This window comes from Mesorhizobium sp. M1E.F.Ca.ET.045.02.1.1, from assembly GCF_003952485.1.
Taxonomy (GTDB): domain Bacteria; phylum Pseudomonadota; class Alphaproteobacteria; order Rhizobiales; family Rhizobiaceae; genus Mesorhizobium.
This window is the reverse complement of record NZ_CP034447.1, coordinates 917,467-975,137: the sequence shown is the minus strand read 5'-3', so window position 1 is coordinate 975,137 and position 57,671 is coordinate 917,467. Positions and strand designations below refer to the sequence as shown.

The window sequence follows — 57,671 nt, the reverse complement described above, 5'->3', positions numbered from 1 at the left end:
AGGCAAGCGGTGCCAAGGGCGGCATCCTCGCCAAGGGTGATTTCGAGCAATATGCGGTGCGCGAGCTGAAGCCCGTGACCTGCTCCTATCGCGGCTACGAGATCATCTCCTCGCCGCCGCCGAGCTCGGGCGGCGTCATCATCTGCGAAATCCTCAATGTGCTCGAAGGTTATCCGCTGTCCTATCTCGGCGCCGGATCGGCCGAGACGGTCCATGTCATGGTCGAGGCCATGCGCCGCGCCTATGTCGACCGCAATTCCGCGCTGGGCGATCCGGATTTCGTCGACAATCCGGTCTCGAAGCTGCTCGACAAGGGCTACGCCAAGGACATCCGCGACAAGATCGATCCGTTCCGCGCCGGCGTCTCGAAGGACCTGATGCCCAAAGGGTTCGGCGAGTCGAAGGAGACCACCCACTACTCGATCATCGACAAGGACGGCAATGCGGTGGCGGTAACCTATACGCTGAACGGCTCCTTCGGTGCCGGCGTGGTCGCCGACGGCACCGGCATCCTGCTCAACAACGAGATGGACGATTTCACCCAGAAGCCCGGCGTGCCCAACCTCTACGGGCTCGTCCAGGGCGAAGCCAACGCCATCCAGCCGAAAAAGACGCCGCTGTCCTCGATGAGCCCGACCGTGGTCACCAAGGACGGCAAGCCGTTCATGGTCATCGGCAGCCCCGGCGGCTCGCGCATCATCACCATCACGCTGGAAGCGATCGTCAACGTCATCGATCACGGCATGAACATCCAGGAGGCGATCGACGCGCCGCGCATCCACCATCAATGGCTGCCCGACGCCGTCTATGTCGAGCCGTTTGGGCTCTCGCCCGATACCGAAAGGATGCTTGCCGGCATGGGCTACCATCTCGATCTTGCCGACCAGACCTGGGGCCAGGCGGCCGGCATCCTGGTCGGCGGCAAGAGCCTGGCCGAGATCGAGAAGGGCGGCGGCGCGCGCTACAACGGCGCCATCGACAGCCGCGCCGCTGCCGGCGAGGCGTTGGGTTATTGATTGATCAGGCGACCAACGTGATGGTCGAGGCGATCAGCAGCACGGCGGCGATGCCGACGAACAGCGCATAGATGCGCGGCCGGTCGAGCAGCAGCGCATTGCCCGAAATCCAGGCGGAGGTGGCGCCACCGAGCGCGAACAGGAAGCCGTTGCGGTGGCCGAAAGCCATCGACGCGGCCATCAGGCCGCCGATGATCAGCGCGCCGAATACGATGATGACGGCAACCGCGTATTTCTCGAAATCATTGCCCGCGCCCATCGCCGGCCCCATCGCATTGAGATTGGGCAGGTCATCGGGATCGTAGGGGTTGGCCGAGCCGTATTCGTCTTGACCGAGGGATTCGCGCATCATTCGTTCTCCGCTGGGCGGCAACAAACCATCAACGCTTGCCGAGCGCAACCGACAACGCCGTCGCGGCGATGCGTTCACTGCCCGGCTGGTGCCGACGTGCCACGGTTTCCCGGCCAGCCTCAACGGACGAGGGTGCGCGGCGGTTCCACGCGCTTGATCTATCTGGAGAAATCGCTGCGCACGATGCCGTGCCGCTGCAGCTTGTCGTAGAAGGTCTTGCGCGGGATGCCGAGCGCCTCGATCGTGCGCCGGACGTCGCCGTCGTTGCGACCAAGTGTCTCGCGGATGATCTCGGCCTCATAGCGCTCCAGCCGCTCCGGCAACGGCATGGAGGCATCCGAATCGGTCGGCCGAGGGGGCGGGCTCCCATCGACCTCTTCCAGTCCCAGCACGAAGCGCTCGGCAAAATGTGCGAGCTCGCGCACATTGCCCGGCCAGTCGTGTTCCCTCAGATGGCGTTGGACGGCGGCCGGCGCCGCGGGCACGGGGCGGTGGAAGCGCGCCGCCGCGCGCTCGGCAAAATAGCCGAACAACAATGGCACGTCGTCCCGGCGCTCGCGCAGCGGCGGGATCGAGAGCGTCACCACATTGAGCCGGTAGTAAAGGTCCTCGCGGAAGGTGCCGCGCTGGCCTGGATCGCCGAGATCGACCTTGGCGGCGGCAACGACGCGAAGGTCGACCGGCCGGACCTCGTTGGTGCCGAGCGGCGTCACTTCGCGCATTTCGAGCACGCGCAGCATCTGCACCTGCGTCGAGGGCGGCATGCTTTCGATTTCGTCGAGGAACAAAGTGCCGCCGCTGGAATGCTCGATGCGCCCGACGCGCTTCTTCTGCGCACCGGTGAAGGCGCCGGCTTCATGGCCGAACAATTCGCTTTCGATCACGGTCTCCGGCAGCGTGCCGCAATTGAGCGCGACGAAATTGCCCTTGGCGCGGCGGCTCCAGCGGTGCAGCAGGTTCGCCACCACCTCCTTGCCCGAGCCGGTCTCGCCGGTTACCAGCACATCGACATCGGTGTCGGCGATTTGTCTGAGCGTCCGGCGCAGCCGCTCCATCGCCGGTGTCTGGCCGATCAGCGGCAGGCCTTCCTGCGCCTGCTCGGCCGCCTCGCGCAAGGCGCGGTTCTCCATCACAAGGCGGCGTTTTTCCGCCGCGCGCCACACGCTTTGCGCCAGCCGGTCGGCTGCGAAGGGCTTGGTGATGAAATCATAGGCGCCGTCCTTGATCGCCTTGACCGCCATCGCGATGTCGCCATGCCCGGTGACCAGGATGACGGGGATATCCGGGTCGAGGTCGACCACGCGGTCGAAAAGCTGCAGGCCATCCATTTCGGGCATGCGGATGTCCGATACCACTACCCCGGCAAAGCTCGCGTCGAGGTCGGCGAGTGCTTCTGTTGCCGAGGCAAAGGCTGAGACAGCAAAGCCGGCGAGCTCCAGCGTCTGCTTTGTCGCCTTGAGCAGGTCGCTGTCGTCATCGATCAGGATGACCGGATTGCCGCTCGTCATGTCGGGCCAGCTTTCGAGAGATGGATGGTGAAGCGGGTGCCCTGATCGCTGCTCGCCACCTCGATGCGCCCGCCATAGTCGGCGACGATGTCCTTAGAGATGACGAGGCCGAGCCCGAGCCCCCTTTCCTTCGACGTGTTGAACGGCGTGAACAGCGATTTCAGGATGGCGGGCGGGATGCCCGGCCCGTTGTCGGACACGATCAGCGCAACGTCGTCGGACGTTTCTGAGGCGGACACTTCGACCCGTGCGTCGCTGCGACCCTCCAGTGCTTCCAGCGCGTTCTGGAACAGGTTGATCAGCACCTGCTCGAGCCGCAGCCGGTTGCCCAGCACCTTGAGCGTTGGCGGCGGCAGCGCGATCGCCAGCGCCTCCAGCCGGCCGGCAAAGCGGCTCCTGAGCAGCACGACCGCACCCTCGATGACGCTGCGCAACTCGACCGGCTCCGCCGCCGTGCGGCCCTTGCGGGCGAAGGCCTTCAGCTCGTCGGTGATCGAACCGATCCGCTCCGTCAGCGCGGCAATGGCGCCGAGGTTCTCCTCGGCGGACGCGGTCTGCTTGCGATCGAGGAAGACGCGCGCATTGTCGGCATAGGCGCGGATTGTGGCGACCGGCTGGTTGATCTCATGCGCGACGCCGGCGGCAACCTGGCCGAGGGTCGCGAGACGGTTGGCCTGTACCAGATCCTGCTGCATGACCTGGAGTCTCGCTTCGGTGCTGCGGTGATCGGCGATTTCGGCCTGCAGCCGGTCGCGCGCCAGGCTGAGGTCCTGGGTGCGCTCGACGACGCGGCGTTCGAGCTCCGCTCGCGCCGCCTGCTCGGCGGCAATCCGCATCTGGGCGGACTGGCGGCGCCACAACAAATAGGCGGCTAAAGCGAGGAGCGGAACGAGGACGCCGAGCGCCAACAGCCGCATTTCGCGCTGCGCCGAGGCAATCGGCGCCTCCGCCGGAACCAGATAGTCGAGCCGCCAGGGTGTCGAAGGCACAGCCGTGGACAGCCGCAGATATTCCGCGTCGCTGCCGCCAGGGGTGATTGCATGGACCAGCGCGACATCGCCGCTGAGCGCCTGTGGCTTCGTGATCGGCAAGGGCACCAGCGGCGCGTCGCCGAACTGCTGGCTGGCGCGGATGTCAGCCATCGCCGCGGCGGCCAGCGGCGCCGTCGTCATGAAACGCCAGGAAGGTACGCTGGTGATCAGCACCACGCCATGCTCGTCGCTGACATAGGCCGGACGGCTCGCCTCGTGCCAGTCGGCCTCGAGCTGGTCGAACTCCATCTTGACCACGACGACGCCGAGCGCAGCGGAAGCGCCGTCGACACGGCGCGAAATGTAGAGGCCGGGACGCTTGCTGGTATTGCCGAGCGCGAAATACTCGGCGGTGCCGGACTGCATGGCGCCGGAGAAATAGGCGCGAAAACCATAGTCGTTGCCGACGAAGCTGACCGGCTCGCGCCAGTTGCTGGAAGCGATCGCCAGCCCGTCCGTGCCGGTGACATAGAGGACGGAGGCCTTGGTGCCGGAGACCAGCCCTTCCAGCTTTCGGTTGAGCACTTCGATCGAAGCGGGGCTGCGCTCGGTGAGCGCGTCATGCACCTGCTGGTCCTTGGACAAAAGCAGCGGCAGCGCGCGCGGATTCTCCAGCACCGCGCGCAGCAGCGCGACCTTGAGGTTGGCGTCGGTGCGGCCTTGCGCCGCCAGCGCCTCGATCTCGGTCGAACGGCCATAAAGGCCGGCGCCGTAGAGCGCCGCAAATACGATCAGAAGCGCGATCGCCGTGAACAGCAGCCAGGCGCGCCGCGCCCGCCCGGCGAGCAGTTCGGGCGTCAAGGAGAGGGCAGCGGCGGGGCGTTGCAGCATGCCGCATTTGTGCATGATTTCGCACAAAGCACAATTCGATCTATGCGGATCGCCGCACGGTATTCTTAGGAGTCGAGGATCGCCGGTTCGAAAAAACCAACAGAATCAATGAGAGACGCTTCGAGGCGGAAACTGGCACGCCCATTGCAAATGCATCCACAGCAGCCGCGAGGCTGTGGAGGTCAACTGCCCCAGGGAGGTCGAGCTTTCTCGATCGGGGCTGAACGGAGGATACGATGCAGACCGCAGTCGCTGCCGCGGAACCGCGCGGCAAGGTTCCCTTTTACCGGCATCTCTATGTGCAGGTTCTGGTGGCGATCGCCGCCGGCATCCTGCTCGGCCATTTCTATCCCGATTTCGGCGCTTCGCTGAAACCGCTTGGCGATGCCTTCATCAAGCTGGTCAAGATGGTCATCGCGCCGGTGATCTTCCTCACCGTCGCGACCGGCATCGCCGGTGTCTCCGACCTGCACAAGGTCGGCCGCGTCGCCGGCAAGGCCATGGCCTATTTCCTCGTCTTCTCGACGCTGGCGCTCGTCGTCGGCCTCGTCGTCTCGAACGTCATCCAGCCCGGCGCCGGCATGCACATCAATCCGGCGACGCTTGATGCCTCGAAGGTCTCGACCTTCACCGAAAAGGCGCATGACACGACCATCGTCGGCTTCCTGATGAACATCATCCCCGACACCATCACCGGCGCCTTCGCGCAGGGTGATATCCTGCAGGTGTTGTTCTTCTCGGTGCTGTTCGGCGTGGCGCTGGCGCTCGTCGGCGAGCGCGGCCGTCCGGTCGTCGATTTCCTGCAGGCGCTGACCGCACCGATCTTCCGCCTCGTCGCCATTCTGATGAAGGCAGCCCCCATCGGCGCTTTCGGCGCCATGGCCTTCACCGTCGGCAAATACGGCATCGGCACCATCGCCAACCTGGCCTTCCTGATCGGCACCTTCTACCTGACGTCGCTGCTTTTCGTGCTGGTCGTGCTGGGCGCGGTCGCATGGTACAACGGCTTCTCCATCCTGGCGCTGATCCGCTATATCAAGGAAGAGCTGCTGCTGGTCCTCGGCACCTCGTCGTCGGAGGCCGCACTTCCCGGCCTGATGGCCAAGATGGAACGCGCCGGCTGCAAGCGCTCGGTGGTCGGCCTGGTCATCCCGACCGGCTATTCCTTCAACCTCGACGGCACCAACATCTACATGACGCTTGCAGCGCTTTTCATCGCCCAGGCGACCGACACGCCGCTCACTCTCAGCGACCAGATCCTCTTGTTGCTCGTCGCCATGCTGAGCTCGAAGGGCGCCGCCGGCATCACCGGTGCCGGCTTCATCACGCTAGCCGCCACGCTCTCGGTCGTGCCTTCGGTACCGGTCGCCGGCATGGCGCTGATCCTCGGCGTCGACCGCTTCATGTCGGAATGCCGCGCGCTCACCAACTTCGTCGGCAATGCGGTTGCGACCATCGTCGTGGCGCGCTGGGAAGGCGAACTCGACCAGAAGCAGTTCGCCGCCGCCATGGCCGGCCAGTTGCCGGAAGAGGCCGACCTGGCGCTGTCGGGCGGCCTGCAGCCGGCCTGACATTCAACCTCGATGCTCATTCAGGCCCGGACCGGATTGCCGCCGGACCGGGCCTGAACAGCCATGGTGTGGCGATGGCGAACGGCACGCTCGCCACGACAATGGCCAAGAGGCCTGAAAGTCATCCGGCCACCACGACCAACGGCGGCAATGAGATCAGCTCCTCCCTGTACCGTGATGTGCTGAGGTCGATTTCCGCTGCCAAAGTGTCCGCTCTGTTGATGTCGTCTACCGACCAACCAAAAAAGAGCAGATTTGTCAGTTCACGTGCAAACGCGCTGTGGTCTTGGGTTACTGTGCGCATCAGAGCCGAAACGGCCGTTCTTGCAAGCGCGATTTCTGCAGCCGTCGGCCCTTGCGTTACAAAGGAGTCGATTGAGGAGCGGATCGTGGATAGTGTGCCATTCAGATCCTCCTTGGCGATGGCTCCGAATAGCACGAAGAAGCTTGCGCCCAGGAAGAAGTCGAAGTGGTACTGCAGCCCGTATGTCTTTCCCGTGCCATTGCGTACCTCGCGAAACAATCTGGCGTTTTCATCGCCCGCAAGGATGTGGGCCAACATCCTTGCCGCCAGCCAACTCTCTGGCTGTGACACTGAAACGCTGGCGCTTCCAATGCCGATGACCGCCTGATCAGGCGTGTCGGTCGAGACTGTGATTGGGGTTGGGGCGATCGGCTTGAACTCGACGCCTTCAATCTTCCGGGACGGGTATCCTTTCGGCAATCGACCGAAGAGCGCGTCCACAAGTGAACCGGCTTCAACTTCGCTGATGTGCCCCACCACGCTGACGATCAGCCGGGACTTTACCAGTCGTTCACTGTGCCAGGTCACCACGTCTGCGGCTGTGATGTTCTTCACCATTTCAGGGTCAGGAATGACCGATCTCACATAAGGGTGAGGCAGGCATAAACCGTCAAGAAAGGCCTGCTGGGCCTTTGTGTATGGCTCGGCTGCGTGCTCAGTTAGCTGGTCGAACACCAACTTCTTGATGTCGTCGAGCATCCTTTCTGAGATTTGAGGCATAGCGAGAAATTCTCGCGAGTGGTGAATGATTTCGAGAATGCTTTTCTTCGGTCCCACCACTAGCCCGAAAATCGCCTCAGGTTCGGCGTTAAGGACAAAAGTACCCTCCAGGTCAGTCAGCGTTTCGGAGATTTGGCCCCCGGTTCGGTTGAGGGCGCTTTCGAGCAGCATCCGCGGCGCCACGAGCGAGGTGTGGGGTCCATCCTCCGGATCGTGCGCGATGCCGCCCCGGAACGCAAATCCGATAGCCGCCGACTGCTGCGTCGAGCTTGGCTGGAAGAGAAATTGGATGCCGGTCGGGCTGTTTGAGAGAGCAGCTTTTAGCCTTGTTTCAGTTGATGCCCTTGCTTTGAAAAGGTTGCGCCGCAATCCACCGATCAATGTTCGGAAGTGCTTCGTCATGTTGCCGCCTCCGGCTTAAGGATCAACGCTCCGGCGCGCAGCGGCTTGCCGATGGTGGCAAGCCAGGCATTTATCCCATCGGACGTCAAACGCCTCAATGTGTCCCTTCGGTCCACTGCGATGTCATACCCGCAGAGAAGGATCTCTTCACCAAGCGCAACGGCAAAGTCTCGGGAGCTTTCAGCGCGGTTGTCCAAGAGCTTGATTTCACGGTCCCGCAGCCGCCCGAAGGTCGCAGGATCGAGCCCGGTTCGTAGAAAACCATCAAAGTATTGTTGCAGACCCCGTGAGAGTTCCTCTCCAGAAACTTCTCCTGCGGCCAGCGCATCCGTGGTCATGCGCAACAAATTGTTCGGGAACGGTTCCAGCCATATCTCAAGCTTGGCAGCCAAGCGCGATTTGTCGACCAGTTCGTGATGAGGACTTCCCGGCAACCTGCTCGCAAGAAAGCCTGCAAGGATGGATCGCATGGCGGGCTGCGCGGCTTCTTCCGCTGAGGGTTGTGCCAGCATTTTGTGAAGGACGCGCTCCCGTTGAAGAGAAGGTACCGGTGCAGTCATCTCCAGGAAACCGGTCGTTGCCGGAGGCTCCCCCTCAAGCGCCAGCCACGAAGCAGAGCCTCGCAGCCCTCTCTTCTGCCGTTCAGGTTCGGCATGGAGGCTGAGGGAGCCAATTCGGGCCGACCGATACTGGGAACGCAACTGCCGCTCCACTATTGGGCCAGCATGGTTGCCGAGGATAACTGTCAAAGTGCGCGCGGCAGAATACTGCTGCCGGTGGAATTCGTTCAGTCCCCTCCCAGTAAGGGCCTCTATGCCCTCGATCGTGCCCATAGGCCATCGCTCGAGGAAGGAGTTCGAAAACAACTGCGCGTCGAACGCGCGATGCTGTTCCAGTTCCGCAAAGGCAGAGCGGTACTGATAGATCTCCTGTCTTGTAATGGATTTCTCGGTTTCGATAAGCTTGGGGGAGAGGTTCCGTAGCTCTCGCAACAATCGGAGTTGGTCGATCGCTTCAATGAGGCGGCCCTGAGCGACCTTCGCGTCAAACCGAGTCCAGAAAAATGATGTAAACGCATTTGCGGAATAAAGTGCCGTGGGAGCCGTTCCGTAGGATTTTCCGGCTGCCGACAGAAGATGCTCAAGAAGATGTGCCGCCCCAGGGATAGGGTCGGCCGCGCTTCCGACAGGGACCCAATGATGGACTATGTATCCGTCGACGGCAGCAGTCTCAATGTACAGTACCGCGCTGCTGCGGGCGTCATGTACATCAGGTGCTATCCATCTTCTAATCGAGCTCAGCATGGCTTCTCACAGTCCTCATTTCGGCGGCCGGGGGAGAGGTCCATGTATCGGATACGCTGCAAGTCCTTGCTCCCGGCGCCCAGGCTCCGGCGGATCACCGCTCGGCAAAGCCTGTCGCCTCGTTTTGGTCTTCAGGATCAGAGAATAATCAGAGGTTTCCAGCACCTTGCGCATAATTTTAGGAAAACTGTGACTTCGACCTGAGCTCTTGCATCCGGCCAATATTACCGTCGCGCTCGGTGTCCGTGTGCATGACCATCAGTTCTGCAAGCCCTCCGCTACTCATATTGAATACACGATCAGCGATTCTGAGCGTGTCGGGGCGATGAGCGATGACAACACGCGTAATATTAAGTTGCGTTAGGTTGTCATTGATAGCGCGTTCAACCTGGAGATCGAGGTGCGACGTTCCCTCGTCGATAAACAGAATCTTTGGCTGCCTGTACAGGGCACGAGCGATCATCAGACGCTGTTTTTGACCACCTGAAAGCGCGCTTCCCATATCGCCGATCAAGCTGGCGTAGCGCATGGGCATGCTGTCTATCTCGTCATGGATGCAAGCAAGGCGAGCGCAGGCTTCGATGCGTTCGAAATCAAGTTCGGTATCAAAGAAGGCGACGTTCTCAGCGATCGTTCCCGACAACAGCGTGTCATCTTGCATGACAGTGGCGATGTTGGAAATGAAATGGTTTCGAGCGATCCGGTTCAGGCCGATACCGTCATACGAGACTTCTCCAGACAGAGGGCGCTCCAACCCGAGCATCAGCTTGAGAAGTGTCGTCTTGCCTTCGCCTGACCGACCGGTGATCGCGACCATTTCGCCAGCGCTGATCGAGAGGGATAGATCGGAGACAATTGGCGGTTCATCTGGATGGTACCGAAACGAGACTGTGTTCACATTTATGGAGCCAGAAATTGAAGGTCGCAGGCCGCTTTCCCCATCCTCCGGCGAAGCAAGGGCCAAGTCGGCTATACGGTCCAGATGGACGGAAAGGGTGCGCCACACTACCAAGGCATCAACCGCGTTTTTTGCGGTTCTGCCGAAATAGACCTGGTAAGCGATGAAGGACATCATCATACCGATGGTGAACGAGCCTCCCATGGCGGCGCGGGCTGTGACAAAAACGATGAAGGCTGCCCCGACAGAATCGATCAGGTCGGCTACGGATCGAATGGCCGCATCGGCGGCGCTGTGGCGAAAGTTGGCATCCGTCATATCCGTCAGACGAGTTTGCCAGCGCTCAAAGCGTTCATCCTCGCGTCCAAACAGCTTGATACTGCGGATCGCCCGTATCGTTTCCAGAAAGAGGGTTTCTTCTCGCGCCTCGGTTGCCAGCTTGTCTTCCGTCAGCAGTCGCCTAATGCGGATGGTTCCGAAATGGAGAATGCCCTCGAGGCTGACGATACCCACGACGATCAGAGCAAAATTGCTGCCGTAGAGAAAAAGGACCGCAAGGGCGATTGTGGCTGCAACGGTGTCGACAAGTGCGTCCAGGGCTGGGCCCGTAAGAAATGCCTGGACCGTATTCGTGGAGTTGAATCGGGAGGTTACATCGCCCAAGTGCCGTTGTTCGAAAAAGGCCGAGGGAAGTTTCAGCATATGCCGAAACAAGTTGCTCATCAATCCAAGGGACAGAGACTGACCAATCTGTAGAGTTATGATCCGACGCTGAAAGAACGCCGCACAGTTGATGATTGCTAAACAGGTGAACCCCGCAAACAGGACGTTCATGAGGTCAGTATCAAGCCTGGTTACGGCTTCATCGACCGCAAGTTGAAGATATAGCGGTGCGACGACGGCGGCCACCTGCAGCAATATCGATAGCAAAATAATCTGCGTAACTGTAGGAGTCACACCATAGAGGTGTGACCAAATGGATGAAAGCGAGAGCTTTCTTCGTTGGTCCCGCGCCACGAAGGTGCCGCTCGGCCTGAATTCGGCAGCGATCCCTCTTGAGCGCTTGGATAGCTCCTCCCACCCAATGACCGTGCGTCCAATTGCTGGGTCGTGAACCACAGCTCCTTTTCTTTGGACTTTGACCAGCACCACAAAGTGGTCGTCGTCAATATGGAGCATGGCGGGCAGCTGGAGCTTCCTGAGATCAGAGAGCCGGGGGACCCTGACCGCACGTCCCTCCAAACCGTACTGGCTCGCAAGCTTGAGGACGGTCTTGAGCCGTGCGCCTTTCATTGACGGCGGTGCGAGTGAGCGCAGAGAGCCAAGATCGATCCTCCAGCCCCAATAGTTCGCAATCATCGCGATGCAGGCTAGCCCGCACTCGGCCAAGGTCGCCTGCCGAATGACCGGTGTTCTGTACTTTGCGAATCCGCGCCACCGCGGGCGAAAGGTGTCCGTCATACCCGAGCCCACAGCTCCCTGACCGAACGCAAGATCCACTGCGCGAGCGTCTGGCGATCCAGGATTATATCGGCACTGAGTGTGAGACCGGGTCGAAGGGGGATTTCTCGGTCACCTGACCTCATGGTCTGGTTTTCGATGGAAACGGTAACGCGATAGCTCGGCTCAGCCAATGAGATTGTCTTTCGAAGCTCGTCCGGCCTTAAGATTGTCTCCGAAACCGAAGCAACCTTGCCCGCGGCAAAGCCGTACCGAACATAGGGGAAAGCGTCGTAGGCGATCCGCACCGGCTGGTGTGGCTCAACGAAGGCGATCACCTTGCTCGGGACGTACATCTCGGCAACGAGGACAGACGTCTCTGGCAGAAGCGAGATCATGGTCAAACTCGGATCCACCGTCTGCCCGGGGGCAACCAGAATGGTGTCCACCGTGCCGTCAACGGGCGCCGTGACCTGGAAGGCCATTCGTCCTTCCGCTTCCGTTCGTCGTTGGCCCAGTTCAATCAGCGATTGCCGCAAGTCTGAAATTCGAAGTTCGCCTTCTATAGGCGCCTGCTCTCTGAGCCCTCGAAGCTCTGCCAAGGTCGCTTCATTCTCGTGGAGGGAATAAAGCAGAGTCTGAACCGAAATTTCGGCGTCGCGCAGCGCGGTCTCGCGTCTTTGTATTTCAGTGACGCTCATCGCGCCGGACTCTCTCAAAGTCCGACCTGCCGACAATTGCTCTTTGAGGACGGCAATCGTCTGCTGCTGAAGTTCCACTCCGCTCCGGACGGCCACAACCTGTTGCGCTACAGCGTCAATGCGCTCCGTATATTCCGTTACTTTCTTACCGACTTGAGAACCAATGGATTGAACGCGACTCCGTAGCTCAGACTCGGCAACTTTGATTCGGTCGATCTCAGATTCAGCGGCCGGTCTGCCGTTCACGAGACTGGGATCCGGATCGACATAGATGAGGACATCCCCTCGCTTCATACGTTGCCCCTCATGTACGACAATACGCTGTATGCGGCCGGGTCGAGGAGCATTGATCCGCATGATTTGAGGATTGGCGATGAGAAATCCGTTTACTTGCTCTCGTCGGGAAAATTTCGCCGACAAGAGGAATGCCGCTATCACAATGGAAGCGAAGATAAACACCCAACAAACACTGGCCCAGGTTTGGCCCGGGCCAATGTGGATGTCGCCGAATATGTTCGCGTTCCTCTTTAGGCTCAAGGCCATTGCTCAAGAGGCATCTTGCAGACGGATGTGAACTTCAGGTTGTCTTCAACTGCCTAGTGAGCTTCGCAAGTGGCCCTCCGTGTCCCTGCTAAAAATCAGCTTGAGGACAAGTTGAACCACGAACAGAACAACAAGAAGCGCCCAGTTCTTCGAGACGGGCTCGATCCAAGGAAAGAATATTGCTGCAAAGGCGACGCATCCATATGCTGCCAAGGCGGTTACTGCCGACTCTTTTAGCAAGTGAAACAATACCATCATGACTGTAGCTCCTAAGGTTGGGTGATGCCTTACACGCCTTGTCCCTTGGAGAACTCGGCGTCCTCAGCCCAAAGTTGCTGCCAGTTCTGTTCGCCAACGAAAAGTCCGATCGTGTAGCAGATGCTTTCGCCCACGACGCGAACAATCTTGCCTTTCCAATTCCCCTTCTTGCGAAGACCCATCCGATAAGCGAGTTCTTCGGCTCTCCAGACCGCCAGCGGATATATGGTTCTTTCGGCGAGGGGAGATCTCCGCATCAGACGGACATAGGGGATAGCCCAATATTGATACCCTCTCACGGTACGTGGCGAGAGACGAGTGGCTGTGAATTCGAGGTCAGCTCGCCAAGTTTCCCGATCCAGCATGCCCTTCCGGAAAAAGTGGGTACAGATTACGCGGCCGCTCGAAGCACCGGAACTACCCGCACCTAATGCGCTGAGGCCGCCGATCGCAAGCGACTTGCCGGGCGAAATCCCGGAGAGAGACGCAATTCCGGCGCCCGATACAAACGCTCCACCTGCGGCGTCGGCGCGACCTTTCCAACCCGCCCCAGCGATGTCGTCAAGTTCCTCCGCAGAAAGCTCGAAAGGATTGTAGCTGTCGGAAAATGTAGCGGATTGGTCCATGCTATTCATGTCGAATTCCTCGCTCAAATCCATTGAAACGCGAAACCCGCCCAAGCCGAAGCTTGCACGTTTTGGTTGTACGTTCAAGGGCTAGAATGGACAGGCCGAAATTTGCGGCTTCTTCACGAGATGCACTACCAGGCACAGCAAGACTCTTCCCGAGTTGCTCGTGAAGCTCTTTCAAGCCCTTAGGTATGACCTCGTTTGTGTGGCCTCGGCGGCATCCGGCCCTGAGCCTGTGCGACTTGCAACCGCCTGCGGATCGGCGCGCTGGGAAAAGAGACTCGACCGGGAGATGTTCGCCGCCGCCATGGAGAACGCGTTGGCGGTTGAGGGCGATCTCTCGCTGCGGGGCAACGGACCGCCTGACCGCTCCGGTAGATTTTCCGCCAGGGACTGTTCAGGGTCGCGACCGGTCACCGGCCGCGGCCTGTTCTTTTCGCCAGCCGCCGCATAGGTTGCGCTCAATCGAACTGAAGGCCTGTGCATGAGCAGCATGTTTCCCGAAATCTACCTTGTCCGCCATGGGGAAACGGAATGGAGCGCCTCGGGCAAGCACACCGGCCGCACCGACATTCCGCTGACCGCGAGGGGCGAAGAGGCGGCGCACGGCATTGCCGATCGTCTCCAGGGTCTGACTTTTCAGGCGGTCTGGTCGAGCCCGTCACAGCGCGCCTTCGATACCTGCCGGTTTGCCGGTTTCGGCGAACGCGCGGTGAAGAAGGCCAACCTGCAGGAATGGGATTATGGTGCCTATGAAGGCATGACGACGAAGGAGATTCTTGGCCGGCGCCCAGGCTGGCAATTGTTTCGCGACGGCTGTCCGGGCGGCGAGACAGCGAAGGACGTCGGAACCAGGGCCGATGCGATCATCGGCGAGGCTCGCGCTGTAGCCGGCAATGTGCTGATCTTTTCAAGTGCGCATTTCCTGCGCGTGCTTGCGGCGCGCTGGGTCGGCCTGCCGCCGCAGGGCGGCGCCCGCTTCGTGCTCGATACCGCAAGCCTTAGCATCCTCGGCTACGAGCATGATCCGACCGAGCCGGTGATCCGCAGGTGGAACCAGAAGTAGCGATCGCGGGCTCCCCCTCATCCGGCCGCTTCGCGGCCACCTTCTCCCCGGTGGGGAGAAGAGGTTGACTCGGCGCCATCCGGCTCCTCTCCCCTCGGGGAGAGGTCGGATTGCCCCGAATTGCTCTTTGCAATTCGGCTGGCAATGCGGGTGAGGGGGATGCTAGGCACGACTCCTCTCGCCCGACAGCATCGCCAACTCCTCTGTCGTCAGATGCCGCGCCTTGCCTTTCGCGAGATCGCCGAGCTGCAGGGCGCCGATCGCCACCCGCACCAGCCTGAGCACCTCGATGTCGAAAGCGCCGAGCAGGCGGCGGATCTGGCGGTTGCGGCCTTCATCGAGGACGATCTCCAGCCAGGCGGTGCGCCCGCCGCTGCGCAGCAATTCGATCGCGCTCGCCGTCAGCAGTTCGCCGTCCGCGACAGCACCTTCGCGAAACCGCCTGAGCATCGCCTCGTCAGGGGCGGAAGCGATCTGCACATGATAGGTCTTGGCGACATGCGAGGCCGGATCGAGCAGCCCGTTCGCCCAGCGCGTGTCGTTGGTCATCAAGAGCAGGCCTTCGCTTGCCTTGTCGAGGCGGCCGACCGGCGAGACGAAGGGCAGCTCCAGATCGGCAAGGCAGTCATAGACCGTGCCGCGGCCTTCGGGATCGTCGCGCGTGGTGACCAGCCCGCGCGGCTTGTTGAGCATCAGATAGACCTTGCGCTCGGCGGCGACGCGCTCGCCATCGACGGTGATGCGGTCGCGATCAGGATCGATGCGTAATGATGGGTCGCGCGCCACCTTGCCCGCGACCTGCACGCGCCCCTCGGCGATCAGCTGCTCAGCCTGCTTGCGCGAGCAAAACCCAAGCTTCGACAGCGCCCGGTCGAGGCTGACCTTCCCGGCAACGGCTCGCCGGGGCATCTCGCGTGGTTGTCGCATAGGCTTGCGTGTCATCGGCCGACAGATGCCACGCAGGGCAATGGGACCGCAACCCGCCCCCGGTCCATCCATCGTCAAGACACGGGCGCGCACCCGAGGTGGAAGACCAGCCTTGCGGGAGCAGGCAGCGCGGCCTGACCGCTGTCATGGTTCCGGCGGCGCGCTCAACCGCCGGTAAGCGACACCGTCGAAGGTAGCCGTCACGAAGCTCTTGACCGACATCCTGCGCTTGCGCCCGTCGCTGCAGGCATAGATCGGCCAGCCGGCCTCGCTGCATTCGTTCGCCGCGCACATGCGGGCAAGGCAGTTGCCGATGGTCAGCCGGAAGCCGCCCTTGCCGGCGAAGCCTTGCAGCAGGCTGCCGTCCGCCGAACGCCATGTCCGCTGACGGAATTCCGGCCGCAAGGCCGAAGGCTCGAGAGGGGTGGCGAGGTTGGCCGTGCCCGTGCGCGCCATGAGCTGAAGACGGTAGCGTGCCATTCCGGTCGCATAGGCGGTCACAAGGTCGGACTCACCCAAATAGGCGGCCGCCAGATCGGAGTTGTCGAGCAGATGGGGCAATTGCTCGCCTGCTTCTGTCGACCTCACTAAGGCAACAAGGGCGGCAAAGGCCAAGCAAGCGCGCAACATCTCGATTTCCAGCAGCCACATTTCCGGCGTGCCAGCGCCCCCGGCTGCCTTCCATACCATCTCGCCAATTGGCGCGCCGTGCAAGCCGCTGCAGGAGATGACCGGAACGTCTCAGCCGTTGGGAGAGGGCGGCAGCTCGAACAGGATGGCGCCGTTCTCCCGCCCTCGCTCGACATAGCCGATGATCCGGAACCATCTCGCGACGTCGGGTCCATGGAGCCAGCTGCGCGAGTGTATAGGAAGATTGCCGGCAAGTGCCTGGATATGGCGGATGTGGCGCTTGCAGAAGCGAACCGTTGCCGCGCTGAAGAAGTCCTCCTGTGCGGCAAACAGCGTGTCGGCCGCGTCGCCGTGCTCGTGCCAGGCAATGATGGCCACGGTCTTGTCGCCCTGGACCAGCGCATGAGCCCGGCCTTCCTTCAGGTTCATCATCAGATTGTCGTAGGCGGTCTTGCTGTCCTTGCCGGCCGCCAAATACTCGTCCGACATCCGCTTGGACAGATCACGGAAAACACTCTCGAGGTCTCCGACCGTCGCCGCTCGTGCTCTCATTTTTCCTCCTGAAAGCCCTACGGGCAGTTTGCCCTAAGGATAGGCATTCACCAAGCAAAGCAAATCCGCGATCGGCCGCATACGAGCAAATGCATTTCACCAGGCCGAGATCGCCGGTGCCGCCGCACCGGAGGTGCCGGTATTGACGGTCGGAGGCGTCTCCAACTGATCCGCTACGGCTTGCCAGCGATCGGCGAAATGGCTGCGGCCGGGGCATCGAGTCCGATATCGAGGATCGGGGCGCTGTGCGTGATCCAGCCGACCGAGATCAGGTCGACGCCGGTCGCGGCGATCGCAGGCGCCGTCTGCGCGGTCACCCGGCCGGAAGCCTCGGTGATCGCGCGGCCGCCAACCATCGCCACCGCCTGGGTCAACTGCTCCAGGGACATGTTGTCCAGCAGCACTGCATCGACGCCGGCCGCGAGCGCTATGTCGAGTTGCTCAAGCGTATCGACTTCCACCTCGATCCGCACCATGTGGCCGACGCCGGCACGCGCCCGCTCGATGGCCGTGCGGATATCGCCGGCAATCGCGATGTGATTGTCCTTGATGAGCACGGCATCGTCGAGGCCGAAGCGATGGTTGGCGCCGCCACCGGCGCGCACGGCGTATTTCTCCAGCGCACGCAGGCCGGGAGTGGTCTTTCGCGTGCACGCGATTTTTGCCTTGTGGCCCCGCGCGGCTTCGACGACCGCCGCGGTTTGCGTGGCAATGCCGCTCAGATGGCAAAGGAAGTTGAGCGCCGTCCGCTCTGCCGTGAGCAACGCGCGCGCAGGTCCGCGCACTGCTGCGACGACGTCGCCGGCCGAGATGCCGCTGCCGTCCGGGTGGATCACGGTGACTTCCGTCCGAGGATCGATCAGCTCGAAGGCGAGGGCGGCGGCATCGAGACCCGCAATCACGCCCGGCTGTCTCGTGGCGAGCACCATCGTGGCGGTCGCATCCGCCGGAACGATCGCGTCGGTGGTGAGATCGCCGGCGCGGCCCAGATCCTCGAGCAGGGCCGCGCGCACCAGCGGCTCCATCATCACGCGCGGCAGCGGCGTCAGCGTCATGGTCAAGCCCTCCTGTCGAGCAGCGCTACGGTGTCGGATGCCGTGTCGGAAAGGATCGCCGCCGCTTCGAGCGTCTCGTCGAGCGTCAACCGCAGCGATTGCGGCTGCGCATCGCGCCGGGGGAAATCGGTCCGGAAGTGTGAGCCCCGGCTTTCGTCGCGACGGAGAGCAGCAACCGTGATCATCAACGCGATCAGCGCGGGATCGGACGCGGCATCATCACCGGCGATGATTGGCACGAGCGTCCTTGCCGCGTCGCGTAGCCTCTCGCCGTCGCGCTCGATGCCGAGCGCGTGCGAAGCGATCGGGCGGATGCGCGAGGCATCCGGTCGCGGCGGCACGATAGCCGGCTTCAGCCGTCTATGCGCGCCTGGCGACGCGGAAGCGACGCTTGCCGCGATCCAGGCGGCCGATGTCACGGCCTCGATGAGCGAGTTGCTGGCGAGACGGTTGGCGCCGTGCAGCCCGGTGCGGGCGACCTCGCCGCAGGCCCATAGGCCGCGAAGCGAGCTCCGGCCTTCGGCGTCCACCGCCACGCCGCCCATGTGATAGTGGGCCGCGGGACGCACGGGGATCGGCTCCACGGCGGGATCGATGCCGGCTTGGCGGCAAAGCGATGCGATCGCAGGGAAGCGCTCGGCGAATTTCGGTCCGAGACACTGCCGCGCGTCGAGGAACACGCGATGCCCGGCCTCGAACTGGCGCCACACGGCTCGCGCCACCACGTCCCGCGACGCGAGTTCTCCCCCTGGTGTATCGGCGAGGAAGCGCCAGCCGCGCTCGTCGACGAGAACCGCACCCTCGCCGCGCACCGCTTCGCTGACCAGCGGCATCGGGCGCCGCGAGCCATCGAGCGCGGTCGGGTGAAACTGCACGAATTCGAGATCGGCAAGCTCCGCGCCGGCGCGCGCGGCAAGCGCCAGGCCCTGGCCGAATGAACCGCGCGGGTTCGTCGTATGATCGAACAGGCCGCCGATACCGCCGGTCGCGAGCACCACGCGGCCAGTCGACAGCGTCAAAGCTTCGCCGTTTCCAACGGCAAGCACGCCGGCGATTTCGCCGTCCTCGACAATCAGGCGCCGGACCTCGACGCCTTCGAGGATGGCGATTGAAGGCGTCCGTCGCACGGCGGCTGCCACCGCGCGGATCAATTCACGGCCGGTGGCGTCGCCGCCGGCATGGACGATCCGCCGGCGCGAATGCGCGGCTTCGAGCCCGAGCAGAAGCGTGCCGTCGGGAGTACGGTCGAAAGCAACGCCCAACCGCGCGAGATGCTCGATCGCTTGCGGCGCCGCCTCGACAACACGTCTTGCGGCCACCTCATCGCAAAGCCCGTCGCCGGCCGCGAGCGTGTCGGCAAGATGCAGGTCCGGGCTGTCATCGCTGCCGAGGCTCGCTGCGATTCCACCCTGGGCGAGGACGCTGGAAGCTTCGTCTCCCAGCGCGGTTTTGGAGACGAGGACGACCGGTTCCGGAGCGAGATGAAGCGCCGCCATCAGGCCCGCGATGCCGCCGCCGACGATGACCGGCCGGCCGTGGAGGTTGTGCATGGTCATATGGCGAGCATCCGCTCCACTGCCTGTCGTGCGCGTTCAGCGACGCCCGGGTCGATGGTGACGATGTGGCGGTTCTCCTCGAGCGCCGCGCGGATGTTGGCGAGCGTGATGCGCTTCATGTGCGGGCAGAGATTGCATGGGCGCACGAAGTCGACTTCAGGATGCTCGACGGCGACGTTGTCGCTCATCGAGCACTCGGTCATCAGCACGACGCGCGCCGGCTTGTGCCGTCCGACATAGTCGGACATCGCCGCCGTTGAGCCGGCAAAATCCGCTTCGGCGACAACCTCCGGCGGGCACTCGGGATGGGCGAGCACCGTGACGCCGGGATGCGCCTCGCGCAGCTCGCGTATATCGGCGGGCGTGAAGCGCTCATGCACCTCGCAGTGTCCCTTCCAGGCGATGATCTCGATCTTTGTCTGGGCAGCGATGTTCCTTGCCAGATATTCGTCGGGCAGCATGATCACCCGCGGCGCGCCGAGCGATTCCACCACCGCCAGCGCATTGCCCGAGGTGCAGCAGATGTCGGACTCGGCCTTCACCGCGGCAGAGGTGTTGACATAGGTCACGACCGGCACGCCGGGATAGCGCTGCCGCATCAGACGCACATCCGAAGCGGTGATCGAGTCGGCCAACGAACAGCCGGCGCCGAGATCCGGAATGAGCACGGTCTTGCCGGGATTGAGGAGCTTCGCCGTCTCGGCCATGAAATGCACGCCGGCGAGCACGATGACGTCCGCATCGACCAACATCGCCTTGCGGGCGAGCGCAAGGCTGTCGCCGACGATATCGGCCACGCAATGGAAGATTTCGGGCGTCTGGTAGTTGTGCGCCAGGATGACGGCGTTGCGTTCACGCTTGAGCGCAAGGATGGCGTCGATGTCGTCGGTGAAGGCCGGCCATTCGATCGGCGGGATCACCCGCCGGACGCGATCGTAAAGAGATGCAGCAGTCGAAAACGAAACGGGCATCGGCGCTCCAATTATTCTCTAAGTGAGTATAATTTGGGTATATACTTACTTTGAGAATAAGGGATGTCAAGCGCGCGATTGTGGCTATTTCGTCCCTGCGACAGCCCGCTCGTCGAGAACGGCGTGGCGAAAGCGGAAGAGCTTCGCTGGCCGCCCGACGGTGTCGGCAGCCGTCTCTCCGGTCTCCTCGACCAGATCCTGCTGCTCGATGAGGCGCCGGAAGTTCGGCTTGTGGACCAGCCTTCCGGAGAGCGCTTCCACGGTGCGTTGCAATTGCAGGAAGGTGAATGCGGGCGGCATCAGCTCGAACACCACCGGGCGGTATTTGATCTTCGAACGCAACCGCGCGATCCCGGTCGCCAGGATGCGGCGATGGTCGGTTATCATCGAGGCCCCAGGTACCAGTGGGGATGTGCTTCGCGCCGACCCGCGTGTTGCCTCCTCGATCAGGCCTGCCTCGTAGAGGAGCTCGTAACGCTGAAGGACGAGCTCTTCGTTCCAGTCGCGACCGTCAAAACCAAAGGCAATCGCTACCCGCTGTCGGCGCTCACGCCGCAATGAATCGTGATCCGCCTCGTCCACCCAGGCCAGCAGGCGCGACTGCAGTATGTCCGAAACCATCGGCGGGGCACCGGAACGGTGGTCTTCCCAGGGGAAATAGTCGTACCAGTTCCGCCAGGCACGCTTGCCCGATCCGGCGGGGTGCTCTGCGCGCGTCAGGGCAAGGTAGCTGATCGAGATCACGCGCTGCTGGCGCTGCTCGCCGATCCGGTCGCGGTCGGCGAACGTATAGAGCTGCTCGATATAGCCGAGCTGGTGACTGGTCTGCTGTTCCACCCATGCTCTAAGGCCAGACTGCAGGGAGCGATGGCCGAGCTCGAACGGCCCCGAGGGCAGGGCGTTGGCCTGGCCGACGGTGAGGACGCTCGGTCCCTGACCCGTCATCGCCACAACCACCGCGATCAGATCCACGCTGGCCTCGTGGGCCTTGCCTGGCGGCGTTTCTTTTCTGCTTGCTGCTGCCTGGCCTTTCATTGTCCCCTGAGCTGTTCGGCCGGTTCGGTCTAGGGGCTGAATCAGATCACTCAAAAGGTGGACTGCACTCTTTCGTCCGTCAATGTTTCAGAACCATGCGCGCGAAGGCGAAATCAAAATGGCGAAAAATGGCGTCGAACACCGAGGCGCGAAAGCACATGGCTCTCAGCCCGACCTTGCAGCAAGGCGTCTCCTCTGATTCTCTGATATCGGTGGGGATCGCCTGATTCGTGTGTACGTTGTTCCGCATGGTTACGCGGCGGGGCAGCGGTGCCTTCCGTAGAGAGACCACAATGACTGCCAAGCCGGAAATCCTCGAGATGAGGCCTAAGATCACCGTTGTCGGGGTCGGCGGCGCTGGCGGAAACGCCGTCAACAACATGATCGCCGAAGGATTGCAAGGCGTCGAGTTCGTCGTCGCCAATACTGACGCCCAGGCGCTCACCATGTCGAAGTCGTCGCGACTGATCCAGTTGGGTGCGCATGTGACCGAGGGCCTGGGCGCTGGATCCTTGCCTCAGGTCGGCAGCGCGGCCGCGGAGGAATCCATCGACGAGATCATGGATCATCTGGCGGGAACGCACATGTGTTTCATCACCGCTGGCATGGGGGGCGGCACGGGGACCGGCGCCGCGCCCATTATTGCGCGTGCCGCGCGCGATGCCGGCATTCTGACGGTGGCCGTGGTCACCAAGCCTTTCGCGTTCGAAGGCAAGCGCAGGACCCAGGCCGCCGAGGAAGGCATAGAACGCCTTCGCGAGAGCGCCGATACGGTGATCGTCATCCCGAACCAGAACCTATTCAGGGTGGCCGACGCCAGGACAACATTTGCCGACGCATTTGCCATGGCGGACCGTGTTCTCTACGCCGGTGTCGGCTGCATCACGGATCTGATCGTGAAAGAGGGTCTGATCAATCTCGACTTCGCCGACGTCAAGTCGGTGATGCGGGACATGGGCCGAGCGATGATGGGAACCGGCGAGGCCTCCGGGGAAGGCCGTGCAAGGACGGCCGCCGAGGCTGCAATTGCCAACCCGCTCCTCGACGAAGCCTCCATGACAGGCGCCAGAGGCCTGCTTGTTTCGATTTGCGGCGGCATGGACATGACACTCTTCGAGGTCGATGAAGCAGCGACACGGATACGGGAAGAGGTCGACGCCGACGCCGATATCATCGTCGGCGCCATCTTCGATCAGGCGTTGGCTGGGAAATTCCGGGTGTCGGTCGTCGCAACGGGCCTGCGGAAGGGCGTGGACATGGCGCAGCTTGAGCAAAGGATTGCTTGAGGCCACGCGGATGTCCGATGGGGTTGCCCCCCCGATAGACGATTGCCTCTGCGTCACAGGAAGGCGTCTGTGGCTATGACCGGGGGCCGCCCGATAGCGAGGCGGCCGTTTACCTATGTCTGTGGGCCGGACAGGGGATCGATGGTAGCGGAGGTGCGCTACAAGCGTTCCCCACATTCCGAACCGGTGCCATTCGCATATCGCGTCGCGTCATGAAGTGGCAAATTGATCCCATTCGAGCCGCTCTCGCCGCGCTTTTTTGAACGGCAGTTTTGCGCCGCATCTCGGTCGTAGAGATCAGCCTTGCCGCCGCCCGAAAGCGAACATCGTCTGCGACAACACTGGAGGTCATGGTTGCGCCATCTCAGGACCTTCGGCGCCGCGATCCTGCCTGCCGGCGAGCAGACATTCAGCTGAAGCTCAAAAGCGGGCAGCAGCGAACGGACCTGGTTGTTGCTGAGTGTTTCAGCGCTACATGCATTCCGGTCCGCAGAGGGGCGTTCCGCTCCTGGTGAAGCCGCTCTAGGCCACGCCAACGATCGCCCGGCAACGCGCGCCGGCTGGCCAGAATGGATAGCCGCCGGGGTAACATCCGGCCTGCGGATTCAGTGGCTCTGGACGAAAGGAGCACGCGAGCTCCCGAAACGGCGTGGCCAGCGCAAGTGCATCTCACGCGCTAGCCGTATATCCATGGGCCGCGGCCCGACCGAGATCCGTCAGCTTGCGACGGCGCTGCGCAGCAGCATGAGCTCGCCGATGTTTTCGATGATGACATAGCCGACCAAACGGCCTCCGGCATCCACCACGCCGACCGCAGGTGCAGCCCCGCTTCTCAGGGGTTCGAGCGCCTTGATGAGCTTCTCATAGTCTCGCACCACCGGGATATTTGCGGCCATTGCCTCGATCACAGGAGCTTGACCACCGCGCTGCTGGAGGCCCGCGACAAGCCCCTCACGCGTCAGCACGCCGCGCAGCCTGCCGCCACCGTCGACGATCGGAAACTCGTGTTGCGTCGTGCGCAACAGCGCCTGTGCCGCCTCGTCGAGGGTCGCGGTCGCCGGCAGGCTTTCGAACCGGCTGATCATGACGTCGCGGACGTTAACGGCACGCGCCGCTGCCTCGAGCCCCATCGCCTGGGTTTCCGCAGTGGCGGCGAGGTAGACGAAGATCGCGACGAATATGAGCAGCACGTTGCCGGCGACGAGACCGATGAAGCCGAAGGCGAAGGCGGCGAACTGACCGACCGTCCCCGCAATCTCCGTCGCGCGCACGCGATTGTAGCGCGTGGCGAGGAAGGCGCGCAGCACGCGCCCGCCATCCATCGGAAAGGCCGGAATGAGGTTGAACAGAACCAGCCAGATGTTGACGGCGGCGAGGCGAGCCACGAACGCGACACGCGGGTTATCCATCGACGTCAGCGCGTCGATACCGACGGTGGTCCCGAGTGCTACGACGAGGAAAGCGGCAATGACGACATTGACCAGCGGGCCGGCGAGCGCCACGACGATCTCTTCCGACGGCTTCTCGGGTAGCCGCTCCAGCTCCGCGACGCCGCCGATCGGCAAGAGCGTGATCTTTGGAGTTCGGATGCCGTAGCGACTAGCGGCCGCGGCATGGCCGAGCTCATGCAATACCACGCAGGCGAACACGGCGCCGATGAAGCCGACGCCCTCGATTGCAGCCGACGTTCCACCCCCCTGGAAATAGGCGATGCCGATCCAGGCGAGCAGCAGCAGGAAGGTCAGGTGGATGCGGATCTCGGTGCCGCCGACACGGAGGATCGGGTAGGACCACTGCATGATGTGACTCCGTCGGGGTCGGGAAGGCAGGCCGCGCCCCGCCGAGCATGCCTCCGTTTGCAGTCGCGTCAAGTGCCTTGTCATTCGCTGGAGCGCTTCGCTCCGGCAGGCCGTTGATGCAGGGGATTCGGCTGGTGCGCGCCGCTTGTCGGTCATAGAGTTCGCCTTGCCGTTGCCTATAAGCAGACATCACTGGCGACCGCACGTTAGCTAGAGCAATTCCAGGAAAAGTGTGAGCGGTTTTCCGCCCGGAATTGCGTAAAAACAAAGAGTTAGAGCGGTTCGGCGTTTCCGTGAAACGGTGAACCGCTCTAGGTCGCAGTCCGCCAATTGTCACTTGTGAGGCCGGCTTTGGGCAGCGCGGCCATCCCGCCACACTTCCGGACCGTTGTGACAGTGCTTGTATCGCGACTTGGCAGTTATCGCCCGCGGCTGTACCGAGTCGCGGTTGCGCAATAGGGGGAACACCAGGCGGCGAAACGGCCCAGCCGGTTCATGGATATGGATTTCTTCAGAAATCGACTACAGGCGTGTCGGGCATCTGCTGCTCAAACAGGGCCCAGAAGCTGGAGCCCCGGGTGTCGGAAAACCAGTGCTCGAACTCCGCGAGCGCGGCATGGATATTGGCGGATTGGTTTCCGCTTAAATCCTGGAACATTGCTAGCGCGACCGGGCCAAAATGCGAGATCACCTCCGAGCGCGCCTCGCTGTCGGCATTCCAGCCGAGGCTCGCGCGCAAGGCGGCGAATGCGTTCGCCACGGCGATATCCTCACTTTCCGCTAGGCCCATAGCATCGGCGATCGCCTGCATGAGGTTGAGCCGCCTGAAGGCGAATGCGCGTTCCTGCTCCAGCGCTGCAATCCGCCTTGCTGCTTCGTGCCGGAAACTTGTCTCCGCAGCCTTGGCGGCCTCCGCAGAAGTCCTCAGTTCAAGCAGAAAGGATGCTGGCATCGCGTCACCTCCTCGGAAAGGTCCGACACATTTTCAGGGCCAGGCTCTAAAGCATGTCTCCCGAAAGTGGGAACCGGTTTCGGGACAAAGACATGCGTAAAATCAAAAACCTAAAGCGCACGGAGCGAATCTGAAAGATCGCGACGCGCTTTAAGAGGATGGCGGAAGAGAGTGGGAGTCGAACCCACCAAGGACCGGCTCGCGGCCCCTCCCGGATTTGAAGTCCGGACGCCCCACCGGGGACGATGCTCCTCCAGAATCTTCTGCCGGTGAACCATTGTCGCCCTCGCGGCGAAACAGGTCCAGCCGATGCTTGTTGATGCGCCGCAGGTCGCCGCGCCGCAAGGTGACGCCGTGCCGGTCGAGAAATTCGAGGATATGGACTGCAACCTTGCGCCCGCTGCCCGCACTGTCGCGAAACTGTGCGACGCTGAACTGCCCGTCATGCCTGGCCGCCAGACTGCAGACGATCTCGACGATCTCAGCCAACGCCGGGCGAAGGAAGAAGTGATCATGCGCAACCTCATGCACTGTGCCGATGCGGCCGGTAAGCTTCAGAAGCTTGCGGATTTCCGCTTCCGGCCTGCCGAGCTCGCCCGCGATGTCGCGCACTCTTGGGGGGTGGAATCTCACCGAGCCGGCTATCAGCGGTTCGACCTCACGCCATAGTGCCTCCTCCCTGGCCGCGAGACGGACCTCATGGCCGGGAAGCCGTATCCAGGCGCCGTCGAGCTCGATCTGACCGGCGCGGACGAGGCTTCGCATGGCAGCGGCGAAAGCCGGCGCAAGAAGACATGGATCGAGCTGAAGGCGCAGCTTTTCCATGCCAATCCCCGGCAAATCCGGGTTGTCGGCATGAAAGGTCTCCAGGATTGTGCTCAAGTCGCGCTTGAACCGAGCCCACCGCATCGACGAGACCACGACCTGCGTCTCACCGACGGAAATGGTGGCAAGGCCGAGACGATCGATGAGGCGTGCGATCTCGTCGGCGCCGAGCGCCCGGTCGCGTGCGAAGGCGCCGAGGTCGAGATAGTGGGGCGGCGTGTCGAGAAGCACGGCGACGGCCTTGTCCGGCGCCGGGACGGCGTATGCTTCGAGCCTGGCCAGCCGTTCCGGCGAGCGGCGTTTGCGGCTCGGTGCCCTAAGGTCGATGAAGCGCCCGCCGCCGATGGTTCGTTGCGCGGACGTGTCGCGCACTACATAAGCGTCGCCGGCAGCGGCGGCGATCGGGCTCTCCAGGACAATCTGGACCTTGGCCGTGCTGCCGGGCGCTATAGGCTCGTCGCCGAGAAGGACGATCCTGGCCCCGACCTCGGTCGCGGCGTGATGGAGCCGCACCGGGAACCATTGCCCGATCGGCTTTGGCTCGCTGCGCAGCACACGCAGCTCGGCGTCAATCCTGTCCGTCGGCGCATGAAGCGCGGGATCGAGGATCACATCTCCGCGTCGGATTGCCTCCTTGCTGACGCCGTCGCCGGCCAGATTGAGCGCGCAACGGGTTCCGGCGAGGCCGCGCTCGGCCACCCGGTTCTGGGCGTGGATCGAGCGAATGCGCGCGGCAAGTCCCGACGGGCTCACCACGACGCTGTCGCCGACACCGACGGAGCCTGAAAGGGCGGTGCCGGTCACGACCGTGCCGATGCCGCGCAGGGTAAAGCAGCGGTCGACCGCCAATCGAAAGCGGCCCGAGGATGAGCGCCTGGCAAAGCGCGATGCCTCTTCGAACAGCAGGCGTCGGAGGTCGTCGATGCCTTCTCCCGTGACGGCGGAAATGGGAATAACCTCAGCCTGTTCCAAGATACTGCCCGCGAGGGCGGAGCGGATGTCCGCGGCGACAGCCGCACGTCGTGAAGGATCGGCCAGATCGCATTTCGAGAGCACGACCAGCCCACGACTGACGCCAAGGAGATCGACGATCGCCAGATGTTCGCGCGTCTGCGGCATGACGCCGTCGTCGGCCGCCACGACCAGCAGCACGAAATCGATGCCGCTGGCTCCGGCGACCATGGTGTGCACGAAGCGCTCGTGGCCGGGAACGTCGATGAAGCCGACGACGTCTCCGCTTGGCGTCGGAAGATAGGCGAAGCCAAGATCGATCGTCATGCCCCGCGCCTTCTCTTCTTGCAGCCGGTCCGTGTCGACGCCGGTCAGCGCCTGCACCAGCGCTGTCTTGCCGTGGTCGACATGTCCCGCGGTGCCGACGATCATGGCGCAGGCTCCTCGAGCGGCAACGTAGCGCGGCGTTCAGCCTCAGCGATTTCGCGCATGGTGAGAGCAGCGCGCGCCGCGTCCACGTACCGGCCTGCGATTACACTGCCGCCTGCTTGCGCGCGCAGGAGCCACGCATAGGCTTCGACAGGGTCGGCTGGAACGCCAGCCCCGAGATGGCAGGCGGCGCCGAGCATGGCCTGACCGTCCGTATCGCCGAGCAACGCGGCCCTGCGCCACCAGCGGACCGCTTCGGCAGGATCGCGCGGCATGCCGAGGGCATTGTGGCAGAGCATGCCGATACGGGTCATCGCCGATGCGATGCCCTGCGCGGCGGCAGCCAGCGCCCAACGCCGCGCTTCGGCAAAGTCAGGCTCGATCACCTCACCCTCGAGCAGCATCCAGCTCAACATGTCTTGCGCCGGTCCGTCGCCCTGCTCCGCCGCGGCCCGATAGAGTTCGGCCGCGCGGCGGTAATTCTGTTCGACGCCTTCGCCACGGAAACAGAGCGAGGCGAGGTTCCGCTGCCCGACCGGATCCCCGGCTTCGGCGGCGAGCGCCAGCCAGCGGAAGGCGAGATCGCTGTCTCGTTCGACGCCGAGCCCCTCGGCGAAGCAGGCGCCGATATTGTTTTGGGCGCGAGCCGATCCCGACCGCGCCAGCGGCTCCCAGATGGCGAGAGCCGTGGCGTAGTCGCCCCGCCTGGCAGCGTCGATGGCGACCGCCAACTGGTCAGCAGCGGATATTCGGGCCGGTTTGCGCGCCAGACGATCAAGCCACCGCACCACCGCCTCCTGGAGGGAAGCTCGCAAGATTGGCCGCCAAGCCGGCCTCGTCTTCGAGGCAGCGCAGATCGAGCATGAGTGCCTGCTTTTCGATGCGTCCGATCACCGGAACGGGCAGCGCCCGCAATGCCGCCGCAAGCATTTCCAGGGCTTGACCGCTTCCCGATTGGTGGCTGATGGCAAGCCCGGCGCTCGGCAGGGTGTCGAGTGGTAATGCGCCCGATCCGACCTGGCTTCGGCAGTCCACCACCTCCACTACAAATTCATCGCCCAGAACATTGGAAAGTACGGGAGCGAGGCGCCGGGCCTGCGCGGCAATATCAACAGCGGGGCGCGCGAGCAGCCTCAGCGTCGGCAGACGTTCCACCAAGCGATCCGGATTGCGGTAGAGCTTCAGCGTCGCCTCCAGCGCGGCCAGGCGGAGCTTGTCGAGGCGAAGCGCCCGCTTCATCGGGTTTCGGTTGACCTCGTCAAGAAGATCCTTCCGGCCGACGATGAAACCGGCCTGCGGTCCTCCGAGCAGCTTGTCGCCCGAGAAGGTGACGAGCTCGGCGCCGTCCGCAATCGCCTCGCGCACGGTGGGTTCGTGCTTGAGGCCGTATTGGGCAAGATCGATGAGCGTGCCCGAGCCGAGATCGTGGACGAGAGGCACCCCGCGCTCCTTGGCGATCGCCGAAAGCTCGCGCGCAGAGACCTCCGCCGTGAACCCATCGATCCGGTAGTTCGACGTGTGCACCTTGAAGACGACCCCGGTCGCCGGACCGATGGCCGACAGATAGTCCTTGGGATGCGTACGGTTGGTGGTGCCGACCTCTACGAGTTTCGCGCCCGAGCGGGTCATGATGTCCGGCATGCGGAACGAGCCGCCGATCTCGATCAGCTCGCCGCGTGACACGACGGCCTCGCGGCCAAGCGACAGCGTGTTGAGGACGAGAAGCACCGCGGCCGCGTTGTTGTTGACGACGGTTGCGTCCTCGGCCCCGGTGAGCTCGCATATGAGGGCCCGCAGATGATCGTCACGTTCGCCGCGTCTGCCGGTCCCGATGTCGAATTCGAGCGCCACTGCTTCACTCATGGCAGCGCGCATCGCCTCCAAAGCTTCGTTCGCGATCAGTGCACGGCCGAGATTGGTGTGCAGCACGGTGCCGGTCAGGTTGAAAACCGGGCGCAGCGATGGGCGCTCGGCGGCCTTGAGGCGGAGGAGCGCGTCGGCGGCGAGATCGCTCGGCTCGGGCACTTCAGTTCCGGTACGGCAAGCCGCCCGTGCTTCTTCCAGCGCATCGCGGATGGCGCGCGTCGTGGACTGCTGGCCGAAGCGCTCGACCGCCGCGGCCGCGAGCGGGGTCCTCAGCACGCGATCGACTGACGGGAGATCGCGCAGGCGGCTTGTGGGCAGACTGGTCATCGCGCACCTCAATAGCCTATGAGGAACGGATTGAAGGATCCGCGGCGATAGCCACCCTCGCGGACGAGGATGTCGAGCCCAAGCGTCGCCACGTCGTCGGCAACGGGATCGAGGCCGGGATCCTTATGCTGATGAAGGATCTTTACATAGCAGCCGCAGGAATCGCAGGTCTCGGCCTTCACCGTGCCCGACCCGCCGTCGATCTCCTGGTAGCCGATGCCCTTCGTCGAGCCGCACAGCGTGCATTTGATGCGCACGTAGTTCCACAGCGTGCTGCATAGCGAGCATGCGCAGAACCGCGCCCCATGAGCGCCCTGCCAACCGACGATGATCGAGGATGTCGGCGGGCTGCCGCAGGCGGGGCATGCGCCGTCGCCTACCGCCACCAGCGCGCGGGCATCGAGGCGGGCGGCGAGGCGAGCGAAGTGAACCTGTAGCGCGGCTGAGACATAGACATGCTCCGCGAGCGCCTCCATCGGAATCGCATTCGCGAGCACATTGCGTACCATGCCACCGCGCTTCGCCGGAGTGGCCTGCTTCAAACGGTCCAGCGCATCGGCCGCGAAGACCGGCTTCTTGATCTCCGACGCCGCGACGACCAGGCGGTCGAGCGTCTCGGCGATCGTGTCGAATGCCAGGTTGCTGCGGTCGAGCGGCGGCATTCCAAAGCTGCGCGCGCGCTCGCGTACTGCGACATCAGGCATCTCCGGCTCCGCTAAGCCTTCCTGAATGCGATGCTGCACATCGGCGAGAGCGGCAAGGAAGCGAAGATAGGGACCCAGCTCATGGCCCGCGGCCAGCGCGTTCCACCGCTCAGCGCGGCGAGAAAACAGAAGCGAAGGCTCGGGAAGGCGAGCAAAGGGAGGGGCAGAGACTTCGCCGATGGCGGTGGGGTCCGAACCGGCCGGAATGATCTGTCTTGGCATTCGAACCTCACGAACCGCACGGGCCACGTGGCTGCCTGACCGGCGCACAAAATCATGCGCAAACACAGAACTAGGGCGGAAAAGTCATCCCGCCAGCGCCCGCTCTATCCGGCGGGCTTCGATCCCGAGGGTCCTGCTCCCTTGCTCGATCTGGTGACGAGTTCCCGCAGCCATTTGCGATGATGCCGCCAGGCCCAGCCACCGGTCACCCGCCCTCGCGTCATGGCGGGGATGGTGCCGCGCACCCAGATGGCCGAGTAGAAATGGACGATCCAGACGCCGATGATGGCCACCGCCGCGATGGAGTGGACAAGTATGGCCACACGCTTCTGATCGATTGTCGTATACTGGGCGAAATATTGATCCCAAGCCACCAATCCGCTGGAGATGAGGATCACAATCAGCACCGACATTGACCAGAAGACGAGCTTCTGGCCGGCATTGTACTTGCCGACCTCAGGAGCATTGTCCTCGTGGTTGGCCAGCACGTCGCGGAAACGGGCGAGCCACGTTCCGTCCTCGCGCTGCCACAGGTTGGCCTTCCAGAAGCGAAGGAACAGCCCGAGGAAGCTGAAGAAGAGCACGACACCGATCCATGGATGGATGAAGCGCGTGAACTGGCCGCCGCCGAAAAGGCCGGACAGGAAAAACAGGCTCGGGTGAAACATCGCAAGGCCGGACAGGGCGAGCAGGATCAGGCTGGCCGCCGTGATCCAGTGGTTGATCCGCGCGCCCACCGTGTACCGATCTACGATAACTGGCTTGCCGGGATGGATCTGTTCGTTCGGCTTCACGTCATCGGCGGCCATGGCTGTCGCCTTCCGTCAGCTCTTCGGCGTGCTCCTCATCCGCTTCGGACACCCTGTTGGGTCCCATGATCAAATGGTGAAGCAAGCCGACGCCGGCCGCCACGCCCAAGACCGTGAGGCCCGCATATTTGGTCACACCTTTCCATGCCTCCACCAGCGGACTGATCTTCGGGTCCTTCGGCAAGCCCGAGTAGAGTTCCGGCTGGTCGGCATGATGCAGCACATACATCACATGTGTCCCGCCGACGCCCGGCGGATCGTAAAGGCCGGCATTGGCGAAGCCGCGCGACTTCAAGTCCTCGACGCGCTTGGCGGCCCAGCCTTTCATCTCGTCCTTGGTGCCGAAGACGATCGCCTGGGTTGGGCACGCCTTTGCGCAGGCCGGGCCTTGGCCGACCGCGACGCGGTCTGAGCAGAGCGTGCATTTATAGGCCGTGTGGTCGACCTTGGAGATGCGCGGGATGTTGAACGGGCAGCCCTTGATGCAGTAGCCGCAGCCGATGCAGTTCTCGTGGACGAAATCGACGATGCCGTTCGAATACTGCACGATCGCGCCCGGCGCCGGGCAGGCCTTGAGGCAGCCCGGATCGGCGCAGTGCATGCAGCCGTCCTTCCTGATCAGCCATTCGAGCTCGTTGGTCTCGGGATTGTCCCATTCGCTGTAGCGCATCAGCGTGAACATGTCCGGCGTCAGGTCGGGAGGGTTCTCGAAGGCGCCGTCGAAGACGCCGACCGGCGGGTGCGTGTCGTTCCATTCGATGCAGGCCGTCTGGCAGGCCTTGCAGCCGATGCATTTCGAGACATCGATGAGCTTGGCGACTTCCGTCAACCGCTGCTCGGGGGCAGGCACGGTCGACGCCGAGCGGCGGATGAGGTCCTTCTCGGAAAGACGCGGCGCAGTGTCCGTTGTCGAAGGGTTTGGAAGGGGAGGGAACATCGCTCGCTCCTCCTATGCCACCGGCCCTGGTGCGGGCTCGATATTGACCAGGAACGCCTTGTACTCGGGCGTCTCGATATTGGCGTCGCCGACAAAGGGAGTGAGCATGTTCGGGCCGAAGCCTTTCTTCGCCGCTCCGGTGAAGCCCCAGTGCAGCGGAATGCCGACGATATGGACGATCTTGCCGTCGCAGGTGAGCGGCTTGATCCGCTTGGTCACCATGGCCTTCGCCACGACCGAACCGCGCTTCGACCAGACGCGGACCCAGCCGCCTTTGGTGATCCCCTTCTCGGCCGCCAGCTGTTCCGAAATCTCCACGAAGAACTCCGGCTGCATCACCGCATTGACGATGACGTGCTTGGTCCAGAAGTGGAAATGCTCGGTCAGGCGGTACGAGGTCGCCGCATAGGGGAACTCCTTGGAAGCCGCTTCGGCAAACTGGGCCATGTCGCCCTCGAATACACGGGCGGCCGGATTGCCGCGGACTTTGGGCGCGACCGGATTGACGATCGGCGACTCGAACGGCTCGTAATGGGCCGGGAACGGTCCGTCGCGCATCATGCCCCGGGTAAAGAGACGCGAGACGCCTTCCGGGTTCATGATGAACGGGCCGACCTGATCGGGCTTCGCGGTCGGCACAATATCAGGTACGTCGTAACCCGACCATTTCTGGCCGTCCCATGCGATCACTTTGCGGCTCGGATCCCAAGGTTTTCCAGTGAGGTCAGCCGACGCCCTGTTGTAGAGGATGCGGCGGTTGGCAGGCCATGAGAACGCCCATTTCGAGTAGAAACCGGCGTCGTCCGGATCGGACGTATCGCGCCTTGCCATGTTGTTGCCGTTCTCGTTGAAGCAGCCGGAATAGATCCAGCAGCCGCAGGCGGTCGAGCCGTCGTCACGCAGCGCGGCAAAGGCCGGCAGCAGCTTGCCGGCCTCGGCCAGCACCTTCGTCGGGTCGGCCGTGTCGGTCACCCTTGCGAGTGCCCGGCCGTTGATCTCCTGGGCCAGCTCCTCGGCCTTCGGATCGCCGGGATCGGCATAAGGCCAGTTGAGCTTGACGATCGGATCGGGGAAAGCGCCGCCTTCCTTGGCGTAGAGCTCCTTCAGGCGCAGATGAAGCTGCGCCATGATCCAGGTATCGCGCTTGGCTTCGCCGGGGGGGGTGCCGCCGGCCCAATGCCACTGCAGCCAGCGCCCTGAATTGACCAGCGAGCCGTCGTCCTCGGCGAAGCAGGTCGAGGGCAGCTGGTAGACTTCCGTCTGGATCTTCGTCGGATCGACATCGTTATACGGCCCATGGTTCTCCCAGAACCGCCCCGTCTCCGTGTCCAGCGGATCCATGATGACGAGGAATTTGAGCTTCGAAAGGGACTCGATCACCTTCTTCTTGTTCGGGGCCGCCTGCAGCGGGTTGAAGCCCTGGCAGAAATAGCCGTTCATCTTGCCCTGGTGCATGAGCTCGAAAGCGCGCAGCAGGTCGTAGCCCGGCAAGTCGAGCTTCGGCAGGTAGTCATAGGCGAAGTCGTTCTCCGGCGTTGCCGCATCGCCCCACATCGACTTCTGGAAGCTGACGAAGAACTTCTTGTAGTTCTGCCAATAGCTCATCTGGTTCGGCCGCAGCGGCTTGAAACCGCGCGTCGACATGTAGGCCGCCAGATCCGGCTCCTTCTGCGTCGGCAGCGTGAGGTAGCCGGGCAGCAGGTTCGACATCAGCCCAAGGTCGGTCAGCCCCTGGATGTTGGAGTGGCCGCGAAGCGCGTTCATGCCGCCTCCGCGAATGCCGATATTGCCGAGAACAAGCTGCAGCATCGCCATGGCGCGGATGTTCTGCGAGCCCTTCGAGTGCTGGGTCCAGCCGAGCGCGTACATCGACGTCATCGCCTTGGTCGGCGAAGAGGTCTCCGCGACCATCGCGGCCACCTTCAGGAACTTCTCCTTCGGCGTGCCGCAGATGCGCTCGACCATCTCCGGCGCATAGACGGAGACGTGGTTCTTCAGGAGGTTCCAGACGCAGCGTGGATTCTGCAGCGTCTCGTCGACGACGGCAAAGCCGTCCGGACCTATGTCATAGTCCCAACTGGACTTGTCGTAGTCCCGCTTCGCCTCGTCATAGCCGGAGAAGAGGCCGTCCTTGTAGGTGAAACCCTCCTTGACGACATAGGTCGCGTTGGTGAAGGACTTCACATAGTCCCATTGCACCTTGTCGTGCTGGATACAGTAGTTGATCAGGCCGAGCAGGAAGGCGATGTCCGTTCCCTGGCGGATCGGTGCGTAAAGGTCCGACACCGAAGCCGAGCGCGTGAAGCGCGGGTCGATGACGATAAGCTTGGCGCCGCGGTTGGCCTTCGCTTCCGTGACCCATTTGAAGCCGCAAGGATGCGCTTCCGCGGCATTGCCGCCCATGATCACAACAAGATCCGTATTCCTGATGTCGGTCCAGGAATTGGTCATTGCGCCGCGGCCGAATGTTGGGGCGAGACTCGCCACCGTCGGGCCGTGTCAGACACGCGCCTGGTTGTCGAACACCAGCATTCCCGCGCTGCGCACCACCTTGTAGGTCGCGAACGCGGTTTCATTGGTCGAAGCCGAGGCGGCAAGGAATCCGGTGGAGATCCACCGGTTGACCGTCACGCCATCATTGTTCCTCGCGACGAAGTTCTTGTCGCGATCGTCCTTCATCAATCGGGCGATGCGACCGAGCGCGTCTTCCCAGCTAATCGGCTCGAACTTGTCGGACCCGGGCTTGCGGACCATCGGATGCTGCAGGCGGGTCGGAGACTTCACGAAACCGAGCAGAGCGGACCCCTTGGGGCACAGAGTGCCGCGATTGGTCGGGTGGTCGGTATCGCCCTCGATATGAGTGATGTCGGCCTTTTCGCCCTTCCTGAGATCGCCTTTCGAATACAGGATTATGCCGCAGGCCACCGAGCAGTACGGGCAGGTGTTGCGCGTCTCGGTCGTGTTGGCGAGCTTGAAGGACCGGATCGCCGCCGCATGCGCGGCCTCGATGTCGGCGAAGCCGAAAGCCCCTAACGCCGTGCCGGCGAGACCCGCGCCTGCCGTCTGCAGCAACGCGCGCCGTGAGAGTTCAAGATTCATCTGGAGTTCCTCCCGAATTCCATGCCCATTGGGGGCATCCAGAACCAAGGATATGCACGCCATTTTGAGCCGAATTGGCGCAATGTCAAACACTTAGAGCGCAGATCGGAGTCGGCAAATGGTTCGCACAGGAAAATGCGATTGACGCTTTTCGGAATGTGACACTACAGTGTGGCGTGGTGTTGGAAACGGCTCCCGCGTTGCGGGGCGATATCACCGAAGCACCTCCGCGCCTGACCAGCCTTGCTCATGGCGGCGGTTGCGGCTGTAAGCTGGCGCCCTCGGTCCTGCAGCAACTTCTCGCAGAGCAGGCGCAATCAAATCCCTTTCGGCAGCTCCTTGTCGGCACAGAAACCGGAGATGATGCCGCGGTCTGGCAGATCGACGACACGACCTGCGTGCTCGCGACCACCGATTTCTTCATGCCGATGGTGGACGATCCGTACGACTTCGGCCGCATCGCCGCGACCAACGCCCTCTCCGACATCTATGCAATGGGCGGACGTCCGATCATGGCCCTGGCCATCCTCGGAATGCCTCTCGACAAGCTGCCGACACACACCGTGCGGGAAATCCTGAATGGCGGCCGCGATATTTGCGCCACCGCCGGAATACCGGTCGCTGGCGGCCATTCGATCGACACGCCGGAACCGATCTATGGGCTTGCCGTGATCGGCACCTGCCGGCCGGCGGACATCCGGCGCAATTCGGAAGCCAGGCCGGGAGATGCCTTGATCCTGACCAAAGGACTCGGCGTCGGAATCTATTCCGCAGCCATCAAAAGGCAGGCGTTACCGCGCGGCGGCTATGAAGAGATGATTGCTTCGACGACCCTTCTCAATCGGATCGGGGCCGACCTCGCCTTGGACGCGAGCGTGCATGCGATCACGGATGTGACCGGCTTCGGCTTGATCGGACACGCCCTCGAGATGGCGCGCGGCTCCGGCTGCGCACTCGTGATCCGCGACCAAGACGTTCCCGTCTTTGCACAGGCCGCATCACTCGCGGAACAAGGCTTCGTCACTGGCGCATCGCGCCGCAATTGGGCGAGTTACGGCGATGCGGTGCGGCTGTCCAATGGCATGCCGGAGTGGCGGCGTCATCTTCTTACCGACCCGCAGACTTCCGGTGGGCTGCTGATCGCTTGTGACAACGCCGATGCACTGGCCGAGACAATCGTCGCGCGTGGCTATCCGTCGGCTAGAGTGATCGGACGGGTCGAGCGCGGGCGACCTGTCGTAACGATCGAGGAATGAATGTCAGGATGGGGTCAGTTCACGACCCCAAACCGGCAGGTTAAAGCATGTCTCCCGAAAGTGGGACCCGGTTTCGGGACAAAGACATGCGTAAAATCAATAGTTTAAAGCGCAGGGAGCGAATCTGAAAGATCGCGACACGCTTTAACCGTCTGAATGTTAGTTACGAAGCCGGAAAGCTGCAATTCCACTTCGGCCCCAGCAGTGCAGTACGCCTCATCGTTTAAGTGAGCCCTGAAACCCCGGCAGATATGGGCGATCCGGTCTGCGCGGGATGATCGCCGTCGACCCACTGGATGATCATCCGGAATTGCACTTTCGCTTGCGAATAGTCGCGATAGAAGTCGAGAAGTTCTCCCGTGGGTTCCGACAAGCGTTGGAAGCCCGAAATGAAGGCGACGATCGTGCCGATCGTCGTCTGCCCGCGGATCACAAGATAGCCGCCAACGATCAGGACCATCAGCGACCCCATCGCGTTGGCTACATTCATTGACGTCTTCAGCCCGAACCTCAACAAATAGAATTCGATGCGGTTGCTGAAGATCGTGCGTATGGTGCGAAAGGCTGCTCGGCGCTTCGTCGAGTGACTGGCGAAGGAATTGACTGCCTGGTTGCCAAGCTTTCGGACCAGCGCGACCTGCCGTTCCACGAGTGTGTTCAGGTCCTTCTGCATGTAAAGCGCAAGCAGGATCTGCGGCAGAAGTGACACGCCGCTGACCAGAGCGATCACCGGCTGCATGTAGATCATGTAAGATATGACGGAGATCATTATCGTGATGTTGACTACGCATTCAGAGATGCTGGTGCCGACAAATGCGCCAACATAGTCGATCTCGTTGCCGATGATGCCGGCGGTCTGGCCACTCCTTGCATGCTCGCGCGCGGACCTCTGCGTGGCGACGACAGCGAGTTGGTCGCGGGCCGTCTTCACCACGCTCTCTCCGACCCAGCCCTGATAGACGATCAGGGCGTATTTCAGCCCCGCATGCAGGAGTATAGCCGCAAGATACAGGCTGCCGAGCGCCAGAAGCGCCCGTACGTTCTTGTCGGCAATCGCCACATCGACGATCCGTCTCTGCAGGTCGATGGGGATAAAGTTGGCCAAGGCAACCAAAATTGCGATCACGCTGACATAGACCTGATGCATGCCGCTGGCGCGCCGGACAAAGCCGGGAAACTTCTCGCCAGGGCGCATCACGTCGGCCATCGGCTCAAACGGGATGAAGCGCCGCGCAATTGTCGCGAAAACTCTGCTCACCTTCGATGCGCCTCCGTCGCCTCCATTTCCGGTCCAACCGATAAGGGCAACGCACCCTGTCGGTGACCAGCTGAACGGGCATCCTCAATCAGGCCCGGGACTGTCGCTCGGCCATGCCTTGCTCGCCGGCGTGGTCCCCGGTGGTGCCGGTCGTGCTCGAAGAAGAGCCTCTTCGACCATTCCGAGACCAGGGCATGGGCGATCGTGATGCGCTGCTTCAACGCGTCGACCGCGCGAGACGCGCTGTATTCCTGACTGAAGCCGAGACCGCAACTCGCTAGGATGATTGCTCCGATGATGACGGCCTCGCGGCCTTCACCGACAACACCGGTAACGATCGCCGCGACGATCAGGACCAGAACCAGCGGATTGCGAAACCGCCGCAACAGGACCGCCAGCGCTTGTTCTCGCCGATGATCGGCGAACGTGTTTGGTCCGAGGCGCGAAAGCCCGTTGCGCGTCGCGGTCGAAGTCAGCTCGGTAGGCCGAGAGCAGCATTCCTGCAGCACCTCGATAGCCGGTCGCGACAAATAGGGCTCGCCCACGCCGCGCCACGTTGGGGAGGCTGAGTTCTCGATCATCACGATTTGATAGCGAAGAAGGCCGCGAGCCCCCTTGATCGGCATCAAAGCCGGGAGAATTTACGATCCGAGCTTAAGCAGGCAGGCTGCGCGATAGATGCGCTGGAGGGCTCAGAGCGTTGCGTGAACCGGGACCATCGTCCTGCCGGCGCCACTGCTAGGACAGGCTTACGAAGGGAGGCCAGATCGGTGAAGGAAAGCTCCGGGATCGGACCTCCTTCGGCGCCATGTTCTGGTCCAGTTCGGCATCAACGCGCTGCTGCTTGCCGTGCTGGCGCAAGGCTGGAACATCATCGGCGGCTATGCCGACTACGCCCCTTTCGGCAATTCGGTGTTCTACGGCCTCGGCAGCTACGGCGTGGCGATCGCCATGGTGCAGTGGGAAATGCCCTTCGCCGTTGGGCTGATATTCGGCATGGCGATGGCGGGGCCTTCGCCTTATATCGTCAATCCTTATGCGATGATCGAATCCACCCGCATGCTGCTGGAATGGCTCGGCCACAACCGAGGCGCTCACCGCATCATCGATCATGGCAAGAGCGACCGCAGCCGTGCTCGCGCGGCCCGAACGCGCACGGGCGACATACGCGGAACCACCAACACCGAAGGAATGACCAGCGCCATCGTCGCTGCCATCGAGAAGGAAGCTGAAAATGTCCTTGCATAGGATCGCCGTGATCGGCGGTGACGGCATCGGCCCCGAGGTCGTCGAAGCCGGCGTCAAAGTCCTGGAAGCTTTGGCTGCCGTCGAACCGGGCCTTATCTTCGAGTTCAAGCGCTTCGATTGGGGCTCGGACTACTATCGCCGCAACGGCAGCATGATGCCGCAGGACGGCCTGGCTCAGATCGAGGACTTCGATGCGATCTATTTCGGTTCGGTCGGCGACCCGAACCTGCCGGACGACATCACGCTGTGGGGTTTGCGCCTGGCCATCTGCCAAGGGTTCGACCAGTACGCCAATGTTCGGCCGACGCGCCTTTTGCCCGGCCTCACCGGCCCACTGCGGCCTGAACTCGGCCAGCAGATAGACTGGGTGATCGTACGCGAGAACAGCGAAGGCGAATATGCGGGTGTCGGCGGCCGCGCCCATCGCGGCCTGCCGATCGAGGTCGCATGGTGACGTCGCTGTCTTCACCCGAGCCGGCACCGAGCGGATCGCCCGGTTTGCCTGCGACCTTGCCATGTCGCGCCCGCGCAAGCTCTTGACCGTCGTTACGAAGTCGAACGCGCAGCGCCATGGCATGGTGCTCTGGGACGAGGTCGTGCGCGAAGTGGTTCGCGGCTACCCCGGCCTGACCGTCGACTGGATGCTGGTCGATGCCATGACACAGCGCATGGTCAACAAACCCGGCAGCGTCGATACGGTTCTGGCAAGCAACCTTCATGCCGACATCCTGTCCGACCTGGCGGCCGCACTTGGTGGTTCGCTCGGTATCGGCTCGACGGCGAACATCGACCCGTCGCGCAGTCGTCCGTCGATGTTCGAACCTATCCATGGCTCAGCCTTCGATATCACCGGCAAGGGCGTCGCCAATCCGCTCGGTTCGTTCTGGACGGCAAGCCTGATGCTTGATCATCTCGGCGAGCAGCCTGCGGCGCGTCGCCTTATGGCGGCGATTGAAACCGTCACCGATCGAGGCGAATATCTCAGCCCGGACCTTGGCGGCTCAGCGCGCACCGCCGAGGTCACTGCCGCCGTGATTGCTGCGCTCTCGGGTGTAAACAGCACGAGCTCATCCCGCTTGACCGGATAGGGGCTACAGTCACCGTTGCCTGTTTGCAGATGCCCGCGCGATGGACTCCCCTCCCTAGGGGCGCGCCATAGGCGTGGACTTGCTGACGGGTCGGCCAGCGGCTGACGGCTCCGCAACCCGAAACTTCCGGCTGCGCGGTTATCTCGCTGCAGTTTCGCCGGCGCTTTGCTCGTGTATCAGATCTTGCAGTCTTCGCATTCGCTTTGTCGCCGTGGAGAGTCTTTCTGCTATAGCGCCCAATAAACCGCCCATCCGCAAAATTGAAGTATCCGGTAATTTAGCAAGAGAATATGTAATTCGCTGTGATGGAGCCTGGAAAACAAATGTTAGACAAAGTGGATTGAGATAATATCATTCTCCCTCTTGCCCTAAGCTGGATTCTTGTGCAACTTTTGCGATCTCTGGTGGGCGGGCATCGAGCGATGCACGGAGAGGGACAACGATACTCGCTTGGCCGGGCTGTCGGCTTATTCGCCCTGACCAAGTAATTCCCCACAAGCTGGCCTGAGCCGCTGAGTGCGTGATCCGTCTGTCGTCTGCTGCAGAGCAGGCGCCATCCCGGTCCGGCGCGCTCCTTTCGACCATCGTAGCCGGAGAAAGCAATGAAGAGATCTATCGTGGCAATCGTGCTCTCGGGCACTTTCGCGCTTACGGCGTGCCAGTCCTCATCGGATTCGACCGTTCGAGAGCACAACTCAGAATTCGGCTGCATCGCCGGAACGGTCGGCGGCGCCGTCGTCGGTGCCCTGATCGGCAGCACCATTGGCGGCGGCAGCGGTCGCGTCCTCGCCGAGGCTGTCGGTGTTGGCGGCGGCGGCTATCTCGGTAACCAGCTTGCCTGCCAATGAGACAACAAGAAAGGGACGAGACGATGAGAGCCACAATCGCGATGACGGCATCCCTGCTGCTGTTTTGCACCGGCGCGAGCACGGCGCAGGAGGCTATGTACGAGGGCCAGAAGGATCAACTCGATGCCAATGGCAACGGTGCGGTGAACCGGCAGGAGTATCAGTCCTTTATGACAAAGGCCTTCGAAAAGCTGGACGCCGACGATGACGGCTCTCTCAGCCAGGCCGAGACCGCCAACATCCTGAGCGCGGACCAGCTCGCAGCGGCTGATATCAATGGGGACGGCCGCGTCGGTCGGGAGGAATTCATGAACCGGGTCATGAAGGACTTCGCCGCGGCCGACAAGAGCGGAGACGGCCGCTTGCAATAGTCTTCGAATGGAGAGGCAGGGATATGGCTGATCTAACCATCATCATTGGTGTCGGAATCGCCGTGATTGTCATAGCGATCCTGTCCGCCATTCTTGTCTGGCTTTGGAAAGCCATGTCGCTGGAGGTTTTGGTCTGAAGGCAATGAAACTTCCAGCACCTGTGGGAGCTCGCCATGCTGCGCCGATTGTCCATCCGCTCCAAGCTGCTAGCCATCCTGCTTTTGGGCGGCATTGCGTGCACGGCCGCGACCGGCCTTGTCGCCGATCGCAGTGGATCCCAATCACTGGGTGCATCGATCTTTGGTCAGCTGACGACTTTAAGGGAGAGCAAGAAATCCGAGGTGGAGCGCTACTTCGCAGAGCTTGAGCGGCAGTTCGTTGTCTTATCGCGAGCTCCTGCCACGATCGACGCCATGGTCGCCTTCACCAGCGGATACAAGACATTGCAAGGCGAGCACGAGCCGCCGCCCGAGCTCTTGTCCTTCTATGAAAAGGATTACCTGCCGAAGATCGAGAGCTTGGTCGAAGGTGAGTTGAGCGCCGCCTCCTATATGCCGACCGATCCGTTGGCGCTGCGTCTCCAGACCGATTACATCGCTCGCAACAGCTTTCCCGTCGACGAGAAGCAGAAGTTGCTCTCCGCCGGGACTGGAACGTCCTACGACATTGCGCACGAACGCTATCATCCCTTCCTCACGCGGGCTGCCGAAGCCAGCAATCTCAGCGACATCATGCTCGTCGATGCGCAGACCGGCACGGTCGTCTACACGATCTATAAAGGCATCGATTTCGGCAGTAATGTCGTCGACGGTCCGCTCGCGCAGTCGGGCATCGGCCGCGCGTTTGCATCGGCCTTGCGCGACGGGACCTCAGACGGTTCCGTCGTACTGGAAGACTTCAGGGCGTATCCACCTAGCCTTCTCGCCCCAGCCGCTTTCATAGCCGTGCCAATAATTCGCGATGGGCAAACGCTCGGGATACTGATCGCCGAAGTCTCAAAAGACGATCTCGACGCCGTCATGACTTCGAACGGGCGATGGGCGGATGTGGGTCTCGGCAAAACCGGCGAAGCCTTTCTCGTCGGCCCGGACCACAGGATGCGCAGTGGCTCGCGCTTTCAAAGGGAAACTCCCGATTCTTACTTTGCCGCATTGAGCAGAGTCGGCATCAGTGATGCGGACATCGAACGCATCCGCCGCTTCAATTCCGCGGTTCTGAACCAACCCGACAATAGCCGGGCCGCCGAAGAGGCGCTCAGGGGTCAGTCAGGAACGGACATCCTCCAAGATTATCGCGGTGTCGATGTCCTGGCCTCCTGGGCACCGATCGATGTCCTGGGGACACGCTGGGCCATTCTTGCCAAGAGGATGTCGCGGAGGCGCTCGCGCCTGTCAGCGAGTTCCGGCGGCGCGTGGTCCAGGTCGCGGCGGCCGCCGCCGCCGTCCTCACCCTTGTCTCACTTTTTGCGGCAGGTGCATTCACCCGGCCAATCCGTGAAGTGCTGGCCGGAGTCAATCGACTCGCCGCCGGTGACGAGAAGACACGAATTCCCGTCAACGGCAGCGACGAATTCAGCGAACTCAGTCGCGCGTTCAATACCATGGCCGACGAGATTGCCACACGCAGCGACAAGATCGCCCAGAAGACCGGCGAGTATGAAGCGCTCTTGCGCAACGTCTTTCCCGAAATCGTCGCCGAGCGGATCAAAATGGGCGAGGAATCGGTGGCCGAGGTCGTCAAGAACGTCGCGGTCACGGTGATCGATATCGACGGTATCAACGTGCTTGTTACCGACGCGACACAGGACACGTTGAAGGCTGTCAACGAACTGATCAGCGACATAGATGAGGCGGCGTTGGACGCCGGCGTGGAGAAAACCCATTCGTTCGGCGAAACGTATATTGCCGCCTGCGGACTCTCGACGCCTCGGCTGGATGGTGCGCGGCGAATCCTTTCCTTCATCGCGGCGGTGGCCGAGATAGCGGAGCGCCACAGCCGTAACTGGAGCATACCGCTCACGGTCAAGGCCGCGGTCGCGCTCGGCGACGTGGAAGTCGGCCTCGTCGGCCAGCAACGCACGGTCTATAGCATGTGGGGCCTGACGGTGCTCACGGCACGCCGCATCGTCTTCGACGCCGATGCCAATTCCGTGCGCATCACGAAGCCGGTCCTGGAGCAACTGCCGGATGCGGATGGCTTCGTGAAGAAGCCATCCATCCCGATCAACCAGGCCGAGGCCGTGGATACGTGGCAAGGCCCCATCGCTGCGGCGTCGTCTGTCACCGCGGCTGCATGATGTGATTGTCATGACAAACATCCCGTGGTCCAGCTTTCTCGCGTGGGCGGCCGTTGTCGTCCTCGGCTATCCTCTCGTCACCCTTGTCCTTTCCGAGGTCACCCGGCGCATGGAGGGCTCCGAAACCACCCGCCCGCTGAAGGTGATCCAGAATGCCGTTCTGCCTGCTGTCGCCTTATGGGTCTTGATCCATAAGCTCTCGTCGCTCCCTTCCGACGGCGTAGCCTTCAAGGTCATCGATACCATTGTCGGCATACTCGTGCTCTATGCGGTCCTGCTGATCGGGCAGACCGTTCTCCTGGCGGCGAGACGTGCGGTCGATGGACGGGCTCAGGCGCCCAGGCTTTTCCACGAGCTCGGCGCAGTCTTCATCGTCATCGTGGGCGGCGCCTTCATCATCTCCACGGTGTGGGATATCAAGCTTACGACGCTGTTCGGCGCGCTCGGCGTCGGATCGGTCGTCCTCGGGCTGGCGCTACAAAGCGTGATCGGCGGTCTCGCCAATGGCCTCATCGTGCTCTCCGGCCGACATTTCGCCATCGGCGACTGGCTGCGTCTCGACCAGGGCTACGCCAAGGTCGTTCAGGTCGACTGGCGTGCCGTGACTCTGGAAGCTGGCGGGGAGCGGATCGCCGTGCCGAGTTCGAAGATTGCAGGGGACACCTTGCGGATCGTGCGAAATGGGCAACCGTTCGGGGCAGGCACGTCGATCGTCGTTCCTTCGGCCTATCCTCCGGACCAGGTTATCGCTGCCTTGACCGAGGCCGCGCGAAGCATTCCAGAGAGCATCGGTCCCGACAGCGCCAGCTGCCAGGTCGCGGAATGGACTGCCGGCGGTATTCGCTATGCAGTGGGTGTGTTGGTGGACGAGCCGGGCAAGATAGGCCGTGCATGCAACACGCTTCTCGACCGCATCTGGCACGTTCTGCCGCGACACGGCATCTCCCTCATGCGGACCGGGGACGGCAAGGTCGTCGAAGTGATTGGCGGTGCGCTCGACTGGGGAGTGACGGCCGAGGAGCGAGTTCGGTTGATCGTCAACAGCGGTGCACTGCGCGGCCCGGTGACCGGTATCGAGGAGCTTGCCGAAGCGTCGCGGATCGAACGCTACGCGCCTGGTGAACTATTGCTCGCACACGGCGCGCCCGCCACCGCTTTCTACATTCTGCTTAGCGGCAGCCTCTCGACTGCGATCGATACCCCCAGCGGCCCCCGCGTCGTTGATCGGCTGTCGCCCGGGCAGATGTTTGCCATCCGCCAGATTTTTCGCGGGACACCAAGCCCGGTGAGCCTCGTGGCGGACGAAGCTAGCGAGGTGATCGCTATTCCTGATTCAGCCATGCAGCGTATGCTGGACAAGAACCACAAGCTGGCCACCGATATCGACACCGCAATCGACAGCCGCGCCGATATGATGAGAGCATTGATCTCGAACGGAGCTGATGTGGAGACGGACGACACGGCCGAGCGCGCTAGAAGTCGTGCCTGATCCATCTGTCGGCTGCCGGTCAGCACAGGTGTGTTGTCGGAGTGCTTTTCCAGCCGGAGCAGCTCGTACTGCGTTGGGTCGTCGGGACAGAGGCCGGTCGAGCATTGAAGGAAGGGAAATGCGACCTGCCCGGCAGTTCTTGCCAAGGTCTTGGGCTGTGCGGCCGCGGCCGCCGGCTCGCTATGGCGCGCACGGCAGCGCCGGTTGGCGATCCGCGCTGTGACCGGTCGGTGGCACAGTTTCCTACTCCGCTGTGCCAGCTTTTTTTCTGCGCCGGTTGGTGTGCGACTGCGCGACCGCGATTTTTAACTCGGGTGTGATCTCCAACGGCGCATTCTCTGCCCCATGTGGGTTCTGTAGCCCTTCGACGTGGACGGTCGGGAACGGGAGTTCGATGCCCTGCTCCTTGAAGACTTGGCGGAGGCGTACATAGAATTTGCGTTTCATACCGAAGGCGCCTCCCGGTCTGGTTGTGACCTTGACCCTCAATACGATGCCGTACTCGCCGAACTCTTGTACGCCCTGCATCTTGATCGGTGAGAGCACCCAGGGTTTGAATTCGGGATCTTCCGCCAGTTCGAGGCCGATTCGCTTGATCAGCTTGCGAGCGAAGTCGATGTCGGTGTCATAGCCGACGGTGATGTTGAATTTGTCGGTAACCCAGTCACGGCTCTGGTTCTGGACTGCCCCGAGTTCACCGAAAGGTATTGTGAACAGCGAGCCACGATGGTGGCGCAGCTTCACCGAGCGCAGCGAAAAGCTCTCTACCGTACCCACATAAGAGCCCGAAGAAATGTATTCGCCGACGCGAAACGCATCATCGAGCAGAAAAAATACGCCGGAAATGACGTCCTTGACCAGGGTTTGTGCTCCAAATCCCACAGCGACACCAACGACGCCGGCGCCGGCGATCAGCGGGCCGATCTCGATACCCATTGAGGCGAGCATCATCAGCACCGCCATGACGACGATCACCGCGAGCAGAATGTTTTGGATGATCGGCAAGAGCGTGCGCAGCCGCGCCTGCTGCGGATCGACGATCGGCATCTCCTCGTCGCTGATCGCTGCGTGCGGCGTTTCGATGCCCAGCTTGCGTTCGATCAAAGCTTTGATGATCGACCAGCCGAAATCGGCTGCCAGGGCAATGACCACGATATTGATCAAGCCGCGCAATATGAGCGTGGTCGTCGTGTTGCTGTCCTGCATGGACTGCATGTTCAGACCCCAGACACGGGCGAGAACGTAAGCCGCCGCCAGGATCAAAATCATCCGGATTCCGCGATCGATGACAGCGATCGTCAGCGCCGGGATCGTAGGCCGGCCAGCATCTTCCGAACCCGGCCGCAGGACGAAATTGACCCCGCGCTGCGTCAGCACGATTGTCAAAGGCAGGAAGAATGCGGCGAAGGTAAACCAGAACAATATGGGAAGGCCGGCGATGCGCAGCAGGAACAGGACGACGAAGTAAGCCGTCAAAAACCATGTCGCTCCGGTGTGACCCGCTTGGTTCGCACCGTCTCGCTGCGTTCTTGGCCGACGCCAAACGGCAAGCAAAAAGAGCAACAGCAGTGCGGAATCGGCACCCACTGACAGGACCAGCATCCCGTCCTGATCGATGCCGAGACCCGGCAAGAGGATAAACGCGGCGCCGAAGAAGGCGAAGACGCCGACGATCCGGGGCAGCCAATAGAACCAATGGTCAGCCATCTCGTTGGTGATCGGCAAAGCACGAACCTCGACGGCGTTCTCGACCTGCATGAAGGAAGGGACGAGCATGGCTGCGAGGTACATGCGCACACCCGCTGTAACGACTGCAGCCATCAGAAATGTCAGCACGATCTCGCGGATAAGCATTGGCCAGTCGAACAACATGAACGCGCCAGCGCTGCCAAGCGCGAACGAGACGATCAGCAGGCTGGAATAAAGCGTGCGACCACCAATCTTCTTGGCCCGCCCAATGGGCGTATCCTTCGGCTGCGCGATGATCCAAAGACGAAACGGACGGGTGAGCCTGTACGTTGCCCAGGTGAGCGCCACGCCGGCAGCGATGAACATTGCGATCAGCAAAAGCACGCCGGCAGGCCGCCTGCCGGACATATCCTCCATGGTTTCTGCCCGAACGCGCGCGAACTGGCCTGGCAGCAGGGGCAAAGTCCGCACGATTCTTTCGATATGATGCTTGATCCGATCGAGCGTCGAGGACGCCATCGTATTCATCTGGCCTGGTGCGGCCACGGCGTCGGACGATGCGGCGGCCGGCGAAGCTCCTGCCTTGGCAGGCGCTCCCGTTGACCCGGCGTCCCGATTTCGTTGTTCGGCCATCCAGGCCTTCACCGACGGATCGTCGAGAAGCTCGAATAGCTGTTTGACCCTTTCAGGTGGGACGGTCGCCGGCGCCTGCGCCTGCGACGGGCCAGCCAACGAGAGGGCGATCCCAAAGACGAGGGACCTGGCGATCAGGAAAAACATCGCGGTCAGAAATCCGAGATGTCGTGTCGGGCGCGCCAGGTTCCTGGCTCCCAATCGTCGAATCATTAATTCGGGGCAGCTTGCCATTCAATGTATATAGACGATGACATAGCGCCCTTGGTAGGGCTGATAGTAGCTGCTGCCGCAGTGCCAGAGCACGGTGCCGTTGATCGAAGTCTTCACACACGCCGCCGGCAGCCTGCTCACGTAGACAGTCGAACGGCGGATCGTTCGGCGTGTGGTCCGCCTCGCAACCCCTGCTACACTGCCTGGCGTGAGTGGGCGACCAACTCGCGCCTGTGCGTCGCCGACGAAAGGGGCGAAGGGCGTAACGGCGTCGACAAGCCCTCCAAACATCAAGGCGATGACGATTCCGGCGGCGCCGGTCAATCTCAAGCTAAATCTTGTCATTTTGCGTCCTCCCAGAAACTCACCACTCCGTGCGTTTGGATTCGCGTCCGATGCAACCATGCGTCCGACGCAACCCAGAGCCGAACCCGAAACCGGGCTTGTTCTCTGGCCCAGCGGGCCAGGGGCAATGCATTTACTATTTTAGAATATACTAATTTGATGATGCGACTTCTATCCGGATTGCGCAAATTCCATCGATGACGGGGGCGCAATTTCGAGGACTGCACTGTGCCCTGGTCACGATCTTCCGGCGCGCTGGAGTGTTTCCTTGGGAGACTCACCGAAGAACAGGCGATAGTTGGCGGCGAAGCGGCCCAAATGGTTGACCCCCACATCCATTGCGATCGTTGTAACGCTCAAGCCGTTTGCACGGGCAGTGGTAAGGAGCCGTCTGGCTTCGTTGAGGCGGAGCGCTCTGATGAATTCGAGCGGAGTTACAGCGAATGTGGTGCGAAAGGCGTACTCGAGCTGTCGCCGGCTGACGCCGATTTCCTTGCACAGTCGAACAATGGGTATGTCTTCCCGGATGTGCGTGCGAATGAAATCCTCGGCTGCCGATGCTTGTCTAAAATGATGACTCGCGGAACCGGCTGTCCCGGTCTCACGACTATCTGCGCCCGCGAAGGCGTCAGCCACCACTCCCAGGTATTCCACGAATGCATCTGGCGGTTGCTTTGGCAGAACCGAATCGCTTGCAAGTGTCGCAAGGTGGTCTGCCATCGACTTCATCTGGCTTCGGATTGTTTGCGCTTCGCCGGCGGTGAGCCGAACTGTCGTAGGGCGATCGCTGATCTGTTCGAGGACCATTCCCGCGGCAACCGACTGGATTTCCATCCAGGTCGAGGTCGGGACAATGGCGACTGCGTAGGTGAGGCCGGGCCGGACCGTTGCCGTCACGCTCGTGCCGGCAGGGATTGCCAGGACCAAGTCGTCTTCGAGCGGGATGCCGCATATCGTCGACCCACAGGCCCGCTCGATGGCCACTAACGCCACGGAGCCTGGATCGAAACCGCCATTGGCGCGGAAGGCGCAATTGAATTCGGGCAGGTCGAGCGCCCACTTGCCGGGGGACTGGATTTGCCGGATGCGCGAGGGAAGCCAGCCGGTCGAAAGCCTGTCGACCTTCACGGGCAGACCGGAGGCGGCGCTGGTCAGGTCGTCAGGGCCAAGCAGCACGTCCCTGTACGAAGGCGATGAAGGCCAGGCGGTCAAAAATACGTCCTTTGCGCAAAGTGGATAGCGGGACGGTTGTATTAGGTGTACCTTAAATTCGAATTGCGCGAGATCAATCGGCGCAAAATATGGCCGACGCACGGCTGGTGGGGACTGTGGACGAAATAGATATGGTTCAGACGGGTTCGCCGAGAACATCGAGCGTCTTTGCCATGATTATCGTGCAGCGCCGGGACCGGAGGAGCGAATGGCGCAAGACGTTGATATGTTGATCCGTCAAGTTCCGCTGCATGGCCGCCGAATTGACCTAGCGCAAAGCGAGATTTCATCTAGTCTCCGATGCCGTATCGAATATGACTCGGTGCATAGTTCACAGCGGTGTCTTCGCCACCAGCAAGTGGGCTACAGGGAGGAAAGATGGGGACTCTCATGAACAAATTTCGTTCCGCCGCCTTGGGAACGGCAGCGGTGTCTCTACTTTGTGCGGCCAGTGCGTTTGCGGCAGACGCGACCAAGCAGCAACAGGATGAAGGCTGGACTGTTACTGTCGCCCCGTATCTGTGGGCATCGGGAATCAACGGCGAAAGCGGCCTCTTCGGATTCCCGCCTCAGGATGTCGATGTGAGCTTCAGCGATGTGCTGCAGCATCTCAAATTCGGCTTCATGGGGATTACGGAAGCCCGCAACGGGCGTTTCACCATCAGCACGGACATAGTCTACGCCAGGCTCAACGCCGACATAGACACCCCCGGGGAATCCTCGCTTCAAACATCGATGCGACGGTGAGCACTTTCATGGGGACGGCGCTTGGCGGTTACAGCCTGTACTATCAGGACGGGACCAATTTCGATCTGGTGGCCGGCGCGCGCCTCTGGTCGGCCGACAACCGTTTCGAATTCCACGGCGGCGCGCTTGACGGCACTTCGGCGAGCGACGGCGATACATGGGTCGATCCGGTGATCGGCGCCAAATTCAAGGCCGATGTCGGTAACGGAATCTACCTTGCCGGCTGGGGCCTGGTCGGTGGTTTCGGCGCGGGGTCCAAGTCCATGTGGGACGTAATGGGTGGCGCCGGTTATCAATTCAACGAAAAGACGTCGATGTTTATCGGCTATCGGGCCGTGCACGACAATTATAGTCACGACGGTTTCGTGAATAAACTCACCCAGCAGGGACCGATGCTGGGTTTCACGTATAAATTCTCGGTCCAATAAAGGATTGAGACGGAGTGGTTGGTTCGTGGCGCTTGCGTTTAGCTGGACTGCCAAGTGATGGCAGAGAGGCCATCGGCTGCTGTCCGACACCGGTGTGCTTACTGGTCGGAAAACAGAAACACAGGTCCTGAAAGCTTCGGCCTTCAGGGAGGAGTGACGTTGATACCCCAAAAGCATTTACCCAAAGGGGAGAAGGGCGGAGAGTATGAGTATCGATCGAGACTTCCCGGCTGAAGCCGGCACAAGCAACAAAATCACGCGGCGCGACGCATTGATGGCCGGCACGGCGGCTGCCGTTTCGCGATTTGCCGTTCCTGCCGGCCTCTCAGGAGCGCTTGCCGGCCTTGCCGGTGTTCAGGCCGTGGCGGCCGAGCCATCGCGACCCAACATCGTCTTCATCGTCACGGACGATCAGGGCTGGAAAGATGTCGGCTACCATGGCTCGGACATCAAGACGCCCAACATCGACAAGCTTGCAGCAGAAGGGGCGAAGCTCGAGGAATATTACGTGCAGCCGATGTGCACACCAACGCGTTGCGCCCTGATGACCGGCCGCTATCCGCTACGCTATGGTATGCAGGTTGGCGTTGTCCCTGCTGCGGGGACCTATGGCCTTCCGCTTGACGAAACCCTTCTTCCGCAAGTCCTCAAAGATGCCGGTTATCGAACGGCGATGAGCGGTAAATGGCATCTTGGCCATGCCAAGACGGATTATTGGCCGAAACAACGTGGATTTGATTCATTCTACGGGGCAACCGTCGGCGAGATCGATCATTTCAAACATGCTTCGCACGGGATCGCGGACTGGTACCGAAACAACAAGCCGATCAAGGAGCAGGGCTTCGACAACATCCTGTTCGGTCGGGAGGCCGTCCGGGTCATCAACACGCACGATCAGAAAAAGCCCCTCTTTCTCTACCTCGCCTTCACCGCGCCCCACACGCCCTTCCAGGCTCCGAAGGAGTATCTCGACCGGTACAAGAATATCCCGGACGAGAACCGGAGAGCCTATGCCGCCATGATCTCCGTGATCGATGACGAGGTGGGAAACGTCGTGGCCGCCCTCGAGAAGAAGAGGATTCGCGACAACACTCTTATCGTTTTCATGAGCGACAATGGCGGCGTCGTCAACTCGATGTTTACGGGGGACACGAAGGTAAACGGCAAGCTGCCTGCGGATAACGGCCCCTATCGTGACGGCAAAGGCACTATCTATGAAGGGGGCACCCGCTCGGTTGCCTTCATGAACTGGCCCGGCAAGATCAAGCCTGGTGTCTTCAATGGCCTTATGCACGTCGTTGACATGTTGCCAACGCTGTCCGGGCTAGCCGGTGCCAAGCCTGGCAAGGACAAACCGCTGGACGGCATGGATATGTGGCCGGCCATCAGCGAGGGCAAACCTTCGCCGCGCACTGAGATTGTCTACAACGTTGATCCGATGGCCGGCGCGGTGCGTGAGGGCGATTGGAAATTGGTATGGGCAGCAGCGTTGCCGCAAAAGATAGAGCTTTTCAATTTGGCGCAGGACAAATCGGAAGCGACCAATCTGGCCGACAAAAATCCGGATAAAGTCAAGGAGTTGCAGGCAAGGATTACGGAACTCGCAACCCAGATGAAGCCTCCGCTGTTGCTGATGGAAGCCGTGCGGTTGACGTACTTCACACCGTTGGTGACGCCAAGCCCGGAAGATATGTTTGCCGCGGGAGATTGAAAGGCAGATGAGTTCTGCCGTTCAGACGAGGCCGCCCGATGACTGAGGCACGACTTGCCGCAAAGCCGGCAGCCTCGTCGCATGGCGATATGCTCTGGATCCCCGGCGGCGAGTTCCTGATGGGCTCGAACGGCCACTATCCGGAAGAGGCGCCGGCGCACCGCGTCGTCGTCGGCGGCTTCTGGATGGATCGCACGACGGTCACAAACGCCGAGTTCAGGCGCTTCGTCGAGGCGACCGGCTACGCTACGCTGGCCGAGCGCCCGGCAAATGCGGCTGACTATCCCGGAGCCAGCGTCGATTCATTGGCTCCGGCTTCAGCCCTGTTCGTCAGGCCTCCACGCGGCATCGATCGCAGCAATCATTACAACTGGTGGGCTTACGTCCGGGGCGCGAACTGGAGGCATCCGCGCGGGCCCGCCAGCGGCCTCAAGGGGCTCGAAAGCCATCCTGTCGTGCACATTGCCTATGAGGACGCGGAAGCCTACGCGAACTGGGCCGGAAAGGCGCTGCCGACCGAGGCCGAATGGGAGTTCGCCGCGCGCGGCGGGTTGGAGGGCGCCGAATTCGTATGGGGCGACGAACTGACCCCCGGCGGCCAGCATATGGCCAACACCTATCAGGGCGAGTTTCCATTCCGCAACGATTGCGAGGACGGCTACGAATGGACCGCGCCCGTCGCCTCGTTTCCGGCAAACGGTTATGGCCTCTATGACATGGCCGGCAATGTCTGGCAGTGGACTGTCGACTGGTACCAGGAGCACCGCCGAATCGAGAGCCCATGCTGCACGATAACCAATCCGCGCGGCGGCGAGCGCGAGGCGAGCTACGACCCGCTGACGCCCGACATCAAAATTCCACGCAAGGTCACCAAGGGCGGGTCCTTCCTGTGTGCCCCCAGCTACTGCCGGCGTTACCGCCCGGCCGCTCGCATGGCGCAGCCCGTGGATACGTCCACCTGTCACCTTGGCTTTCGTTGCATCGCGCGTTCGTCGTGAGGGGAGCGTGCTTGTGCTCGGCCGATGTCAGCGCGTGAAGGCATCCACAAAGGGTAAGCAATGGCGCGGTCTAGACCGTTACGCAGGCACGCCGTAGGAAGTATATCGGCTCTCTTCCTTGCGCTGACGGCGTGCGCGACAGAGCCCGAGGGCGTTCTTACGCCGATTCCCGCGAGCCTGGTCTCGCCGGCGGCCTCGGATGTGACGATGCTGGTTGCGACCAGCCGCAAGCCTTCCGGCGACCCGGCGACCTTGTTCACGGGCGAGCGCAGCCCGGCACTTTCCTTGACCGACCTCACCATCTCAATCCCGCCGAACCGTGCGCCCGGCACGGTCGAATGGCCGAAAAAGCTGCCGCCCGATCCCCGGAAGGATTTCGCCGTCGTTGCCGCGAAAAATCTGTCGATTCCCGAAGCTCACAAATGGCTGCATTCTCATAATTCGAACGGCCATGTTCTCGTCTTCGTGCATGGCTTTAACAACAGGTATGAGGATTCGGTGTTTCGCTTCGCGCAGTTCGTGCATGACTCGCGGGCAAAGGTCGTGCCGATCCTTTTCACATGGCCGTCGCGCGCCAGTGTTCTCGGCTACAACTACGACAAGGAAAGCACCAATTTTTCACGCACCGCATTCGAGCGGACGTTGAAGGCCTTGGCTGACGACCGCGGCGTGACGGACGTCACGGTCATGGCGCACTCTATGGGCACCTGGCTCGCGATGGAATCATTGAGGCAGATGGCGTTGGAGGACGGGCGCGTTTCGCCCAAGATCAGGAACGTCATCCTGGCATCTCCCGATCTGGACGTGGATGTCTTCGGCCGCCAGTGGACCGAGCTCGGACCGAAAAAGCCGAAGTTCACCATCACCGTCTCGCGGGACGACCGGGCGCTTGCCGTTTCGCGTCTGATCGCGGGCAATGTCGATAGGGTGGGGCAGGCCGATCCGTCAAAGGAGCCGTACAAATCGAAGCTGCAGGCGGCCGGAATAACAGCTCTGGATCTGACTGACGTGAAGACCGCGGATCGTTTGAACCACAGCAAGTTTGCCGAAAGTCCTGAAATCGTGCAGCTCCTGGGGGCGCAACTGGCATCCGGTCAAACCCTGACGGATTCGAAAGTTGGCCTTGGCGACGAGCTGGGCCTGGTCGTTGCCGGCACAGTCGACACGATCGGCAACGCCGCGGCAACGACGGTCAGCGCGCCCATTGCGGCGGTTGAGGGGAACACGAACAAACCGCCGCCCGACGACCTGGAGACGATACTGAGGGGCGATGCGACGACGCAGTGATTCGTAGCCCCAGTGTTTACTCGGTTCTTCCTGGCTGCGGAAAATCGTCAGCGCTGGGACTGCGCTACTCCGTTGGGGCGGTAAGGTTGGTGATTGCACATTCGCCGGGAACAATGCAGCCTAGCCTTGAGGCTCGAAACCTACCTCCCGGGGCGGGACCATGCAGGAAGGACACGCAGCACAGCAACCGGTGCAGAAGTCATGACACGCGCCCAGTTGGCCGGCGTCATCCTGGGCTTGTCGCTGGTAGCGGCGCTTACAATTGTCCGGGCGCGCGACCCGCAGCCGTTGAGACTGGCCCGCGAAGCGACGTTCGACCAATATCAGAGGCTGGCACCTCGCCACTTCGAGTCGATGCCCGTCCGCGTGGTCGACATCGACGAGGCCTCATTGCAGCAGTTCGGGCAGTGGCCGTGGCCCAGGGATCGCATGGCGGCTCTGGTCGAGAAACTGACGGAGCTTGGTGCGGCAGCCATCGCATTCGACATCCTTTTCGCCGAGCCTGATCGTCTGTCGCCTCGCACTGTTGTCCGCGACGTGCCAGGCATCGATCCTGCCGTGCTCGACCGCCTGCCCGACAACGACGAGATCTTCGCCCGGTCGATCGCCGGCAAACCAGTTATCCTGGGTTACGGCATCTCCAACGAAGGGAACTATCGTCCGCGAATGAAGGCTGGCATCGCCTTTACGGGCGAAAGCCCGGTCGATGCTCCTCCCCATATCAAGGCAGCCACACCGCTGCGGCCGCAGCTTGAGGCCAATGCCGCCGGCATCGGGCATATCAGCCTCAATCCGGGCAGGTCGACCGCTGTTGTGAGGGCAACTCCACTTTTTCTGACTGATGGCGAGCAGCTTTATCCGGATCTTGCGCTCGAGGCCATGAGGGTAGCGCAAGGCGCCTCCACCTATCTCATTGCCGGCGCGCCGGATCGGCAGGGCATAATGACCTCCGTCAAGATCGGCGACTTCGTTATCCCGGTAACCTCGGCCGGCGAACTCTGGCTCTATGTCAGTCCCGACAGGGCGGAACGGTATGTTTCGGCGAAGGACGTGCTCGCACCCGACGGCGTCTCGCCTGAAACAAAGGCCGCGATCGACGGCAGCATCGTGTTTGTCGGCACTTCCGCCGCCGGGCTTCAGGATATTCGTGTCACGGCACTCGGTGAGAACGTGCCGGGCGTCTCGCTCCACGCGCAGATGGTTGAACAGGTACTGTCCGGCCACTATCTGTCGCGGCCCGACTGGGCAAACGGGCTGGAAATCGCGTCGATCGCGATGCTGGGCATCCTTCTGGTGATTCTCACGATTTTCGTAAGCCCCGCGATTGCGCTCGCCTGCGGCCTGGCGATCACGGGCCTGGCGCTCGTCGCATCATGGCTCGCCTTTTCGCTTGCGGGACTGCTGTTCGACCCGTTTGCGCCGATCGTCATGGGCACGATCACGCATTTCGCGACAACCTCTTTCCGCTTCCTGGTGACTGATCGGGAGCGGCGCGCGATCCGGCGGGCCTTCGGCCAATATTTGTCGCCATCGCTTCTCTACCGCATCGAGCACACGCGCAACGCACTTCGTCTTGGCGGAGACGACCGCGAGCTGACCGTGATGTTTGTCGATGTGCGAAACTTCACCGAGATCAGCGAAAGACTGCCGCCCACAGCTGTCGTGCGGTTTCTGAACACGCTTCTCGACGCGCTCAGCCGTCATGTCACCGCCAATGAAGGCACACTCGACAAGTTCATCGGCGATTCGATCATGGCCTTTTGGAATGCCCCGGTCGATGTCACCGACCATCCTGCCAAGGCCGTTCGCGCGGCATTGGCCATGCGCGAGACGATTGCCCGCCTCAACGAAAGCGATACATTCGGATTCGGGGCCGGGCAGACGGTTCGCATCGGTATCGGAATCCATACCGGCGTCGCCTGCGTCGGAAACATGGGTGCGGAGTCGCGATTCAACTATTCGGCCGTTGGCGACGCGGTGAACATAGCAGCGCGTATCGAGACAGCGTGCAAGACGGTGAGTTTCGACATCCTCGCGTCCGACGACACAGTAAGATCACTGCCAGGCTGGGCCTTGCTCGACGCGGGATCGCTGGAGCTCAAGGGAAAGAGCTCCAGGACCAGAATCAGTGCCGTCGTCGGCGATGAAAATGTTGCGTCGTCGCCGGATTTTGCGGAATTGCGGCTTCTCCACGGCAAGCTCGTCGAGGCGTTGCAATCGCGCTTGCCAGGCAGCCGAAAGATCATCGCGGCGGCCAAAGCCAAGGCTGCAAGCCTGCCGGCAGGCTTGCAGGACTTCTATGGCCGGATAGCTCGTAGAGCGGATGATTTTGTTGCCAAACGGGCGGCAGCGGCGGTGGAAGTGAATGCCGGCTATGCGGAGCAACAATTCGGCTCCGGTTCCTGACCTGCGTTCATACAGGGAGGTCGACCACATGACTCGCTACTGTTCAAGGGCAATGATGTCGTCCACCCCGACGTAGAGGCGAGTTAGCCCCGGCCGGGCGGCGAAGTCGAATATCGGACTCGCCAAGAAAAAGAGCGGCTATCCGTGGCTCTTGCCGTTGCCACCGCCCTTGCCCTATCCCTTCTTGCCAGGACCGTAGGATCTTCCGGGATTGCTGGGATCGTGCTTACCCGGATCATTTCCATGCCCATTGTTGCCGTCATCCACCTCGCCTTTCGGCGGCGGCTCCGGCGGGCTCGGCGGATTGGGCGTGCCCGGACTGGGTGGCGCCGGTGAGTTGCGCTGCTGCGGCCGCGGCGTATGTTCCTGCTGAATGGCAGCCGTAAGCCCGCAATTTCCGCCGATTGCGCCAAAGCTTCCCGAAAGCTGCTGATTGCCGGTCAGAAACGGCAATGCCCGCGAGGTGCCGAGTGTGGTGAGCACGGATCGATTGACCTTGATAACGTCGGTGATTGCGCCCGATGGCGTCGCGACCACACAATCGCAGCGCCGCTTCAGTTCCCTGCATCCGGCGCCGCCGCAGAATCGGGCCGTCCCCTTCAGGAGCACGACGGCGGTTTTGCCGTTGGGCGCGATATGGAC

General features: G+C 62.1%; 46 protein-coding genes, 1 tRNA gene and 3 pseudogenes (2 of these 50 only partly in view). 18 read left to right on the top strand and 32 right to left on the bottom strand.

What is annotated here, in order from left to right:
- Positions 1-1,016 carry the 3' portion of a gamma-glutamyltransferase gene (ggt, locus tag EJ070_RS04550; protein ID WP_126090246.1) on the top strand. 724 nt of this gene lie to the left of the window's left edge, so only the last 1,016 of its 1,740 coding nucleotides appear in the window; the start codon falls outside the window, past its left edge; its stop codon occupies positions 1,014-1,016.
- Positions 1,017-1,020: 4 nt separating this feature from the next.
- Here the strand turns inward: ggt and EJ070_RS04545 are convergent, their stop codons facing one another.
- The 3 genes from EJ070_RS04545 to EJ070_RS04535 form a co-directional block, all read right to left on the bottom strand.
- Positions 1,021-1,368: a hypothetical protein gene (locus EJ070_RS04545; RefSeq protein ID WP_245464817.1), complete on the bottom strand. Its 348-nt coding sequence runs from the start codon at positions 1,366-1,368 to the stop codon at positions 1,021-1,023.
- Positions 1,369-1,526: 158 nt separating this feature from the next.
- Positions 1,527-2,876 carry a sigma-54 dependent transcriptional regulator gene (locus EJ070_RS04540; RefSeq protein WP_126090245.1) on the bottom strand — a complete coding sequence of 450 codons (1,350 nt, stop codon included), beginning with the start codon at positions 2,874-2,876 and terminating at the stop codon, positions 1,527-1,529.
- Entirely contained in the window at positions 2,873-4,738 is a 1,866-nt protein-coding gene (locus tag EJ070_RS04535) for an ATP-binding protein (RefSeq protein ID WP_126090244.1), read from the bottom strand. Before EJ070_RS04535 ends, EJ070_RS04540 begins: the two co-directional genes overlap by 4 nt.
- 236 nt (positions 4,739-4,974) lie before the next feature.
- Between EJ070_RS04535 and EJ070_RS04530 the strand changes: the two genes are divergently transcribed.
- Complete coding sequence (locus tag EJ070_RS04530) at positions 4,975-6,309, top strand: dicarboxylate/amino acid:cation symporter (protein ID WP_126090243.1); 1,335 nt, start codon at positions 4,975-4,977, stop codon at positions 6,307-6,309.
- A gap of 121 nt (positions 6,310-6,430) precedes the next feature.
- On the opposite strand, the gene EJ070_RS04525 is transcribed toward EJ070_RS04530, so the two are convergent.
- The 5 genes from EJ070_RS04525 to EJ070_RS04505 form a co-directional block, all read right to left on the bottom strand.
- Entirely contained in the window at positions 6,431-7,735 is a 1,305-nt protein-coding gene (locus EJ070_RS04525; protein WP_126090242.1) for an insulinase family protein, read from the bottom strand.
- Positions 7,732-9,039, bottom strand: coding sequence for an insulinase family protein (locus EJ070_RS04520; protein WP_126090241.1), 1,308 nt, complete (start codon positions 9,037-9,039; stop codon positions 7,732-7,734). Before EJ070_RS04520 ends, EJ070_RS04525 begins: the two co-directional genes overlap by 4 nt.
- Before the next feature lie 178 nt (positions 9,040-9,217).
- Positions 9,218-11,398: a peptidase domain-containing ABC transporter gene (locus EJ070_RS04515; protein WP_126090240.1), complete on the bottom strand. Its 2,181-nt coding sequence runs from the start codon at positions 11,396-11,398 to the stop codon at positions 9,218-9,220.
- Positions 11,395-12,621, bottom strand: coding sequence for an HlyD family efflux transporter periplasmic adaptor subunit (locus EJ070_RS04510; RefSeq protein WP_126090239.1), 1,227 nt, complete (start codon positions 12,619-12,621; stop codon positions 11,395-11,397). The genes EJ070_RS04515 and EJ070_RS04510 overlap by 4 nt, the downstream gene beginning before the upstream one ends.
- A gap of 287 nt (positions 12,622-12,908) precedes the next feature.
- The gene (locus EJ070_RS04505; protein ID WP_126090238.1) at positions 12,909-13,514 is read right to left on the bottom strand and encodes a hypothetical protein; all 606 of its coding nucleotides are present in this window, start codon (positions 13,512-13,514) and stop codon (positions 12,909-12,911) included.
- 478 nt (positions 13,515-13,992) lie between these two features.
- Between EJ070_RS04505 and EJ070_RS04500 the strand changes: the two genes are divergently transcribed.
- On the top strand, positions 13,993-14,574 hold the full coding sequence (locus tag EJ070_RS04500; protein ID WP_126090237.1) for a histidine phosphatase family protein: 582 nt from the start codon (positions 13,993-13,995) through the stop codon (positions 14,572-14,574).
- Between the two features lie 162 nt (positions 14,575-14,736).
- On the opposite strand, the gene EJ070_RS04495 is transcribed toward EJ070_RS04500, so the two are convergent.
- The 8 genes from EJ070_RS04495 to EJ070_RS04460 form a co-directional block, all read right to left on the bottom strand.
- A complete protein-coding gene (locus EJ070_RS04495) occupies positions 14,737-15,483 on the bottom strand; it encodes a pseudouridine synthase (protein ID WP_245464816.1) in 747 nt (248 codons plus the stop codon).
- A 162-nt stretch (positions 15,484-15,645) separates the two neighbouring features.
- Entirely contained in the window at positions 15,646-16,152 is a 507-nt protein-coding gene (locus EJ070_RS04490) for a hypothetical protein (protein WP_245464815.1), read from the bottom strand.
- 90 nt (positions 16,153-16,242) lie between these two features.
- Positions 16,243-16,683 carry a hypothetical protein gene (locus tag EJ070_RS04485; protein ID WP_126090235.1) on the bottom strand — a complete coding sequence of 147 codons (441 nt, stop codon included), beginning with the start codon at positions 16,681-16,683 and terminating at the stop codon, positions 16,243-16,245.
- Between the two features lie 173 nt (positions 16,684-16,856).
- Positions 16,857-17,738: a carboxylating nicotinate-nucleotide diphosphorylase gene (gene nadC / locus EJ070_RS04480; RefSeq protein WP_126090234.1), complete on the bottom strand. Its 882-nt coding sequence runs from the start codon at positions 17,736-17,738 to the stop codon at positions 16,857-16,859.
- A gap of 2 nt (positions 17,739-17,740) precedes the next feature.
- Entirely contained in the window at positions 17,741-19,294 is a 1,554-nt protein-coding gene (locus EJ070_RS04475) for an L-aspartate oxidase (protein WP_126090233.1), read from the bottom strand.
- A complete protein-coding gene (gene nadA / locus EJ070_RS04470) occupies positions 19,291-20,265 on the bottom strand; it encodes a quinolinate synthase NadA (RefSeq protein WP_126090232.1) in 975 nt (324 codons plus the stop codon). The genes EJ070_RS04475 and nadA overlap by 4 nt, the downstream gene beginning before the upstream one ends.
- Before the next feature lie 84 nt (positions 20,266-20,349).
- Positions 20,350-21,300: a hypothetical protein gene (locus tag EJ070_RS04465; protein ID WP_126090231.1), complete on the bottom strand. Its 951-nt coding sequence runs from the start codon at positions 21,298-21,300 to the stop codon at positions 20,350-20,352.
- Between the two features lie 79 nt (positions 21,301-21,379).
- Entirely contained in the window at positions 21,380-21,604 is a 225-nt protein-coding gene (locus EJ070_RS04460) for a hypothetical protein (RefSeq protein ID WP_126090230.1), read from the bottom strand.
- Between EJ070_RS04460 and ftsZ the strand changes: the two genes are divergently transcribed.
- Positions 21,594-22,586 carry a cell division protein FtsZ gene (gene ftsZ / locus EJ070_RS04455; protein ID WP_126090229.1) on the top strand — a complete coding sequence of 331 codons (993 nt, stop codon included), beginning with the start codon at positions 21,594-21,596 and terminating at the stop codon, positions 22,584-22,586. The genes EJ070_RS04460 and ftsZ overlap by 11 nt on opposite strands.
- A gap of 716 nt (positions 22,587-23,302) precedes the next feature.
- Here the strand turns inward: ftsZ and EJ070_RS04450 are convergent.
- The 10 genes and pseudogenes from EJ070_RS04450 to fdnG form a co-directional block, all read right to left on the bottom strand.
- The gene (locus tag EJ070_RS04450) at positions 23,303-24,385 is read right to left on the bottom strand and encodes a site-2 protease family protein (RefSeq protein WP_126090228.1); all 1,083 of its coding nucleotides are present in this window, start codon (positions 24,383-24,385) and stop codon (positions 23,303-23,305) included.
- A gap of 511 nt (positions 24,386-24,896) precedes the next feature.
- The gene (locus tag EJ070_RS04445; RefSeq protein ID WP_126090227.1) at positions 24,897-25,196 is read right to left on the bottom strand and encodes a hypothetical protein; all 300 of its coding nucleotides are present in this window, start codon (positions 25,194-25,196) and stop codon (positions 24,897-24,899) included.
- Between the two features lie 300 nt (positions 25,197-25,496).
- Positions 25,497-25,592, bottom strand: a tRNA-Sec gene (locus EJ070_RS36025).
- A 126-nt stretch (positions 25,593-25,718) separates the two neighbouring features.
- A pseudogene (gene selB / locus EJ070_RS04440) lies at positions 25,719-27,545 on the bottom strand (selenocysteine-specific translation elongation factor); the annotation flags it as partial.
- Positions 27,542-28,330: a tetratricopeptide repeat protein gene (locus EJ070_RS04435; protein ID WP_126090225.1), complete on the bottom strand. Its 789-nt coding sequence runs from the start codon at positions 28,328-28,330 to the stop codon at positions 27,542-27,544. The pseudogene selB and the gene EJ070_RS04435, both read right to left, overlap by 4 nt.
- Entirely contained in the window at positions 28,317-29,735 is a 1,419-nt protein-coding gene (gene selA / locus EJ070_RS04430) for an L-seryl-tRNA(Sec) selenium transferase (RefSeq protein WP_126090224.1), read from the bottom strand. The genes EJ070_RS04435 and selA overlap by 14 nt, the downstream gene beginning before the upstream one ends.
- Positions 29,736-29,743: 8 nt before the next feature.
- On the bottom strand, positions 29,744-30,661 hold the full coding sequence (fdhE, locus tag EJ070_RS04425; RefSeq protein WP_126095639.1) for a formate dehydrogenase accessory protein FdhE: 918 nt from the start codon (positions 30,659-30,661) through the stop codon (positions 29,744-29,746).
- 104 nt (positions 30,662-30,765) lie between these two features.
- Positions 30,766-31,470: a formate dehydrogenase subunit gamma gene (locus EJ070_RS04420; RefSeq protein WP_126090223.1), complete on the bottom strand. Its 705-nt coding sequence runs from the start codon at positions 31,468-31,470 to the stop codon at positions 30,766-30,768.
- Entirely contained in the window at positions 31,457-32,407 is a 951-nt protein-coding gene (gene fdxH / locus EJ070_RS04415; protein ID WP_126090222.1) for a formate dehydrogenase subunit beta, read from the bottom strand. Before fdxH ends, EJ070_RS04420 begins: the two co-directional genes overlap by 14 nt.
- A gap of 12 nt (positions 32,408-32,419) precedes the next feature.
- Positions 32,420-35,506 (bottom strand): formate dehydrogenase-N subunit alpha, encoded by a 3,087-nt coding sequence (gene fdnG / locus EJ070_RS04410; protein WP_127220049.1) that lies wholly within the window; start codon positions 35,504-35,506, stop codon positions 32,420-32,422.
- A 212-nt stretch (positions 35,507-35,718) separates the two neighbouring features.
- Between fdnG and selD the strand changes: the two genes are divergently transcribed.
- Positions 35,719-36,762, top strand: coding sequence for a selenide, water dikinase SelD (gene selD, locus EJ070_RS04400; protein WP_126095638.1), 1,044 nt, complete (start codon positions 35,719-35,721; stop codon positions 36,760-36,762).
- A gap of 223 nt (positions 36,763-36,985) precedes the next feature.
- On the opposite strand, the gene EJ070_RS04395 is transcribed toward selD, so the two are convergent.
- On the bottom strand, positions 36,986-38,020 hold the full coding sequence (locus EJ070_RS04395; protein ID WP_126090219.1) for an ABC transporter ATP-binding protein: 1,035 nt from the start codon (positions 38,018-38,020) through the stop codon (positions 36,986-36,988).
- On the bottom strand, positions 38,017-38,565 hold the full coding sequence (locus EJ070_RS04390; protein WP_189350376.1) for a cation-transporting P-type ATPase: 549 nt from the start codon (positions 38,563-38,565) through the stop codon (positions 38,017-38,019). Before EJ070_RS04390 ends, EJ070_RS04395 begins: the two co-directional genes overlap by 4 nt.
- Positions 38,566-38,830: 265 nt before the next feature.
- Here EJ070_RS04390 and EJ070_RS04385 point away from each other — a divergent pair.
- The 7 genes and pseudogenes from EJ070_RS04385 to EJ070_RS04360 all read left to right on the top strand — a co-directional run.
- Positions 38,831-38,995, top strand: a pseudogene (locus EJ070_RS04385) (branched-chain amino acid ABC transporter permease); the annotation flags it as partial.
- 259 nt (positions 38,996-39,254) lie between these two features.
- Positions 39,255-40,356: pseudogene (locus EJ070_RS04380) on the top strand (tartrate dehydrogenase).
- 602 nt (positions 40,357-40,958) lie between these two features.
- A complete protein-coding gene (locus EJ070_RS04375) occupies positions 40,959-41,204 on the top strand; it encodes a glycine zipper 2TM domain-containing protein (RefSeq protein ID WP_126090217.1) in 246 nt (81 codons plus the stop codon).
- Between the two features lie 41 nt (positions 41,205-41,245).
- Positions 41,246-41,575, top strand: a complete 330-nt coding sequence (locus EJ070_RS04370; RefSeq protein ID WP_245464814.1) for an EF-hand domain-containing protein — start codon at positions 41,246-41,248, stop codon at positions 41,573-41,575.
- A gap of 173 nt (positions 41,576-41,748) precedes the next feature.
- The gene (locus EJ070_RS36970) at positions 41,749-43,335 is read left to right on the top strand and encodes a cache domain-containing protein (RefSeq protein ID WP_245464813.1); all 1,587 of its coding nucleotides are present in this window, start codon (positions 41,749-41,751) and stop codon (positions 43,333-43,335) included.
- Positions 43,284-43,871, top strand: coding sequence for an adenylate/guanylate cyclase domain-containing protein (locus EJ070_RS04365; protein ID WP_245464812.1), 588 nt, complete (start codon positions 43,284-43,286; stop codon positions 43,869-43,871). The genes EJ070_RS36970 and EJ070_RS04365 overlap by 52 nt, the downstream gene beginning before the upstream one ends.
- 10 nt (positions 43,872-43,881) lie before the next feature.
- Positions 43,882-45,360 (top strand): mechanosensitive ion channel family protein, encoded by a 1,479-nt coding sequence (locus tag EJ070_RS04360; protein ID WP_126090215.1) that lies wholly within the window; start codon positions 43,882-43,884, stop codon positions 45,358-45,360.
- A gap of 243 nt (positions 45,361-45,603) precedes the next feature.
- On the opposite strand, the gene EJ070_RS04355 is transcribed toward EJ070_RS04360, so the two are convergent.
- The 3 genes from EJ070_RS04355 to EJ070_RS04345 form a co-directional block, all read right to left on the bottom strand.
- Entirely contained in the window at positions 45,604-47,829 is a 2,226-nt protein-coding gene (locus EJ070_RS04355) for a mechanosensitive ion channel family protein (RefSeq protein ID WP_126090214.1), read from the bottom strand.
- A gap of 87 nt (positions 47,830-47,916) precedes the next feature.
- A complete protein-coding gene (locus EJ070_RS04350) occupies positions 47,917-48,240 on the bottom strand; it encodes a hypothetical protein (protein WP_126090213.1) in 324 nt (107 codons plus the stop codon).
- Positions 48,241-48,477: 237 nt separating this feature from the next.
- Positions 48,478-49,452, bottom strand: a complete 975-nt coding sequence (locus EJ070_RS04345) for a helix-turn-helix domain-containing protein (RefSeq protein WP_189350371.1) — start codon at positions 49,450-49,452, stop codon at positions 48,478-48,480.
- Between the two features lie 390 nt (positions 49,453-49,842).
- On the opposite strand from EJ070_RS04345, the gene EJ070_RS04340 reads away from it, so the two are divergent.
- The 6 genes from EJ070_RS04340 (at position 49,843) to EJ070_RS04315 (ending at position 57,029) form a co-directional block, all read left to right on the top strand.
- Positions 49,843-50,199 carry a hypothetical protein gene (locus tag EJ070_RS04340; RefSeq protein ID WP_126090211.1) on the top strand — a complete coding sequence of 119 codons (357 nt, stop codon included), beginning with the start codon at positions 49,843-49,845 and terminating at the stop codon, positions 50,197-50,199.
- Complete coding sequence (locus EJ070_RS04335; RefSeq protein ID WP_126090210.1) at positions 50,196-50,627, top strand: hypothetical protein; 432 nt, start codon at positions 50,196-50,198, stop codon at positions 50,625-50,627. The genes EJ070_RS04340 and EJ070_RS04335 overlap by 4 nt, the downstream gene beginning before the upstream one ends.
- Positions 50,628-50,832: 205 nt before the next feature.
- Positions 50,833-52,338, top strand: a complete 1,506-nt coding sequence (locus EJ070_RS04330; RefSeq protein WP_126090209.1) for an arylsulfatase — start codon at positions 50,833-50,835, stop codon at positions 52,336-52,338.
- A gap of 38 nt (positions 52,339-52,376) precedes the next feature.
- Positions 52,377-53,336, top strand: coding sequence for a formylglycine-generating enzyme family protein (locus tag EJ070_RS04325; RefSeq protein ID WP_189350369.1), 960 nt, complete (start codon positions 52,377-52,379; stop codon positions 53,334-53,336).
- A gap of 60 nt (positions 53,337-53,396) precedes the next feature.
- Positions 53,397-54,623 (top strand): alpha/beta hydrolase, encoded by a 1,227-nt coding sequence (locus EJ070_RS04320; protein ID WP_126090208.1) that lies wholly within the window; start codon positions 53,397-53,399, stop codon positions 54,621-54,623.
- Between the two features lie 201 nt (positions 54,624-54,824).
- Positions 54,825-57,029 (top strand): adenylate/guanylate cyclase domain-containing protein, encoded by a 2,205-nt coding sequence (locus EJ070_RS04315; protein ID WP_126095635.1) that lies wholly within the window; start codon positions 54,825-54,827, stop codon positions 57,027-57,029.
- Positions 57,030-57,203: 174 nt separating this feature from the next.
- On the opposite strand, the gene EJ070_RS04310 is transcribed toward EJ070_RS04315, so the two are convergent.
- A protein-coding gene (locus EJ070_RS04310) for a FecR domain-containing protein (RefSeq protein WP_126090207.1) crosses the window boundary here: on the bottom strand, positions 57,204-57,671 show its 3' portion. It continues 411 nt past the right edge of the window; the window shows 468 of its 879 coding nt (coding positions 412-879); the start codon falls outside the window, past its right edge — the gene reads right to left on this strand; the stop codon is at positions 57,204-57,206.

What these genes read in the sequence shown, in the direction of transcription:
- EJ070_RS04545 (WP_245464817.1), bottom strand. Translation starts at nt 1,368, where the DNA reads ATGATGCGCGAATCCCTCGGTCAAGACGAATACGGCTCGGCCAACCCC.
- EJ070_RS04540 (WP_126090245.1), bottom strand. Translation starts at nt 2,876, where the DNA reads ATGACGAGCGGCAATCCGGTCATCCTGATCGATGACGACAGCGACCTG.
- EJ070_RS04535 (WP_126090244.1), bottom strand. Translation starts at nt 4,738, where the DNA reads ATGCTGCAACGCCCCGCCGCTGCCCTCTCCTTGACGCCCGAACTGCTC.
- EJ070_RS04530 (WP_126090243.1), top strand. Translation starts at nt 4,975, where the DNA reads ATGCAGACCGCAGTCGCTGCCGCGGAACCGCGCGGCAAGGTTCCCTTT.
- EJ070_RS04525 (WP_126090242.1), bottom strand. Translation starts at nt 7,735, where the DNA reads ATGACGAAGCACTTCCGAACATTGATCGGTGGATTGCGGCGCAACCTT.
- EJ070_RS04520 (WP_126090241.1), bottom strand. Translation starts at nt 9,039, where the DNA reads ATGCTGAGCTCGATTAGAAGATGGATAGCACCTGATGTACATGACGCC.
- EJ070_RS04515 (WP_126090240.1), bottom strand. Translation starts at nt 11,398, where the DNA reads ATGACGGACACCTTTCGCCCGCGGTGGCGCGGATTCGCAAAGTACAGA.
- EJ070_RS04510 (WP_126090239.1), bottom strand. Translation starts at nt 12,621, where the DNA reads ATGGCCTTGAGCCTAAAGAGGAACGCGAACATATTCGGCGACATCCAC.
- EJ070_RS04505 (WP_126090238.1), bottom strand. Translation starts at nt 13,514, where the DNA reads ATGAATAGCATGGACCAATCCGCTACATTTTCCGACAGCTACAATCCT.
- EJ070_RS04500 (WP_126090237.1), top strand. Translation starts at nt 13,993, where the DNA reads ATGAGCAGCATGTTTCCCGAAATCTACCTTGTCCGCCATGGGGAAACG.
- EJ070_RS04495 (WP_245464816.1), bottom strand. Translation starts at nt 15,483, where the DNA reads ATGCCCCGGCGAGCCGTTGCCGGGAAGGTCAGCCTCGACCGGGCGCTG.
- EJ070_RS04490 (WP_245464815.1), bottom strand. Translation starts at nt 16,152, where the DNA reads ATGTGGCTGCTGGAAATCGAGATGTTGCGCGCTTGCTTGGCCTTTGCC.
- EJ070_RS04485 (WP_126090235.1), bottom strand. Translation starts at nt 16,683, where the DNA reads ATGAGAGCACGAGCGGCGACGGTCGGAGACCTCGAGAGTGTTTTCCGT.
- nadC (WP_126090234.1), bottom strand. Translation starts at nt 17,738, where the DNA reads ATGACGCTGACGCCGCTGCCGCGCGTGATGATGGAGCCGCTGGTGCGC.
- EJ070_RS04475 (WP_126090233.1), bottom strand. Translation starts at nt 19,294, where the DNA reads ATGACCATGCACAACCTCCACGGCCGGCCGGTCATCGTCGGCGGCGGC.
- nadA (WP_126090232.1), bottom strand. Translation starts at nt 20,265, where the DNA reads ATGCCCGTTTCGTTTTCGACTGCTGCATCTCTTTACGATCGCGTCCGG.
- EJ070_RS04465 (WP_126090231.1), bottom strand. Translation starts at nt 21,300, where the DNA reads ATGAAAGGCCAGGCAGCAGCAAGCAGAAAAGAAACGCCGCCAGGCAAG.
- ftsZ (WP_126090229.1), top strand. Translation starts at nt 21,594, where the DNA reads ATGACTGCCAAGCCGGAAATCCTCGAGATGAGGCCTAAGATCACCGTT.
- EJ070_RS04450 (WP_126090228.1), bottom strand. Translation starts at nt 24,385, where the DNA reads ATGCAGTGGTCCTACCCGATCCTCCGTGTCGGCGGCACCGAGATCCGC.
- EJ070_RS04445 (WP_126090227.1), bottom strand. Translation starts at nt 25,196, where the DNA reads ATGCAGGCGATCGCCGATGCTATGGGCCTAGCGGAAAGTGAGGATATC.
- selA (WP_126090224.1), bottom strand. Translation starts at nt 29,735, where the DNA reads ATGACCAGTCTGCCCACAAGCCGCCTGCGCGATCTCCCGTCAGTCGAT.
- fdhE (WP_126095639.1), bottom strand. Translation starts at nt 30,661, where the DNA reads ATGCCAAGACAGATCATTCCGGCCGGTTCGGACCCCACCGCCATCGGC.
- EJ070_RS04420 (WP_126090223.1), bottom strand. Translation starts at nt 31,470, where the DNA reads ATGGCCGCCGATGACGTGAAGCCGAACGAACAGATCCATCCCGGCAAG.
- fdxH (WP_126090222.1), bottom strand. Translation starts at nt 32,407, where the DNA reads ATGTTCCCTCCCCTTCCAAACCCTTCGACAACGGACACTGCGCCGCGT.
- EJ070_RS04375 (WP_126090217.1), top strand. Translation starts at nt 40,959, where the DNA reads ATGAAGAGATCTATCGTGGCAATCGTGCTCTCGGGCACTTTCGCGCTT.
- EJ070_RS04370 (WP_245464814.1), top strand. Translation starts at nt 41,246, where the DNA reads ATGACGGCATCCCTGCTGCTGTTTTGCACCGGCGCGAGCACGGCGCAG.
- EJ070_RS36970 (WP_245464813.1), top strand. Translation starts at nt 41,749, where the DNA reads ATGCTGCGCCGATTGTCCATCCGCTCCAAGCTGCTAGCCATCCTGCTT.
- EJ070_RS04365 (WP_245464812.1), top strand. Translation starts at nt 43,284, where the DNA reads ATGGGCGAGGAATCGGTGGCCGAGGTCGTCAAGAACGTCGCGGTCACG.
- EJ070_RS04360 (WP_126090215.1), top strand. Translation starts at nt 43,882, where the DNA reads ATGACAAACATCCCGTGGTCCAGCTTTCTCGCGTGGGCGGCCGTTGTC.
- EJ070_RS04355 (WP_126090214.1), bottom strand. Translation starts at nt 47,829, where the DNA reads ATGTTTTTCCTGATCGCCAGGTCCCTCGTCTTTGGGATCGCCCTCTCG.
- EJ070_RS04350 (WP_126090213.1), bottom strand. Translation starts at nt 48,240, where the DNA reads ATGACAAGATTTAGCTTGAGATTGACCGGCGCCGCCGGAATCGTCATC.
- EJ070_RS04340 (WP_126090211.1), top strand. Translation starts at nt 49,843, where the DNA reads ATGAACAAATTTCGTTCCGCCGCCTTGGGAACGGCAGCGGTGTCTCTA.
- EJ070_RS04330 (WP_126090209.1), top strand. Translation starts at nt 50,833, where the DNA reads ATGAGTATCGATCGAGACTTCCCGGCTGAAGCCGGCACAAGCAACAAA.
- EJ070_RS04325 (WP_189350369.1), top strand. Translation starts at nt 52,377, where the DNA reads ATGACTGAGGCACGACTTGCCGCAAAGCCGGCAGCCTCGTCGCATGGC.
- EJ070_RS04320 (WP_126090208.1), top strand. Translation starts at nt 53,397, where the DNA reads ATGGCGCGGTCTAGACCGTTACGCAGGCACGCCGTAGGAAGTATATCG.
- EJ070_RS04315 (WP_126095635.1), top strand. Translation starts at nt 54,825, where the DNA reads ATGACACGCGCCCAGTTGGCCGGCGTCATCCTGGGCTTGTCGCTGGTA.